The organism is Sulfurimonas sp. hsl 1-7 (genome assembly GCF_030577135.1).
GTDB classification, from domain to species: domain Bacteria; phylum Campylobacterota; class Campylobacteria; order Campylobacterales; family Sulfurimonadaceae; genus Sulfurimonas; species Sulfurimonas microaerophilus.
This window is the reverse complement of sequence record NZ_JAUIRR010000002.1, coordinates 341,521-399,191: the sequence shown is the minus strand read 5'-3', so window position 1 is coordinate 399,191 and position 57,671 is coordinate 341,521. Positions and strand designations below refer to the sequence as shown.

Annotated in this window: 54 protein-coding genes and 5 tRNA genes (2 of these 59 only partly in view); 17 read left to right on the top strand and 42 right to left on the bottom strand. The window is 36.5% G+C overall.

The window, feature by feature from the left end; genetic code table 11:
- Both asnB and QWY88_RS05730 read right to left on the bottom strand, forming a co-directional pair.
- Positions 1 to 846 carry the beginning of an asparagine synthase (glutamine-hydrolyzing) gene (gene asnB, locus QWY88_RS05735; protein WP_304544991.1) on the bottom strand. The gene continues 960 nt to the left of window position 1, outside the view, so 846 of the gene's 1,806 nt are visible here — the first part of the coding sequence; the start codon lies at positions 844 to 846; its stop codon lies off the left edge, out of view.
- Positions 846 to 1,415, bottom strand: a complete 570-nt coding sequence (locus QWY88_RS05730) for a class I SAM-dependent methyltransferase (protein WP_304544989.1) — start codon at positions 1,413 to 1,415, stop codon at positions 846 to 848. Before QWY88_RS05730 ends, asnB begins: the two co-directional genes overlap by 1 nt.
- A 107-nt stretch (positions 1,416 to 1,522) precedes the next feature.
- Between QWY88_RS05730 and msrA the strand changes: the two genes are divergently transcribed.
- On the top strand, positions 1,523 to 2,050 hold the full coding sequence (gene msrA / locus QWY88_RS05725) for a peptide-methionine (S)-S-oxide reductase MsrA (RefSeq protein WP_304544987.1): 528 nt from the start codon (positions 1,523 to 1,525) through the stop codon (positions 2,048 to 2,050).
- Here the strand turns inward: msrA and QWY88_RS05720 are convergent.
- Genes QWY88_RS05720 through topA form a run of 5 tightly spaced genes read right to left on the bottom strand, consistent with a single transcriptional unit; the run spans position 2,042 to position 7,187 of the window.
- Positions 2,042 to 2,389 carry an AMMECR1 domain-containing protein gene (locus tag QWY88_RS05720; protein ID WP_304544985.1) on the bottom strand — a complete coding sequence of 116 codons (348 nt, stop codon included), beginning with the start codon at positions 2,387 to 2,389 and terminating at the stop codon, positions 2,042 to 2,044. The genes msrA and QWY88_RS05720 overlap by 9 nt on opposite strands.
- On the bottom strand, positions 2,389 to 3,564 hold the full coding sequence (locus tag QWY88_RS05715) for a cation:proton antiporter (RefSeq protein ID WP_304544983.1): 1,176 nt from the start codon (positions 3,562 to 3,564) through the stop codon (positions 2,389 to 2,391). The genes QWY88_RS05720 and QWY88_RS05715 overlap by 1 nt, the downstream gene beginning before the upstream one ends.
- Position 3,565: 1 nt before the next feature.
- Entirely contained in the window at positions 3,566 to 4,414 is an 849-nt protein-coding gene (locus QWY88_RS05710) for a biotin synthase (RefSeq protein WP_304544980.1), read from the bottom strand.
- Positions 4,415 to 4,417: 3 nt separating this feature from the next.
- On the bottom strand, positions 4,418 to 4,981 hold the full coding sequence (locus QWY88_RS05705) for a YfcE family phosphodiesterase (protein WP_304544978.1): 564 nt from the start codon (positions 4,979 to 4,981) through the stop codon (positions 4,418 to 4,420).
- Positions 4,959 to 7,187 (bottom strand): type I DNA topoisomerase, encoded by a 2,229-nt coding sequence (gene topA, locus QWY88_RS05700; RefSeq protein WP_304544976.1) that lies wholly within the window; start codon positions 7,185 to 7,187, stop codon positions 4,959 to 4,961. The genes QWY88_RS05705 and topA overlap by 23 nt, the downstream gene beginning before the upstream one ends.
- Positions 7,188 to 7,392: 205 nt before the next feature.
- Here topA and QWY88_RS05695 point away from each other — a divergent pair, with 205 nt between their 5' ends.
- On the top strand, positions 7,393 to 8,202 hold the full coding sequence (locus QWY88_RS05695) for a flagellin N-terminal helical domain-containing protein (protein WP_193113753.1): 810 nt from the start codon (positions 7,393 to 7,395) through the stop codon (positions 8,200 to 8,202).
- 63 nt (positions 8,203 to 8,265) lie between these two features.
- Here QWY88_RS05695 and QWY88_RS05690 read toward each other — a convergent pair whose 3' ends face one another.
- The 8 genes from QWY88_RS05690 to QWY88_RS05655 are packed head-to-tail and all read right to left on the bottom strand — an operon-like array spanning position 8,266 to position 17,073.
- Positions 8,266 to 10,299: a motility associated factor glycosyltransferase family protein gene (locus QWY88_RS05690; protein WP_304544974.1), complete on the bottom strand. Its 2,034-nt coding sequence runs from the start codon at positions 10,297 to 10,299 to the stop codon at positions 8,266 to 8,268.
- Positions 10,292 to 10,984 carry an acylneuraminate cytidylyltransferase family protein gene (locus QWY88_RS05685; protein ID WP_304544972.1) on the bottom strand — a complete coding sequence of 231 codons (693 nt, stop codon included), beginning with the start codon at positions 10,982 to 10,984 and terminating at the stop codon, positions 10,292 to 10,294. Before QWY88_RS05685 ends, QWY88_RS05690 begins: the two co-directional genes overlap by 8 nt.
- A complete protein-coding gene (locus QWY88_RS05680) occupies positions 10,984 to 12,030 on the bottom strand; it encodes a nucleotidyltransferase family protein (RefSeq protein ID WP_304544970.1) in 1,047 nt (348 codons plus the stop codon). The genes QWY88_RS05685 and QWY88_RS05680 overlap by 1 nt, the downstream gene beginning before the upstream one ends.
- Entirely contained in the window at positions 12,017 to 13,186 is a 1,170-nt protein-coding gene (neuC, locus tag QWY88_RS05675; RefSeq protein ID WP_304544968.1) for a UDP-N-acetylglucosamine 2-epimerase, read from the bottom strand. Before neuC ends, QWY88_RS05680 begins: the two co-directional genes overlap by 14 nt.
- Complete coding sequence (gene neuB / locus QWY88_RS05670; RefSeq protein WP_304544966.1) at positions 13,183 to 14,178, bottom strand: N-acetylneuraminate synthase; 996 nt, start codon at positions 14,176 to 14,178, stop codon at positions 13,183 to 13,185. The genes neuC and neuB overlap by 4 nt, the downstream gene beginning before the upstream one ends.
- A complete protein-coding gene (locus tag QWY88_RS05665) occupies positions 14,175 to 14,753 on the bottom strand; it encodes an acetyltransferase (protein ID WP_304544964.1) in 579 nt (192 codons plus the stop codon). Before QWY88_RS05665 ends, neuB begins: the two co-directional genes overlap by 4 nt.
- On the bottom strand, positions 14,750 to 15,886 hold the full coding sequence (locus QWY88_RS05660) for a LegC family aminotransferase (protein ID WP_304544962.1): 1,137 nt from the start codon (positions 15,884 to 15,886) through the stop codon (positions 14,750 to 14,752). Before QWY88_RS05660 ends, QWY88_RS05665 begins: the two co-directional genes overlap by 4 nt.
- Positions 15,886 to 17,073: a UDP-N-acetylglucosamine 4,6-dehydratase gene (locus QWY88_RS05655; RefSeq protein ID WP_304544960.1), complete on the bottom strand. Its 1,188-nt coding sequence runs from the start codon at positions 17,071 to 17,073 to the stop codon at positions 15,886 to 15,888. The genes QWY88_RS05660 and QWY88_RS05655 overlap by 1 nt, the downstream gene beginning before the upstream one ends.
- A gap of 106 nt (positions 17,074 to 17,179) precedes the next feature.
- Between QWY88_RS05655 and fliD the strand changes: the two genes are divergently transcribed.
- The 3 genes from fliD to QWY88_RS05640 are packed head-to-tail and all read left to right on the top strand — an operon-like array spanning position 17,180 to position 19,226.
- Positions 17,180 to 18,559: a flagellar filament capping protein FliD gene (fliD, locus tag QWY88_RS05650; protein WP_304544958.1), complete on the top strand. Its 1,380-nt coding sequence runs from the start codon at positions 17,180 to 17,182 to the stop codon at positions 18,557 to 18,559.
- Positions 18,560 to 18,610: 51 nt separating this feature from the next.
- The gene (gene fliS, locus QWY88_RS05645; RefSeq protein ID WP_304544956.1) at positions 18,611 to 18,982 is read left to right on the top strand and encodes a flagellar export chaperone FliS; all 372 of its coding nucleotides are present in this window, start codon (positions 18,611 to 18,613) and stop codon (positions 18,980 to 18,982) included.
- Positions 18,972 to 19,226 (top strand): hypothetical protein, encoded by a 255-nt coding sequence (locus QWY88_RS05640; protein WP_193113758.1) that lies wholly within the window; start codon positions 18,972 to 18,974, stop codon positions 19,224 to 19,226. Before fliS ends, QWY88_RS05640 begins: the two co-directional genes overlap by 11 nt.
- On the opposite strand, the gene QWY88_RS05635 is transcribed toward QWY88_RS05640, so the two are convergent.
- Entirely contained in the window at positions 19,216 to 19,914 is a 699-nt protein-coding gene (locus QWY88_RS05635) for an SDR family oxidoreductase (RefSeq protein ID WP_304544953.1), read from the bottom strand. The two genes, QWY88_RS05640 and QWY88_RS05635, sit on opposite strands and share 11 nt — an antisense overlap.
- Positions 19,915 to 19,937: 23 nt before the next feature.
- On the opposite strand from QWY88_RS05635, the gene QWY88_RS05630 reads away from it, so the two are divergent.
- Positions 19,938 to 20,768, top strand: a complete 831-nt coding sequence (locus QWY88_RS05630) for an HAD-IIB family hydrolase (RefSeq protein ID WP_304544951.1) — start codon at positions 19,938 to 19,940, stop codon at positions 20,766 to 20,768.
- Positions 20,758 to 21,993 carry a sugar MFS transporter gene (locus QWY88_RS05625; RefSeq protein ID WP_304544949.1) on the top strand — a complete coding sequence of 412 codons (1,236 nt, stop codon included), beginning with the start codon at positions 20,758 to 20,760 and terminating at the stop codon, positions 21,991 to 21,993. Before QWY88_RS05630 ends, QWY88_RS05625 begins: the two co-directional genes overlap by 11 nt.
- Here QWY88_RS05625 and QWY88_RS05620 read toward each other — a convergent pair.
- Together QWY88_RS05620 and QWY88_RS05615 are read right to left on the bottom strand one after the other, a co-directional pair.
- Entirely contained in the window at positions 21,990 to 22,952 is a 963-nt protein-coding gene (locus QWY88_RS05620; RefSeq protein WP_304544947.1) for a HupE/UreJ family protein, read from the bottom strand. The genes QWY88_RS05625 and QWY88_RS05620 overlap by 4 nt on opposite strands.
- Entirely contained in the window at positions 22,953 to 23,711 is a 759-nt protein-coding gene (locus QWY88_RS05615; RefSeq protein WP_304544945.1) for a peptidylprolyl isomerase, read from the bottom strand.
- 56 nt (positions 23,712 to 23,767) lie between these two features.
- Here QWY88_RS05615 and galE point away from each other — a divergent pair, with 56 nt between their 5' ends.
- Complete coding sequence (gene galE, locus QWY88_RS05610) at positions 23,768 to 24,781, top strand: UDP-glucose 4-epimerase GalE (protein ID WP_304544943.1); 1,014 nt, start codon at positions 23,768 to 23,770, stop codon at positions 24,779 to 24,781.
- A gap of 2 nt (positions 24,782 to 24,783) precedes the next feature.
- On the opposite strand, the gene QWY88_RS05605 is transcribed toward galE, so the two are convergent.
- The 16 genes from QWY88_RS05605 to QWY88_RS05530 form a co-directional block, all read right to left on the bottom strand.
- Entirely contained in the window at positions 24,784 to 27,507 is a 2,724-nt protein-coding gene (locus QWY88_RS05605) for a bifunctional glycoside hydrolase/polysaccharide deacetylase family protein (protein ID WP_304544941.1), read from the bottom strand.
- Position 27,508: 1 nt separating this feature from the next.
- On the bottom strand, positions 27,509 to 30,352 hold the full coding sequence (locus QWY88_RS05600) for a tetratricopeptide repeat protein (RefSeq protein ID WP_304544939.1): 2,844 nt from the start codon (positions 30,350 to 30,352) through the stop codon (positions 27,509 to 27,511).
- A complete protein-coding gene (locus QWY88_RS05595) occupies positions 30,349 to 31,404 on the bottom strand; it encodes a hypothetical protein (RefSeq protein WP_304544937.1) in 1,056 nt (351 codons plus the stop codon). The genes QWY88_RS05600 and QWY88_RS05595 overlap by 4 nt, the downstream gene beginning before the upstream one ends.
- Entirely contained in the window at positions 31,388 to 33,949 is a 2,562-nt protein-coding gene (locus QWY88_RS05590) for a polysaccharide deacetylase family protein (RefSeq protein WP_304544935.1), read from the bottom strand. Before QWY88_RS05590 ends, QWY88_RS05595 begins: the two co-directional genes overlap by 17 nt.
- A complete protein-coding gene (pelG, locus tag QWY88_RS05585) occupies positions 33,927 to 35,300 on the bottom strand; it encodes an exopolysaccharide Pel transporter PelG (protein WP_304544933.1) in 1,374 nt (457 codons plus the stop codon). The genes QWY88_RS05590 and pelG overlap by 23 nt, the downstream gene beginning before the upstream one ends.
- Positions 35,300 to 37,018: a GT4 family glycosyltransferase PelF gene (pelF, locus tag QWY88_RS05580; RefSeq protein ID WP_304544931.1), complete on the bottom strand. Its 1,719-nt coding sequence runs from the start codon at positions 37,016 to 37,018 to the stop codon at positions 35,300 to 35,302. The genes pelG and pelF overlap by 1 nt, the downstream gene beginning before the upstream one ends.
- A gap of 1 nt (position 37,019) precedes the next feature.
- Positions 37,020 to 38,090, bottom strand: coding sequence for a tetratricopeptide repeat protein (locus QWY88_RS05575; RefSeq protein WP_304544929.1), 1,071 nt, complete (start codon positions 38,088 to 38,090; stop codon positions 37,020 to 37,022).
- Between the two features lie 31 nt (positions 38,091 to 38,121).
- Entirely contained in the window at positions 38,122 to 39,483 is a 1,362-nt protein-coding gene (locus QWY88_RS05570) for a PelD GGDEF domain-containing protein (RefSeq protein WP_304544927.1), read from the bottom strand.
- Positions 39,483 to 39,998, bottom strand: coding sequence for a hypothetical protein (locus tag QWY88_RS05565; RefSeq protein ID WP_304544925.1), 516 nt, complete (start codon positions 39,996 to 39,998; stop codon positions 39,483 to 39,485). The genes QWY88_RS05570 and QWY88_RS05565 overlap by 1 nt, the downstream gene beginning before the upstream one ends.
- A gap of 39 nt (positions 39,999 to 40,037) precedes the next feature.
- Positions 40,038 to 41,321: an OprO/OprP family phosphate-selective porin gene (locus QWY88_RS05560; RefSeq protein WP_304544923.1), complete on the bottom strand. Its 1,284-nt coding sequence runs from the start codon at positions 41,319 to 41,321 to the stop codon at positions 40,038 to 40,040.
- Positions 41,318 to 42,820: a DUF3616 domain-containing protein gene (locus QWY88_RS05555; RefSeq protein WP_304544922.1), complete on the bottom strand. Its 1,503-nt coding sequence runs from the start codon at positions 42,818 to 42,820 to the stop codon at positions 41,318 to 41,320. The genes QWY88_RS05560 and QWY88_RS05555 overlap by 4 nt, the downstream gene beginning before the upstream one ends.
- Complete coding sequence (locus QWY88_RS05550; protein WP_304545310.1) at positions 42,792 to 44,474, bottom strand: CotH kinase family protein; 1,683 nt, start codon at positions 44,472 to 44,474, stop codon at positions 42,792 to 42,794. The genes QWY88_RS05555 and QWY88_RS05550 overlap by 29 nt, the downstream gene beginning before the upstream one ends.
- A complete protein-coding gene (locus QWY88_RS05545; protein ID WP_304544920.1) occupies positions 44,455 to 44,709 on the bottom strand; it encodes a ComEA family DNA-binding protein in 255 nt (84 codons plus the stop codon). Before QWY88_RS05545 ends, QWY88_RS05550 begins: the two co-directional genes overlap by 20 nt.
- A gap of 199 nt (positions 44,710 to 44,908) precedes the next feature.
- Positions 44,909 to 46,111, bottom strand: coding sequence for a molybdopterin molybdotransferase MoeA (locus tag QWY88_RS05540; RefSeq protein ID WP_304544918.1), 1,203 nt, complete (start codon positions 46,109 to 46,111; stop codon positions 44,909 to 44,911).
- Positions 46,112 to 46,123: 12 nt separating this feature from the next.
- The gene (locus QWY88_RS05535) at positions 46,124 to 46,561 is read right to left on the bottom strand and encodes a molybdopterin synthase catalytic subunit (RefSeq protein WP_304544916.1); all 438 of its coding nucleotides are present in this window, start codon (positions 46,559 to 46,561) and stop codon (positions 46,124 to 46,126) included.
- Position 46,562: 1 nt separating this feature from the next.
- On the bottom strand, positions 46,563 to 46,784 hold the full coding sequence (locus QWY88_RS05530) for a MoaD/ThiS family protein (RefSeq protein WP_304544914.1): 222 nt from the start codon (positions 46,782 to 46,784) through the stop codon (positions 46,563 to 46,565).
- 165 nt (positions 46,785 to 46,949) lie between these two features.
- Between QWY88_RS05530 and QWY88_RS05525 the strand changes: the two genes are divergently transcribed.
- Complete coding sequence (locus tag QWY88_RS05525) at positions 46,950 to 47,603, top strand: MqnA/MqnD/SBP family protein (protein ID WP_304544912.1); 654 nt, start codon at positions 46,950 to 46,952, stop codon at positions 47,601 to 47,603.
- Here the strand turns inward: QWY88_RS05525 and QWY88_RS05520 are convergent.
- From QWY88_RS05520 to QWY88_RS05505, 4 genes are read right to left on the bottom strand one after another with little or no spacing between them, the layout of a single operon-like run.
- Positions 47,596 to 48,858: a malic enzyme-like NAD(P)-binding protein gene (locus QWY88_RS05520; protein ID WP_304544910.1), complete on the bottom strand. Its 1,263-nt coding sequence runs from the start codon at positions 48,856 to 48,858 to the stop codon at positions 47,596 to 47,598. The genes QWY88_RS05525 and QWY88_RS05520 overlap by 8 nt on opposite strands.
- A 30-nt stretch (positions 48,859 to 48,888) precedes the next feature.
- Positions 48,889 to 50,070, bottom strand: a complete 1,182-nt coding sequence (locus QWY88_RS05515) for a replication-associated recombination protein A (RefSeq protein WP_304544908.1) — start codon at positions 50,068 to 50,070, stop codon at positions 48,889 to 48,891.
- 2 nt (positions 50,071 to 50,072) lie between these two features.
- Entirely contained in the window at positions 50,073 to 50,858 is a 786-nt protein-coding gene (locus tag QWY88_RS05510; protein WP_304544906.1) for a pseudouridine synthase, read from the bottom strand.
- Complete coding sequence (locus QWY88_RS05505; RefSeq protein WP_304544905.1) at positions 50,858 to 51,820, bottom strand: KpsF/GutQ family sugar-phosphate isomerase; 963 nt, start codon at positions 51,818 to 51,820, stop codon at positions 50,858 to 50,860. Before QWY88_RS05505 ends, QWY88_RS05510 begins: the two co-directional genes overlap by 1 nt.
- A gap of 69 nt (positions 51,821 to 51,889) precedes the next feature.
- On the opposite strand from QWY88_RS05505, the gene QWY88_RS05500 reads away from it, so the two are divergent.
- The 3 genes from QWY88_RS05500 to QWY88_RS05490 all read left to right on the top strand — a co-directional run bounded on the left by QWY88_RS05500 (position 51,890) and on the right by QWY88_RS05490 (position 54,928).
- Positions 51,890 to 52,624 (top strand): P-loop NTPase family protein, encoded by a 735-nt coding sequence (locus QWY88_RS05500; RefSeq protein ID WP_304544904.1) that lies wholly within the window; start codon positions 51,890 to 51,892, stop codon positions 52,622 to 52,624.
- A gap of 2 nt (positions 52,625 to 52,626) precedes the next feature.
- Positions 52,627 to 53,991, top strand: a complete 1,365-nt coding sequence (locus QWY88_RS05495; RefSeq protein WP_304544902.1) for an NAD(P)H-hydrate dehydratase — start codon at positions 52,627 to 52,629, stop codon at positions 53,989 to 53,991.
- A gap of 157 nt (positions 53,992 to 54,148) precedes the next feature.
- Positions 54,149 to 54,928, top strand: coding sequence for a thiazole synthase (locus tag QWY88_RS05490; RefSeq protein WP_193113786.1), 780 nt, complete (start codon positions 54,149 to 54,151; stop codon positions 54,926 to 54,928).
- Here the strand turns inward: QWY88_RS05490 and QWY88_RS05485 are convergent.
- Genes QWY88_RS05485 through QWY88_RS05475 form a run of 3 tightly spaced genes read right to left on the bottom strand, consistent with a single transcriptional unit; the run spans position 54,925 to position 56,741 of the window.
- Positions 54,925 to 55,128, bottom strand: a complete 204-nt coding sequence (locus QWY88_RS05485) for a hypothetical protein (RefSeq protein ID WP_304544899.1) — start codon at positions 55,126 to 55,128, stop codon at positions 54,925 to 54,927. The genes QWY88_RS05490 and QWY88_RS05485 overlap by 4 nt on opposite strands.
- A 3-nt stretch (positions 55,129 to 55,131) precedes the next feature.
- On the bottom strand, positions 55,132 to 55,404 hold the full coding sequence (locus QWY88_RS05480) for a hypothetical protein (RefSeq protein ID WP_304544897.1): 273 nt from the start codon (positions 55,402 to 55,404) through the stop codon (positions 55,132 to 55,134).
- Complete coding sequence (locus tag QWY88_RS05475; RefSeq protein WP_304544895.1) at positions 55,404 to 56,741, bottom strand: sodium-dependent transporter; 1,338 nt, start codon at positions 56,739 to 56,741, stop codon at positions 55,404 to 55,406. Before QWY88_RS05475 ends, QWY88_RS05480 begins: the two co-directional genes overlap by 1 nt.
- A 145-nt stretch (positions 56,742 to 56,886) precedes the next feature.
- Here QWY88_RS05475 and QWY88_RS05470 point away from each other — a divergent pair.
- From QWY88_RS05470 to QWY88_RS05450, 5 genes are all read left to right on the top strand, one after another.
- A tRNA-Pro gene (locus QWY88_RS05470) sits at positions 56,887 to 56,964 on the top strand.
- 31 nt (positions 56,965 to 56,995) lie between these two features.
- A tRNA-His gene (locus QWY88_RS05465) sits at positions 56,996 to 57,072 on the top strand.
- A gap of 40 nt (positions 57,073 to 57,112) precedes the next feature.
- Positions 57,113 to 57,189 (top strand) — tRNA-Arg (locus QWY88_RS05460).
- 16 nt (positions 57,190 to 57,205) lie between these two features.
- A tRNA-Arg gene (locus QWY88_RS05455) sits at positions 57,206 to 57,282 on the top strand.
- Positions 57,283 to 57,324: 42 nt separating this feature from the next.
- A tRNA-Leu gene (locus tag QWY88_RS05450) sits at positions 57,325 to 57,409 on the top strand.
- 66 nt (positions 57,410 to 57,475) lie between these two features.
- On the opposite strand, the gene QWY88_RS05445 is transcribed toward QWY88_RS05450, so the two are convergent.
- A protein-coding gene (locus tag QWY88_RS05445; protein WP_304544893.1) for a sensor histidine kinase crosses the window boundary here: on the bottom strand, positions 57,476 to 57,671 show its 3' end. Its footprint extends 524 nt past the window's final position; 196 of the gene's 720 nt are visible here — the last part of the coding sequence; its start codon lies off the right edge, out of view — the gene reads right to left on this strand; it ends in the stop codon at positions 57,476 to 57,478.

Here is a 57,671-nt window from a genome sequence, read left to right as displayed (position 1 = left end):
ATACTCTTCAAATCCAAGTGAGTAGCTTAGCAGATCTTTGCCGCTGTTTTTAGCGTAGTAGTTGATTGTAGCAGAGTCTATCCCTCCGCTAAGCAGAGTCGCCATCGGCACTTCCGAACCGCTTAAACGCAGCTCGATAGATTCTTGAAGTAACTCCTCGATCTTTGCGATCGCTTCTGCTTCACTCGTTATAAGGTTTGGCGTAGTGTCAAGCAGGTCAAAATAGCGTTTTACTTCCACTGTATCATTTTTAAAAACAAGGTATTCGCTAGGGGCTAGTTTTTGTATCCCTTGAAAAAAAGTGTGTGGCGAAGTAGGGGCAAGATAGCTGAGATAACTGAGCATTGCATCTTGATTGAGCTCTTTGTTTTTTAGAAATGGTTTAAGTGCTTTGAGTTCCGATGAAAAATAGAAAGCCTCTTTATTGTGCATATAAAAAACCGGTTTTTTCCCGAGTCGATCGCGAAACAGATAGAGATTTTCTCCGTCTCTTATGGCTATTGCAAACATACCGCGCAGATGTTGTACAAACTCCACACCCCATTTTAAGTATGCCGCGAGAATAACCTCTGTATCACCTTCGGTTTGAAAATCAAAATCGAGTTCTTGTTTTAACTCTTGGAAGTTATAGATCTCACCGTTGAATGATAGCAGTATATTTTTATATTGTAAGGGTTGATTGCTTCTGTGGTGTGTATCGTTTATGCTTAAACGCTGGTGTGCAAAAAAGAGATTTTTCTCCTCTACGATACCGCAAAAATCAGGTCCGCGGTGAGAAAGAAGTGCGAGGGCTGAGCGTGCTTGTTTTTGATCATACTCGCCTAAAATTCCAAAAATTGCACACATTATCTAAAAAATCCTATTGTTAAGTCATTTGGTATATAATCTTCGATGTATTTTACCTCATTTACACCTAATGATGAGGCAACTCCTTCTATAAATGTTTGATCAAGATAGTTAAAAGTTTCACTTTCCCGTCCAACCAAGCAGTTAAAGAGAAACCCTTTTCGAGAAGAGTTGTAACAGTTTTGTAAAAACATTGTGGTCTCAAATTTTGTAAGTATGTTTAACGCCCCGCTGCAAACGATATAATCGGAGACTAAAGGAGCACTTTTGATTAAGTCTTGTTGGATGATTTCCTGAGCTGTATTTTCTCTAGCGATTAAGACCATCTCTTCTAAAATATCAATACCGGTATATTTTTTCGGTTTATAAGAGAGATAATTATAAAAATCACCAAAGCCGCAGCCCACATCTGTGAGGGTATAGTTCTCAAGTTCGTTTGGCAAAAGTTTTATGAGTTGATCGAAACGCAAAACCTGATAAAGCTCAGAGTTCCAGTTTAAACCTTTTGCACTCTGTCCATGTTTTTTAATGGCATTTGCATAAAATTTTTGATTGTCGATTGTAGGCATTTATTCCTGCTTTGATTGTAAAACACTTAATTTTTTAAGATAAAAAAACAGCTATTATATTCTAAAAGAAAACTGTGCAATAATAGCATAAAAAATAGGTGAGTATTATGGATAAAAGAAGAGTAGTTCTTGGTGGTGGATGTTTTTGGTGTGTTGAAGCGGTATATAGAAATGTAAAGGGTGTGCTCTCGGCAGTAAGCGGCTATACGGGCGGTGCACGTCCAAATCCTACCTATGAGAACGTTTGTTCAGGTGCAACGGGTCATGCCGAGATCGTGGACATCACTTTCGATAATGATGTGATTACGTTAGAAGAGATTTTAGATATCTTTTTTGCGGTACACAACCCTACAACACTCAACCAACAAGGTGCCGACAAAGGGACACAATATCGCTCCGTAATCTACTATGCTAACGATGATGAGAAGCAAACTATAGAGGATTCGATCAAAAAACATCAAGCAGATTTTAGCGATCCTATCGTGACTGAAGTAAGCCCGTTAGGCGATGTATATCCTGCAGAAGCTTATCATCAAAACTACTATAATTTAAATCCGATGCAGGGGTATTGCCAAGTGGTGATTGCACCGAAATTACAAAAATTTATGACCTATTTTCCGGAGAAATTAGCTTAATATCGGTTCATCTTTTTGGGAGATAATTCCCTCGGCTGTATCGAGTGTGATCTCAAGAGAGCAGCGAAGATACTCTGAAGTAGTCAGCGGTGTGAAGTTTTTATCTTCAAAAGCAGCTTTTTTTGCGGCAATAATTACATTTTGCAAAAGAGAGAGTGCTTCATTTATCTTGTAACTACCGCGAAGCTCCTCTTCAATAAATATTTTTACCTCTGTAGGGATATTCTGACTTAGTAGAGGATGTTCCTGTAGAAGTGATGCATGATCGATCGTATTGGTTGCTTCTATAACCTCTTGGATAGAATCACGTGCAAGTTGAAGCAAAACCGACCTAGCCATTATTCTACCTTTGTCTCTTTTTTCTCTTTATAAATATTTATAAGCTTGATAATTATCATAACAGATATAACCTGAAATAATGCCGCTAAGATAAATGCGAAATAGTGTAATTTATCTATAGAGTTTGCATTGTATGCTAATGTTGCCATTGCGATCAAAAGCGTTAAAGGCATAGAGTGTGAAAGCCCCATAAGAACTGAATCAACAAAGCCGAGATTTTTGATAAATACTAAGGAAGCTATAACGCGCATAAGTATCATAATACCTGTAATTATAAGTGCTTTTAAAACTAGACCATCCATAAGTAGCGCATCAAGATTAAATGCCGTACCGATATGGATAAAAAAGATTGGGATTAAAAATCCAAAACCGTAGGATGAAAGTTTTTCGGGTAGTTCATGTTTATGCTCAAAGAAACTAGGGATAAAGATACCCGCTAAAAATGCCCCGAAAGCAAGTTCCAGATCGAGGTAAAGCATAGCCCCTATTAGAAGAAAAAAGATCCCCATAGATAAACGGATGTCCTGTTCTTTGTTGTCTTCATGCGGCATAAGTGCCGTCGAGATTGCCGGAAACCACCAAAATACAAGCTGCATAGATCTAAAAACAAGAAACATGATAAAGATAAATACAAGGAGTGCAAAGATAGTTTGAAACAGTCCTAAGCCTATACCTGACTGCAGGGCTGCCGAAGTGATCGTAAGGATAAAGATAGAAGCAACCTCTCCAATCCCTCCTACCGTCATTGAAAGCTCAAGCCAATGGGTTTTGCCGTACTCTTTTGAGAGAGAGGCTACAAGTCCCACCGAGATAAGTGGCAGGAGCACCATAAAGACGTTTCCAAGCTCAAACTGAAGTGAAAAAGCGATAGAAAAGGCGTATAAAAATACGAGGTAAAGAACAGTTTTCTTGATAATATTCGTAGGGGTTTTAAGAACGTTTTTGAGGTTGATCTCAGTCCCTGCAATAAACATAAGGTATAAAAATCCAAACTCGGCTACAAGTTCAAAGAGGTGTTCATCATGTATAAGTCCGATATATCCGAAAATAGAACCAAGAATAATCTCACTAGGGGTTGTCGGGAGTTTTACAACTCGTGCTATAAATGGAGAAAAGATGATGATGAGCGATATTGTTATGATTAAAACAACATTATCACCTACACCGTGAGTCATCTTATTTTCCTACCTTTGTTGCCACTTCAAGATGCAGTGATTTGAGCATCTCCAAGTCTTTATTCATCTCACGACCTGCAGTTGTAAGATAGTTTCCAATCACTATAGAGTTTGCACCGTATTTAAAGATCTCCGTTTGTCTTTCGCCAAACATAAGTTCACGTCCCCCTGCAACCATAATACGCTCAGCATCAGGAAGTGTTTCGCGAGTGAGTTTTATTAACTCCAGTGCTTCTTCCACTTTTAGAGGATTTGGCTGTAACTCTAAAGCAGGATTGTGATGGTAAAAGTTTATCGGTACACTTGTAGGGTTTAGCTCTTTTAGTGATGCTAACATACTTTCACGATCAGCTTGCGTTTCACCAAGTCCGAAGATCCCGCCGCTAATAAGAACCAGTCCAACTTCGTTAACGTTTTGACATGTTTCAAAGCGCTCGCTCCACGGGTGTGTCGTACAGATTTGCGGATAAAAAGCTTCACTAGTTTCCAAGTTATGGTTATATGCTTTAATACCCGCTTTTTTTAGCTCTTGTAACTGCTCTACAGAAGCTGTACCGTTACATGCAATTAGGCGAAGTTCAGGTGCCACTTTTTGCACCTCTTTAGCAGTAGAACATACAAACTCTAACGTTTTGTCGTTAAGCCCTTTGTCTGCAGTTACTAAACAAAATCCGAGTGCACCGTTATCACGGGCTGCAATCGCTTCTTTTTTGATCTCTTCAATAGGCTTTTGTTTATAACGTTCAATGTCAGCTTTATATCTCACACTTTGAGAACAAAATTTACAATCCTCTTTACATGTACCGCTGTTGATATTACAGATCGAGCATAAAAATATTTTCTCACTCATCTTCTATTTCCTCTCAAAGGAGAGCTCTTTTTCAAGTGTAAACTCCTTTTTTTTCTTCCTTGTAAAATATTTTACATCAAATAGCTGGGGCGTTACTTCTAGCAGTACACACTCTGAGAGTGGTTTGTTTCTTGCACACACTTCTCCGGGATTGAGGTAGAGTGTTTCCCCTTTGTATTCTACACTAAACTTATGTGTATGACCAAATATTACCACTTCGGCATCGTTAGACATATAAAAGGGCAGGTGCATCAATTTAAATGTTGTACTCGCTAGTTTAAAGTAGTTCGGTTCCTGTACCAAATTGTACCTGTTGTGCAGATACACTAAATGGGCATCATTGTTCCCGTAAACAGCTACATATCTTTTCCCGGTGTTTTCTAAATATTGTAATGTCTCTTCTTCAACGATATCACCGGCATGGATAAAAAATTCAGCTCCCTTTTCTAAAAGCATATCGATAGCTTTTATAGCACGATTTGCTTTAGTATGGGAATCAGAAATAATACCTATCTTTACAGATGTTTTTGAAAGTTTTGAGGTTTTATTTCTGATCAATCTCTTCACGAGGTGTTTTTGTCTTACATTTAACACACTCATATACCTCTTTGTTTCTAAATGTACGTGGAGCTAACACGCCGTCACAGCCATCTTGTGTACACTTAATAGTTGTTGGTTCAAATTTTGAAATAAATTTACAATCCGGATAGTTTTCACATCCCCAGAACGGCCCACGTCTTGAGTTTTTCAGACTCAGTTTTCCGCCACAGTCCGGACAAGGAGTTTCACTCACTTTTTCCTCAACCTGGATACTTTTCGTATTTTTACAATCAGGGTAGTTCGCACATGCTAAAAATTGACCGTTACGACCATTTTTAATTACCATGTCTCCACCACATTTGTCACATTTATCCTCTGCAACTTCCTCTTTTTTCTCTATTTTGTTGCCCTCTTCATCCACTTGTTCAGTGTATTTACATTTAGGGAATCCGCTACATGCAACAAACTGACCGAAACGTCCGGAACGAAGAAGCAGTTCACTTCCACATTTAGGGCAGTTACGTCCGAGAGGTTTTGCCATTTTTAGTGAAACTATCTGCTCTTTACCATCTTCGATTTGCTGCATAAACTTATCGTAAAAATCGATAAGAAGTTTTTCCCAGTCTATATCACCCTCTGCAATCTCCTCGAGTTGTTCTTCCATATTTGCAGTGAAGTTGATATCTACAATGTTAGAGAAGTGCTTTTCTAAGATTTCTGTAACCGTAAAAGCGATCTCAGTCGGGATGATCTGCTTTTTCTCAATACTTACATATGTTCTGTTTGTAAGTGTCGCGATAGTCGGTGCATATGTCGATGGACGTCCAACACCCTCAGCTTCAAGTTTTTTAATCAGGCTTGCTTCAGAGTAACGTGAAGGTGGCTCGGTAAAGTGTTGCTCCGGTTTGATCTTCTCGATCTCAGCTGTATCACCCTCTTTTAAAGTTGGAAGCAGTTTATCTTTATCTTCAGTTCCCGTTACTTTGTAGAAACCTTCAAAAATCAGTTTTCTACCACTTGCACGGTACTCGTTTTCATTCCCTTTAAAAATGATAGATTGTTGCTCAAATACTGCATCTTCCATTTGACACGCCATGAAACGCTCATAAATAAGACGGTAAAGTTTTAACTCATCAGCTTTAAGGTATTTGCTTGCTACCTCAGGAGTAAACTGCAACATTGTAGGACGGATGGCTTCGTGAGCCTCTTGTGCACCTTTTGCTTTTTTAGTGTAAACTTTTGCACTTTTTGGAAGATATTTTTCTCCGTAACGGCTTTCAATAATTCCGCGAACAGCGTCTACAGCTTCTTTTGCAAGGTTAAGTGAATCGGTTCTCATGTATGTGATAACACCACTCGTCCCATCAGGAGTTTTTACACCTTCATAGAGTGCCTGTGCCAGCATCATAGTCTTTTTCGGAGAAAAACCGAGTTTTGAAGACGCCGTTTGTTGTAGAGTTGAAGTCATAAACGGTGGCGGAGTTGAACTCTTTCTCTGTTTTGTTTCAATCTTTTCGATTGTAAAACTATCGTTCTTTACACTTTCAACTATTGCAGCAGCAGTCTCTTTGTTTTTAATTGTAAGTTTTTCTATCTTCTCACTTTTATGTTTAATGAGATTTGCTTCAATATTTGTTTTAAAAGTTGTATCTATGCTCCAATATTCTTCAGGAACGAATGCCTTGATCTCTTTTTCACGATCAACTACAAGTTTTAAAGTTGAACTCTGAACTCTACCGCCGCTTAAACCTTTTTGGATCTTTGAACTTAATAAAGGAGAGAGTTTATAACCAACGATACGGTCAAGTAAACGACGTGCTTGTTGCGCATTTACCATATCCATATCTATTTTACGAGCAGACTCAAGTGCATGTTTAATAGCATTTTTCGTGATCTCGTGAAATACTATACGCGGTAGTTCCTGAGGATCTTTTTTGATAGCGTGTGCTATGTGCCATCCAATCGCTTCCCCTTCGCGGTCCTCATCGGTCGCGATATAGATAGTATCTGCTTTTTTGGCTTTTTCTTTTATCTCTTTTACTGTTGGAGCGTTCTCTTTTGCCACAGAATATTTTGGAACGATAGTATGAGTCTCTTCATCTATCTCTATACCAAAACGTGATTTAGGTAGATCTCTAATGTGACCCTTGGATGCAATCACATCATAATCTTTCCCCAAAAAGTTTTTAATAGTTCTAGCTTTTGCTGGTGATTCGACGATAATTAAGTTCAAATATAATCCTATATAATATAGTATAGTGTTTTAAGTCCGAAAGTTTAGCACAAAAACTTTAAATATAAAAAAAGTGAAAAAAAAGATAAAATTTTCTAAAGTTATTTTTTTAGGTGTCGATTTAGTTAACATCTAGGGCAAGGAAGCCTGAAGATAAACTTTAAATTACAAGAGCGAAAGGCTCTTCCATAGAAAAGGATTTATTATGGGTTTTAGAATTAATACTAACGTTGGTGCAATGACTGCACACAGAAATGCTACGTTAAACAATGTTCAATTAGATAACAGTTTAACAAAACTTTCTTCTGGTTTAAGAATTAACAAAGCTGCTGATGATTCAGCTGGTCTTGCTATTGCTGATAAACTAAAAGCACAAGCAAATGGTCTTGGTCAAGCAACAAACAATGCAAATGATGCAATCGGTCTTATCCAAACTGCTGACGGTGCATTACAAGAGTATACAAATATCGTTCAACGTATTCGTACACTAGCGGTTCAATCTGCCAATGATACTCAAGATTCTGCTTCAAGAAGTTATATTCAGACTGAGGTTAATCGTCTTATCAGTTCTGCAAGTTTCATTAATACACAAACTAAATTCAATGGTAAAACATTATTTACTAATAGTAGTTTTACATTCCATGTTGGTGCGTACTCTGGTGAAACAACTAAAACAACAATTGATTCTATGACTGCATCAAATGTAATTGGTACTGCAGGTGTTTCTACTCAGTCTGCTGCTGAAGCTACAATCTCAGCGATGGATTCTGCACTTGGAACAATCGATACATTAAGAGCAAGTCTTGGTGCTGCACAAAACCAACTTGAATCAGTTATCAGAAACGTTACAACTGCACAAGTAAACGTAACAGCTGCTGAATCTCAAATTCGTGATGTTGACTTTGCTGCTGAGTCTGCAAACTTCAACAAAAGAAACATTTTAGCGCAATCTGGTTCATATGCTATGAGTCAGTCTAATGCTGTTCAACAAAATGTTCTTAGATTACTTCAGTAGTAAACTAAGTATTTAAAGACTTTTTTTAAAGTCTTATCCCTCTTTTCACTAGGAGATTTTCTCCTAGTGATGCTCTACAGATTTTAAAAAGTTCTCCAAAAACTCTTCATAGTATGTTACAACACGTGTTAATTGTGTAACAAGCAGTTTATTTAATTTTTTGATATGTCTTTTTGGATTATCAATCTCTTTCGTATTTATAAAGTCAAACAGGTATCCGCTTATCATTTGAATATAGAGTGTAATGATATTATTCGTATCTTTTGCTTCTTCAACATCATGTTCTGTCAGTATATCTATAAACAATCCTAAAAGATCGTAGTGGTATTGGTCTATAGAACTAAACTTAAGTGTTTTAAATTCCTCTATACGTTTTAAGATGTTTTTTGCATGTATAACACGTTGTTGTATATCTTGATATTCCTCTTGAGTAAGTCCAATATCAGAGGCATCTTCAAAAGTTGATTTTAAATCTTTAAAGAGTTTTTGTTTATCAAGAACCGGAAGTGACTGAGGATCGAAATCTTCACTTTTAAGTGGCGTAGTATTTGAGATATATGCTCCGTCTGAAAGGTTAAAAGAGTGTTGATCATCTTTTTGGAGATTTCGTACTATCCCTTTAATCTCCATAAGTGAAGCGATAAAGTGTGGTGTAGTCGGAACCTCGTCTAAAAAGTTTCCTTTAGTTGAAAGAACTGTTTCATGATAGTTAATATCCTCTTCTAAATCGAGTTCATGTTTAATATCAAGTGCTTTACTATGGAGATGTCCTTCAAGGTGTGTTTGCCCTGTTTCAGCATCCAGCGCCATATCAAGACCAAGTGTATAGATCTGTTTTGCTCCGAAATATATAGATAACACATAACTCATAATACCAACATTTGAAGCCGTAATATGTCCATAATCTTTTTTGATTGAAGCTGCCGCTTGGAAGATGTACATATTCTCTTTTTTGAAAGCTTGTGCAAATTCAGGGTATGTAAAAGAGGCAAAAAGAGTAATACTGTCATCAAAGAACTCCATAGAAGAGACCTTTTCAAGGTGTTTCATACTCGCTTCAAATCCATCAACATGGATAATGATGTCAGGCTTTATATTATTTTTCTCCAATAAGCCTAAAGCAGCACTTACGGCAATAATAATGAAGTGTCCTTTGTTGTTTTTAACCCATTCTATATCTTTTTGTAAAGAGGGACCTGCCCCAAGAACTAAGATAGGATTTGTATGGAAAATTGAAGCTTTTTTTAATCCGTTAATACTGACAAACTTGTATTGTTCTTTGAGATATTCCAATGGTCTTAGATATACCTGCATTACTGCTGAATGAGGGAACTTCAGGTAATCTTGAGAGATGATAGCACTATGCATAATCTTTAGTTTTTCTGTTGAATGGCTTAGAAGAGGGAAGTATTTTAGATAGTGGTTATATACAGGCATTGTACGTAAGAATGAATATACTTTATATCTAAATGCTTCTTCATCGTCAAAGATAGAAAAGATGATTGTTACGCCATCATCTTTAAGAAGTTGATAGTCAGTAACATAGAGTGATAGATAAAATAGTTCAAGGTCATCTTCTACTATAAAATATGTAGTAGCATGGATTTTTTCATGCACTTTTATAAGATGTAGTCCAAGTCCAACACCCATAAAAATAAACTTGTAAATCTTTTTCATAGTTGTTGTTTCTTTTGAAGCATACTGATTCGTATAATGTACGATCGGAGCAATAGTTGAGAGTGAAGAATCTACGATATCCATCTCTTCATACTGCTTTAAACTTTCCTCTGAAAATGTTAAGTCTCTAAAAGTTTCAAAGAGGTTGTCTTGTTTTGAATAATCTATATTTTTAGCAATTATTTCGGCATGTTTGTCACTATTAACACCGTAAAGCCATTTTCCACTCTCTATCTCTTGGACATCAAAATATCCCTCTTTTGTATACTCTAAATTATACTTTTGTGTGTAGTAACCATTGGCGATTGCATTTTCAAAAGCCATTAATTTTTCATATAGAACGGGTACTTCTTTTTGAAAAAATAGTAAGTTTTTTTGAAATTTCTCTTGTGCTTCTTGCTCTATGCGTTGATTATCCATTCTGTTCCTTTAGTAGAAGTTCTGCAAATAAAAAGTCGATCTTTGTATCTATATCGATCGAGTGTTGTTGCGGCATCTCGTAAGCGAAAATATTATTTTTCAGAAAAAAGCTACCGTTTTCTAAAAATTTATCTATTTTGGCAATATATATTGCACCGTTGAGCCTGTAATATGTTTCTAAATCTTGACTTCGCTTGTTGAGCACTTCCTCTTTTAAAAAATGCTCCATTGACTTATCTTCAGATAGTGTATTGCTCCAAAGAGGACTATGCTCCATCTCACAAACAGAAATTATGCCCTCAGCGTCTTTGTTAATGAGAAACTTTATCGCCTCATCTATATCCTGAGCCGTTCTTAAAGGACTTGTAGGCTGGAGTAAAACAATGTAGTCATATTCTTTTGAGTTCTCTATTACATGTTTTAGTGTATCAAAGGTAGTTGCCGTATCACTTGCTAATTCCTGCGGACGCAGTAGTGTTTCAGCTCCGTAGTTTTTGGAAAGCTCTAAGATCTCACTATCATCGCTGGAGACTACAAGAGCATCTAGATACTTACTTTTTTGCGCTGCTTCAATGCTCCATCCTATCAGCGGTTTGCCTGCCAAATCTAAAACATTTTTTCGGGGCAAGCGTTTACTGCCGCCTCGTGCAGGAATAACAGCTAAAAAAGTTTTCCCGTTAAGCATTAAAATATCTCACCATATTCAGTTTGTGCCTGTTCAAAGTCACTCATACGACCGATATCCAGCCAATACTCATGGATCGGAAAAGAGATGGTTTTTAGATCATCTTTAATGATATCTTCGAAAAGTGTCGGCATGTCATAAAACTCTTCTTTTGGAATATACTCGAAAACTTGAGGTGAAAGTACATAGATACCGGCATTGACAAAAAACTTATGAACAGGTTTCTCCTCTATGGCAGTGATGCGGCTTCCATCAGTCTGGATCACTCCATAAGGAACCTGATAATCATACTCTCGTACACACATGGTCGCTACAGAATGCTCAAATGAGTGAAAATCAAGAAGATGTTCAAAATTAACATTTGTAAGCAGATCTGCATTCATGACAAAAAACGGCTCTTGCGGTCTATCTTTTATAAGGCTGAGTGCCCCTGCAGTACCGAGTCTTTGAGTCTCTTGGATATAGTCAATGTTCACCCCTAAAGCACTTCCGTCACCAAAATGCTCTTTTATCATATCCGCTTTGTAGTTCACACTGATAGTGATATTTACAAAACCGTATTTTGCAAAGTTTTCAATAATAGTTTCAAGTATCGGTTTATTTCCCACTTTTAGAAGGGGTTTTGGAACATCATGTGTTAAAGGTCTTAGACGTGTACCCAGACCGCCGGCCATAAGTATTACATGATTTTTTTTCGCATTGGTTTTTAAGAGGTTTGCGAGGTCTTCGATCTTTACGAGTTTGCCGTCATTGTCGATAATCGGGATTTGATAGATCTGTTTACGAATAGCTTTTTGAACTATAAGTTCTTTAGAATCGTTGATAGTTGCTAAGGTTGGTTCTTTAAAATAAAGATCTTCTATAGAAGAATCGAGTGTAAGACCGTGAAGCAGACCCCTGCGAATATCTCCATCGGTAAGTGTCCCTACAACTCTTTCATTGTCATCTAAAACAATAGCAATTCTCATTGCCCCTTTATCGATAACTTCCAGGGCTTTTTTGATAGTTGCTTGTTTATGTAACAGTATCTCTTTATATTTTTGCATCATCCCCTCCTAAATCATAAAAACTTTTTTGAAAAATTGTTTGTAATGAAACGTTTTTTAACTCTTCTTTGATAGTGTGAGCAGTTTTTATTCCCTCATACGGGTTTTTTGTTGTTGTGAAAGTTTTTTCTTTGCTTTTATATACATTTTCGATAGCTTTAACTATCTCGTTTTTATTGACAGAGCAGTTGATGACACTCTTGGCCATGACTCTCCCTTTTTGACGATCCCCTATGTTGATCGTAGGTTTATTAAAACTCGGTACCTCTAAAATCCCGCTTGAACTGTTGCCTATAACGGCATCAACATATCTAATGGCATTAAAGTAACGCAGTTGCCCTAAAGAGGTAAACGAGACTGCCCTGTGTAAATTATTACTAACATACTCATCGATCATCGTATTGATTATTTTTCCACCCTCATCGGCATTTGCTTTAGTAAAAATGATCTTTATATCTTCAAACTGGTCAAGAGCATCTAAAAGTGCCTGAAATTGCTCTTTGGGTGTTAATTCAGAGATCGTCTGCGGATGGTAGGTAAGAAGGAGATTCTTTTCTCCAAGTTCACAACCGATAGAGTCTTCAAAATCTTTCTTACTTAAACGTTGAACTTTTTTAGAGTTTTCAACTCCTAATGCTCCGACATTAAACACTCTTTTTGGATCTTCTCCGAGTTGAATAACCCTTTGTTTATAGATCTCTGTAGATGTAAAATGGAGGTGAGAAAGTTTTGTAACAGCATGTCTGATCGAATCATCAATAGCCCCCTCGGTTACCTCTCCACCATGAATATGGGTAATAGGGATATGGAGCATAAATGCAGCCGTAGCAACGCTGAGTATCTCATAACGATCCCCTAAAATTACTACTATATCTGGTTTAAGTTGTTGGAGTGTTTTTGTTATATCGCATTGAAGTTTTGCCATAGAACACGATAGATCTTTTGCTGTATCACTAGAGAGTTCCATGGGCACTTTGGCAGTGATATCGAAATCTTTTTCTATCTCTTTATATGTCTCACCAAATTCTGCTTCTAAATGTGTCCCTGTAATAAGCGTTTGTAATTCCAATAGAGAATCACTTTTGATCTCCTCCATAAGAGGTTTTAAAAGTCCATATTCTGCCCGGGTTGTCGTTACTACACAGATTTTTCTCATATCAGTTCATCTTTTGTGTAATCTTTTTGAGCTTGAGTACCGATTATTTTATCCCATTGCATAGGGTTTATACCGTTTCCAGGACGTTTGATGGTAAGGTTCTCCCCAGTGAAAAGCTCCCCTTTTTGTATATCTTGTGCCGCTACAATTGATTTTCTCGCAACTACGATATTAGGTGTTTCACTTGGAGAGGGTTTTTTAATTCCGTCACCGAGTGCTAGTTCAATATTGCGTATAGCCTTTACCATTGCAATTAATTCATGTGGTTCTAGTGACGCTTTGTGATCTGGGCCTTCCATCGTTTTATCGAGTGTAAAATGTTTCTCAATCACACTCGCTCCCATCGCGACTGCCGCGATATCTACCTCTATACCCAACGTGTGATCACTGTATCCATAGGCTATATCGAAACTGTCTCCTATGGTATTCATCGCTTTTAAATTTACATCTTCCATAGGGGTAGGGTACATTGTGTTTGCATGGAGGATGGTGATATTGTTTTTAGAAGTACCTGCATTTATTAAAATATTTAAAGCATCTTCAATCTCACCCATATCAGCCATTCCCGTAGAGAGAATCACTTGTTTGTTAAGCTCGCCTATCTTTCTTAGATATGGGAGGTTTGTTATCTCACCGCTCGGGATTTTAAAGATTTTTAATCCAAGATTGTCTAAAAGTTCAATACTTTCATGATCAAAGGGAGTTGAGAGGAACATAATGTTTTTTGTTTTACAGTAGGCTAAGAGTTCTTGATGTGTTTGCAGATCAAGCTCAAGTTTTTTGATCATGTCAAACTGCGATTCTTCTGAATCGGTTGTCTCTTTTTGGTAAGCGGCTTTGTCGGCATTTTTACTTACGAGTTTTTCAGCTTTGAAAGTTTGAAACTTTACCGCATCGGCTCCCGCCTTACTTGCTACATCGATCAGTTTTTTTGCCAGTTCAATAGAGCCGTTATGGTTCACTCCCGCTTCAGCGATGATAAAAACACTCATTTTGCAATGCTCCCGGCTTTGATAAAACCGTTGATCTCTCGGTACTCTTTTGTTGTACTCTGACTACCGACGAAGGTTCCCTCTTTCACTACAACACCCCCGTTTATAATGGCACCGGTGGATATATGGCAATGGTCTTCTACTTGTGCATCATGTTCAACTAAAGCTTTTGTGTTGATAATGCAGTTTTTTCCAACTTTTGCATCGGCATTTATTAAAGCATGATGCATAATGACACTTCCCTCTGCGACAGAAGCATGGCTAGAGACGTACGCAAGGGGTGACTGGATGGTTGGGAGTGTAAAGCCGATCGACTTTAGTTTATCAAATAGTTTTATACGAAGGGTATTTGAGCGGATTTGACCGACGGTTACAAGTGCATACTTGTAGTCTTTAAAGAGTTGTTCAAGTGCATCATCAGAAGCAATCACCTTATAACCAAGAACTTTTGTTCCGATTTTTTCAGCTACATCAATGATACCGGCGATCTCAAACTTATTCTCTTGCTCTATAACATCTATAACACTTTTGCAGTGTCCGCCGCCGCCGATGAGAAGTATACGATCTTTTTTCATAGGGCGCTACTTGGGATATTTACTACTCTCTGTGCAAGAGATTTCGCATTATCAAGGTTGGTTTTTTGGGCATCTTTAAACATCTCTAACTCATTCATAAGTTTCCAGATAGGACGAGTCATCACTCCGTGTTCATTTGTAAAAGCCAAAAATTGATCTCTTTCTTTCTCATCTTTTAAAAGCACTCCATTGAGCCAGTAGTTTGAATCGGCACCTTTTGGTGCTTTTATAAACTTTATATCATCATATTGTGAAAAAAACTCTTCATATTTTTTTGCGATCTCTTTTTTAGATTGTAAAAAATCATCGAGTTGTTCGAGTTGCGCTACAAGAAGGGCGGCATTGAGATTTGGCATACGGTAGTTATAGGCGATCATATCGTGGACATATTCCCATTTATGAGGCACTTTCGCCGTTGTAGTAAGATGTTTTGCTTTTTTTGCCAAGGCTTCATCATCTGTGACTATTACGCCACCTCCGCCGGAAGTGATAATTTTATTGCCGTTAAAACTAAAAGCACCTATTTTTCCGAATGTTCCGGTATGTTTTTGTTTGTAAAAAGAGCCTAAACTCTCAGCAGCATCCTCAACGAGGGTTATATGCCACTCTTTACAAATTTCGGCAATTGTATCTATTTGGCACGAATGTCCGAAAGTGTGCATCGGCACGCACGCCTTGATCACTTTGTTTGTTGTTTTGTTGCGGCACACTCCATCCTCTACAACACAGTTTTGCTCTAAAAACTCTTTGAGATGAGTAGGACTCATCCCTAGGCTCTCCTGCTCTACATCGATAAATATAGGCTTTGCACCGCAATAGCTGATGGCATTACAGGTTGCAATAAAAGTTAAAGGCTGTGTGAGTACTTCATCATTATCTTCTACACCTGCTAAAAGAAGCGAGATATGAAGAGCTGATGTACCGTTAACGGTAGCTACGGCATATTTACTCCCTACGTACGCAGCAAAATCTTTTTCAAATTTATCTACAAAAGCACCGACACTTGAGACAAAAGTGGAATCGATACATTCGTTGAGGTATTTTTTCTCATTACCACGAAAACGGGGTTCATGCAGTGGTATAAACTCTTTTGTTTTGTAGAGTTCTTGGATAAATTTTACAATCGTTTCCATTACATTTTTCCATCAAGATATTTATGTTTGTCTTCATACTCAAAGTTTGGCAGCAGCTCTAAAAAGAGTGCTACGATATGCTCTTTATTCCATTGCTGTGCTTGGAGCATCATATCTATATCGTGCTCGAATTTTCCAAGGAGCACGGGATCGAAGTTGAGTTCATTTTTGATAATTCCAAGATTTTCAAACCGCTGCATATCGAGTATTTCATTCTCTGTGAAAAACTCCTCGAAATCTTTTTCACCGGTTGTATCACTCGGGGTGAAAAGACAAGGCCATTTTCCTGCTTTTGGTAGAGTATGTGCAAGCTCTCTGGCTTCTTGTTCATCTTTACACAGATAGGGTTCATACCCTTTTTCTTTTAAATATTTTACTGCAATTTCTGAAAAGGTGATCAGGTGGAGTGCTTCAGAGAGTTTAGGGAAAAATATATCACGATTTTGTCCAAATATACAAGACATTAAACATAATTCTCCACTCTCTTTAGGGGTTACAAAATAGCGTTTTATATCATTTGGAGCAACTAAAGGCTGCTGCTTTTCAATTCTTTGATTAAAACCGTGTAGAAGTGAACCGTCAGAGAAGGCGACATTGGCAAAGCGTGCCATCGAGACATCGATATTAAGAGAGTTTCTGTGAACAAACATCTCCATAATACGTTTGCTCGCACCCATCATGTTTACCGGATTCGCTGCTTTATCCGTTGAAACGCAAAAATACTTTTTGACACCCTTGTCAATTGATTGTTTGAGTGTTTTGTCGGTGTTAAAGATATTTGTTTCTATCATCCGCATTAGGGTAAAAGGGTCTTTTTCACTTCTTACATGTTTGAGTGCCGAGAGGTTTAAAACATAATCATATTTTCCGTCTTGGGCTATAAAAGCATCATACTCCCGTGAACCTATATCTAAAGCGAATGTTGCAAACTCTCCGTCGATATAACCATATGAACTTCGAATATCACGAACGAGTTCAACTAAATTGTTCTCGGAAATATCAACTACATGAAGTTTTTTAGGATTGCGTTTAAAGATCTCTTTTGTAACAGCCTGACCGATAGAACCGGCTCCACCTAAAACTAAAAAAGAACTATCCGATACAATTTTAGAGAGTTGTGTCTCGTGTGTAACTATGTCGTGTTGAAAAAGCTCTTTATTTCTACCGATTAATCGTAATGCATTCATGCAAAGATTATAGCAAAAAAGATACCACAATATTTTGTTAAAGAATTTAATAAAAGTGTCGATATGATCCCTAAAGAATAATATATATATAAGAAAAGGATCTATCATGGCAATTAGTTCATTAGGTTTAGGATCGGGTGTTTTAACGATGGATGTACTAGACCAACTAAAAGCTGCAGATGAAGCTGCAAGGATTAATCCGCTAGAAAGACAATTATTAACTATACAAGATAAACAAGCTGAATTCAATGTTCTAGATGCGACGATGACAAACTTATTCGATAGTATTTGGGAACTAAAATCACCAACTCTGTATGACGGGCGTTCTACAAGTGTTAGTGGTACATCAGTAGAGGTAACGGCTTCTGCAAACAGTGATATTCAAAGTTTTACGTTAAATGTTCTCTCATTAGCTACAACTCAGATTGAGCAGTCTGGTTCATTTACGAGTGCAACAACTGCAGGTCTTGTAGCAACTGCTGCAGGGAGTATGAATTTAAATGTAAACGGGACTGATTATACAATCAACTATGATCAAACAATGACTTTAGATGATATAAAAGCAGAGATCAATAACGTTGCAGGAGCAGATGTAAACGCGACAGTTGTACAGGTTGCAAGCGGTGACTTCCGTTTATTTTTAAACTCTGTAAATACGGGAACTACTCAAGATATTACTATAACAGATACAACGGGAAATCTTGCAGGGACACAGTTAACTACAGGTATGACAGCTGTACAAACAGGGAGTGATGCGCAGTTTGAGTTTAACGGACAATTGGTAACAAGAACTTCAAATAATGTAACTGACCTTATAACAGGTTACGATATCACTTTAAAAGAGGTTGGCAGTTCAACGGTAGACGTTACGCAAAATCGTGATGAGATTATGATGAGAATTGATAGTTTTGTAGAAAAGTATAATTCTGCGATGACTTATTTAAACAAGGTAACAAAAAATAGTATAGAATCAGATGAACGTGGTCTTTTCTCTTCTGATAGTACTATTAGAAATATGCAAAATGCGATTAGAAATGCAATGGATACTATCGGGGGTGGTGTTAGTAACCTTTATGAATATGGTTTTGATATCGATAAAGACGGAAAATTAACAGTTGATAAAACGGTATTGAATGACAAACTTGATACAAATGCAGGTAATGTAGAGGTCTTTTTCTCGGGTGGTAACTATGATAACGGTGATGGTACAACAACGGCGATCGATGGAGCATTTACTGAGTTATATAATGTAGTGGAAACTTATACAGGTCTTGGGAAAAGCTTAGATAATCTAAAAACGAGTATCAGTGACTCTATCTCATCTTTAGAAGAGAGAAAAGCTACTGCAATTGAAAGATTGAATAATAAGTATGACACAATGGCTCAGCAATGGGGTGCTTACGATTCTCTTATAGCAAGATTTACGAGTTCTGCGAATGCATTTATTATGATGGTAAATGCGCAAAGTGCTTCAAGTAGTAACTAAAGTTTTTAGTGAAATTGACCGATATATATATAATTAACAAAAGGATTTGAAATGTACGCAAATACAGCACATAATATTTATTCAGAAAATAATGTATCAATAGAATCATCAGAAAAATTAGTAGAGCTTATGTATGAAGGTGTACTTAGATTTAATATGTTGGCAAAAAAAGCTATGGATGCAGGAATCATTGAAAAAAAGGTATATTGGATTAACCGTTCTATAGCTGTGATAGATGAATTAGTAGCTATCTTAAACTTTGAAGGTGGGGCTGTTGCACACTACTTAAAAGGTTTATACAATTACCAAATTACGCTACTTTTAGATGTGAATATGCACAATGATGCAAAAAAACTTGAAGAGTGTACAAACGTATTTAAAGAGTTGCTTGAAGCATGGAGAGATGCTACACATGTGGCTTAATGAGCTTAAAGTTGCTATCATCCAAAAGGATGTTGCGCAACTTGAAAAGCTTTTAGACGAGACCCCTCAACTCGAAAAAAAAGAGGATATAGAAAGTGCTATTTACCTTTTTAAGGCTGCTATAGAGCTTTTAGAGACACTCAAATCTGAAACAGCAACTTCTATGAAACAGATAAAAAAGAATATAGATTTTCTAAACTCTACTAAAAGAGATTCAATTAATAGCCTAGATATTACCTCTTAGGCTTTTTATTTATCCCAAAGTGTAAACTTCTAATAGTATATTCACTAACAACTGCCCCTTTTCTCATACTAAGGATATGTTCTAAGGCATCTGCGATATCCTCAGCTAAAAGCCTCGAGTTTTCATCATCACTTACATTAAAGTGTAAATCATCATAAAAATTACTCTCTGTCATATCCGGATTGATATTGGTGATGCTGAGTTCAGATTTTCTCGTCTCTTCAAAAAGGGCATCACTGAATGCTTTGAGCCCAGCTTTCGTAGCACTGTATACGCCGGCAAATTTACTTGAACGGAGTGCTTCGATAGAGTTGATGTTGATGAGGTAGCCCTTGTTTTGTTTTAGTGATCGAAGAGTCGCATTTGTAAGGAGCATCGGAGCGGTAAGATTTAAAAAAGTCATCTGTGTAATTGTTTTAGAATTTAACTCTTCATGTGGGGCAAACTTTCCAAACCCTGCACAATTGATCAGTATAAAGATCTCCTCTTTTTTCACTTTTTCTATAAGTTGCAATGTTTGTTTCTCATCACTTAAATCACATTGTATAGCTTTAAAATTATCATTGTCAAAAAGAGCCTCATCAATACTTCGGCTAACACCGATAACACTATAACCCAATGCTAACAACCGTTTTGTTAGTGCATAACCTATCCCGCTGCTTGCACCCGTGACTATTGCGTTTTTCATGAAAACTCCCTATACTATTAACTATGAAAAATATATATATAACTGACCTTGATCATACATTTTTACGAACAGATTTATCTGTAAGTGATTATACTAAAAAAATATGGAACTCTTATGAAAAAGATGCCATTATCTCGATAGCAACGGCGAGAACTTATAAAAAAACAATGCAGTTTTTAAAGGGTGTAAGCATAAATGCACCGATGATACTTCTTGATGGAGCACTTATAGCAACAACCGAAAAAAAGATAGTAGATACGAAATTTATCTCCAAAAATGTTGCGGATGAGATCATCGATGAAGGTGGTAAGCTTGGAATCTATCCTTTTGTTCTTTCATTGGTCGATCAAGAACTCAATGAAGCGTTTACCTACTCTACTACGCTTAATAACTATCAAACAGAGATATTAAAACGTTATGCTAACGACGACCACACACAAGGTTTTAAAAACTTGCGTGCAATGGATGATAATTTTAAAATTGTTTATATGGCTGATGAAGCGATACTTATTGAACTAGAACAAAGAATAAAGAAGATATTCGGAGATGAATTAAAATATATCTTAGCACCTGAAGCGTATATGGGATGCTATTTTTTAACTATCTTGCATAAAGATGCTGATAAAGCCCACGGTATTACAAGTGTGAGCGAAGCAGCGGGATTTGATCTTAACCGTTTAAGTGTATTTGGGGACAATCTCAACGATATCGGGATGTTTAATCTGGCAAACACTTCTGTGGCAGTTGCAAATGCTCATGACGATGTGAAAAAGATGGCAGATATTGTTTTAAAGCACAGTAACGATGAAGACGGCGTGGCAAAATATCTGGAGGAATTGAAAAATGATGGATAGAAGTGCAACAATTCTCTCTATGAGTATCATAGCGGTTTTATTTTTTATATTTGGGTTTGTGACGTGGCTAAACGGTTCATTAATCCCGTTTTTAAAAGTGTTATGTGATCTCAATGAGTTTGAAGCATTGTTTGTCACTTTTGCATTTTATATCTCTTATACGGTTATGGCATATCCGATGTCGTATCTTTTGGAACTCACCGGATATAAAAAGGGGATGAGTTTAGGTTTATTTGTGATGGCGGTTGGAAGTCTGCTTTTTATTCCTGCTGCTTTTATGAGAGAGTTTGGGATCTTTTTACTTGCTCTTTTTGTTTTGGGGACAGGGCTTACAATTTTACAGAGTGCTTCAAATCCTTATATCGTTTTACTCGGACCTATTGAGAGTGCGGCGCGTCGTATCAGTATTATGGGGCTTATAAATAAATCTGCAGGAGTTCTCGCACCTATTGTATTTACTGCATTAATTTTATCGGATATTCCGGTACTTGAAGAGTTGCAAGAGAGTAATTTGGATCTGTTATCGCAGACATTAGTTACACCTTATCTTGTTATGGCCTCTATTTTATTGGCACTGATTTTATTTGTACATTTCTCCCCTTTAAAAGATGTTGAATATGAGGAAGATGATACTTACGATCATGTAAGTATTTTTAGATTCCCCCATGTAATTTTAGGTGCAATCGCACTGTTCTTTTATGTAGGTATTGAAGTGATGGCAGGGGATACCATCGGGTTATACGCTCAAAGTCTAGGGGTAAAAGATGTCACTATTCTTACCTCTTACACAATGGCATGTATGGTGTTGGCATATTTTATCGGTATCCTTGCAATCCCAAAACTTTTATCACAAAAAAGCGCACTTGCACTCTCATCACTTCTAGGGATAGTGTTTGTCTTTTTGATTGTTTTTACTCCAAAAGAGAGCCATATATTTATGGAAACAATCCCTGATACTGTATTGTTTGTAGCACTGCTTGGTCTTTCAAACGCTTTGGTATGGCCGACCATCTGGCCTTTGGTACTAGAGGGATTAGGGCGACATACTCCTAAAGCGAGTGCACTTCTAATTATGTCGATTGCAGGGGGAGCTTTACTGCCGCTTCTTTTTGGGCGTATCTCACTCTATACAAACGATATGCAGATGAGTTACCTCTTAGGGATTGTAAGTTATCTTTTTATCCTATTTTACGCACTTAAAGGGCATAGAATAGGGAAAGATTAAAAAGGTATTCTCTCTAAGAGCCAAAAGGAAGATACAGAGCCTATGGTATAGGCCACGGCTATATCTATTCTCTTCTCACTAATAAACTTATGCACTATTTTTAAAAGTAATGCAGCAAGCAAAATAAAAATAATTTGCCCAAGCTCTATTCCAAGATTAAACGAAAAGAGTGAAAGGGGGATCTCATTATGGGGCAAGCCGATCTGAGAAAGGTTTGATGAGAACCCGAAACCGTGAATCAGGCCAAATAAAAATGCTACGATCCCTAAGTGCCTCTTTGTAAATGTTTGACGTTTTAACATTATCTCTTTTGCCAAGAAGAGGATGCTTAGTGCTATCATCGCTTCTACATACGCAATGTTAATTGTTGCTGTACCTAAAATACCAAATACCAAAGTGATAGAATGGGAAAGGGTAAATGCCGAAATTGTATAAAGCAGTTTACGTAAACTTACAGATAAAATGAGAAGTCCCATCACAAACGAGAGGTGATCAAAGCCGGTTAAGATATGTAAAATTCCTAATTGGAGATACTCCATAAAAAGTTTTAGTTTTGAGCTTTGTTTGTTGAACTCCATAAAAGGTGTAGTAGCTCTTAGCAGAGATTTATAGATAGTATCATCACTCTCATAACGTACAACTACACCCCGATCACTTGAAACAAGACCCTCTACCCAGATTCTACTCTGTTTTAAACCGTTTTCTCCACAGTTAAGTTGATATTTTCTGAGAATAAAGCCGTTTTCTATTTTTTTTAGAGTGGGCGTGTCCTGAATGCATCGTGAAGGGTAGTTGATCGTGATATCTTCATCCCTTGTATCTGAAAGGGGTTTTTTATACACTACATCTATTGTGGCATCACTGTTTTTTTTAAGATCGATAAACGATAGCCCCGTCTGGTGTGCTTGTGAAAAAACAGAGAAAAGAGTCAGAAGAAAAACTATACGAAATAAAGGCATCTATTTTTGTTCTTTGATAATATATTTGCTATAAATTTTGGCATATGCCTGTTGTTCGTTGAGTACTCTAAAACTCTTTTTATAGTGCTCATATACAATCCCTTCAACCTCTTCAAAAGAGTAGGGCTCAGATACCTGTTTGTTTGTTATATAAAACAGTTTGTTATCAATCACTTCACTCCAAAATCCTTCTTGTAATGTGGAGATTTTCAGAGCGGTATAACTACCGAATTTTTCTTTGATTGCATCTGGAGTAAGTTGCTCATACTTTTTGGCAAAAGGGCGAAGGTCGGTTATAGTTGAGAGTTTCTGTATCACATTTTTTTCTGTATTTTGATCAACTCTTAAGAGATAAAGGTTCAAAGAGTTCACTTTGCTGTAGTCACTAAGATGTGCTTGATAAAACTGATGAAGTTGTTCTTCAGAAGGTTCTTGAAATTCTATATCATTTTTAAAGAGGTACTCCATTTTTTTTAGTAGATGTTCATCTATTTTTGGATCATCCCTATAAAGTCCTAGGGAATAGGCTTCTTCCAAAAGTATTTTTTGATATGTAAGATACGCTAAAACTAGTTTTGGAGCTTGTAGCTGTGTTTCATTTTGTAAGTTTTTTAGCTCATAGTTTGCAATGACAAGAGTTGGTTTTGAGATGCTTGACTCTTTCTCTTTGGCATAATCAAAGTAGTAATAAGCCAATCCTCCTAAAACTAAAAAGTGCAATAATGGTTCATAAAGAATTTTTTTTGTTATATTTATCATATATAAGTATATAAAGTGTATAATAAATACTATATTAAAAAGAAGGTTTTACATAGATGATATTAGTCACCGGCGGAGCGGGATATATAGGTTCACATACATGTATAGAGTTAGATAATGAAGGACTTGATTTTGTAGTATTTGATAATCTTTGTAACTCTTCAAAAGAGAGTTTAAAAAGAGTATCACAAATTATAGGTAAAGATGTGAAGTTTATAGAGGGTGACATCAGAAATGAAACTGACCTGCAAAAAATATTTGATCTTTATGATATAGACTCCGTAATCCATTTTGCAGGACTTAAAGCTGTCGGAGAATCTATTGAGAAACCGTTAGCATACTATGATAATAATGTAATAGGGACTATAAAACTTTGTGAAGTGATGGCGCAAAACAACTGTAAAAAGATTGTTTTTAGCTCTTCGGCAACTGTCTACGGAGATCCTCATACGACACCAATTACAGAAGATTTTCCACTCTCAACTACAAACCCTTATGGAAGAACAAAACTTTTTATAGAGGATATACTTAAAGATCTGTTTACTTCAGATCATGAATGGAAAGTTATACTTCTTCGCTATTTTAATCCTATCGGTGCACATAAATCAGGTTTAATAGGTGAAGATCCAAACGGAATACCAAATAACCTTATGCCTTATATATCACAAACTGCTGTTGGTAAATTGGAGCAATTAAGTGTATTTGGAGATGATTACGACACGCATGACGGTACAGGTGTAAGAGATTATATACATGTTGTCGATTTAGCGGAGGGACACGTAAAAGCGATTGAAAAGATTGATAGTTTAGAGAATGTACTGACGGTTAATCTAGGAACGGGGAAAGGGTATTCTGTTTTAGATATTGTAAAGGCATTTGAAAAAGTATCAGAAAAAAAGATCCCATACAAGATCACAGCAAGACGCAACGGTGATATAGCAAAATGTTTTGCCGATCCTAGTTATGCTAAATCTGTTTTAGGCTGGGAAGCAAAGCGCTCAATTGATGAGATGTGTGAAGATAGTTGGCGATGGCAGTCAAAGAATCCTAACGGATATAAAAACAACTAGAGTTATTCACACTCTAGTGTTATTGTTACCGCTTTTGTATCTTTATATTTGAGTGTAACAATATTCTCTTCCTCTAAGAGCTTGCGTGCCTTTGGAGTGGAAGATATACTACACTCTTTATCAACATACATACTCAATTCAAGATCTACATAAGAGCTAAAACTATAACTCTTGGTTGTATTACTCTCTTTATAATCAGTAAGTTTTCCATTACTTGAAACCATATAGATTTTATTGTTGTTTTTAGGAGAGAGCTCTATAAGATGTTTTCCTCTTTGATCGAGACTCAAATAGGTATGGTTTTCAAATTGGCTAAGACCTACGACACCTTTTGAGTTATTAAGGTCTACATTTGTATCAAAATCCTCAAATCTGATGGTTTTTAGGTCATTCATTCCTGTAATGAGCCAACTATTTTCATCTTTTGCCATAGAGACCTCATACATATCCATAACTTTGGGGATATATTCAGAGGTAAAGATTGGCATGACATCTTGTTTGAGAGCCCAGTTAAATACATATTTCAACGCCTCTAACGATGCACGTTTAGAACCTGAGTATAGGTGATAATAGATATCTATAGGTTTTAGACGTCTGGGTGAGTTTGTCAGTTCAAAAGTTTGTGTTACGCGTTTAAATCCCCAAAACGGTCCAAGCCAGTTGTTTGTATATACATTTTCATTTTGTGCACCTGTATAGACTTGGTAGTACTCTGAACGTTTTAATCCAAAAGGGGAGACACGTGTAAGCCAGGGATGGGTTTTTACAATAGTGGTATCACCACCGTTGATTGCCAAAATATGATCTTTGTAGATATACTCTAAAGCATTTTTTCTTGGGGCACAGTCTCCACTCCAAAAGATAGTCTCTGCTTTTTTAGATTTGTTTTTCGGTGAGTATTTTTCATTGATATTATCAAGGGTGGTTTTGAGTTCTCTTTCAAGTGAAAACTGATACTCTGGTACTTTGAGTCTATACTCCTCACTTAGATTGTCATCAACTATTTTCTCCCAAAAAAACGGGTGTGTAAATGTATGGCTTGCCGCTTCTACATTCTCAAGTGCAAACATTTTTTTTGTTATATCTATTAGTTTTTCTGAGAGCTTTGGATAAAGGCCGTTTGGATCTATCTCGGCTCCAATAACAGAAACCGAATGGGGAATTTTATATTTTTTTAGAATTTTATTAAGAATAACATCACCTGAAAACTCTCCAAAATCCCCCTCTACTTTATTCATAATACCGTCACCGTCAATGTGCGTGAAAAGGAGACGTTTCCCATTTTCGGTAGTTGGATCTGGCACTGGCAGTTTTTGGAGTCTTAACGCCTGCGCAAAAAATTTAAAAGGGTTAGTGACCCATATATCTTCACCATTAATAGATGTAATAAAAGCTCCATTTTGAAGATATCCGCCCCATGAAGTGATCGCTGCAGGGGTGGATGTTTTTTTGTCTGCATATTGATAGGTAAGTAACTCTTTTGCATCTTTGACATGAATGAGCATAGGGTTTCTAGACATAGGAGGTTCAATCTCAAAACCAACCATTTCATCTTTATAAAGGATAGATTGTTTTGGTAGGTTCGTCTGTTGGATTGTAATGCCAAGGGATGCAAGTTCATCCTCTTTTACATCAATACCAAAGGTGTTGACAAAAACAATAGGAATATTGCGTTTCTTTACCTCTGTAACCCACTTTAAGAGTTTATTTGGATCGTTATAGTATTTTTCTAGCCAAATAACTATCCCTGCATAATGATCTAACTTATCGGGATTTGGTAATCCTTTGTTGATATCGTAAAGTTTTTGTATATATCCGAGATATTCAAAGATAAGTCCACCCTCAAAATGTGCACCTTGAAGCATTCGATCGAGTCTACTTTCATCTATAAGAGTCAGAATCTCTCTTTTAACACTGTTTTTAGAACTCTTTCCGTAGATATCCAGCGCTTTATTTGCTACATAAGGGATGAAACCTTTTGCTTGAAGTTTTTCTACAAGCTCATCAGCTTGTTTCATATCAAAGAGATAATCAACGGCAATAATGTCGAGATTATATTTTTTAACCTTTTCAAGATTATGATCAAGCCATATACGGTCTGCTTCATCTACTGTTTGATAGGCTAAATTTTTCCCTTTTAAGCCTCGATAATAGGATTCAAATAAAACCGCATTAACCGCGTTATGAACATTGTCTATAATTCCAAAACCACGATTGATTATCAGTTTTGAGTCGGGATATCTTTTATGAAACTCAAGAATAAAACTAGCTAAAGATTGTTGACTCTTTTGAATCTCTTCGGGTGTTTTTGAGTAAAAATAGTATGAGTCTAAAGTATCAAAGAAGAAGTTTTTAAATCCTTGCTTTAAAAGAGGTTCTATTTGATGTGTAAAGATAAACTCTTGATACTCTTTATTGTTGATATCGAGAACATCACTCCTCCAAGCTTCATTTTTTGCAACGATCCAAGAACTATTGATATCACTAAACTCACTACTGTTAGTGTCAGTTTCTCCGATACTTATATATGCATAAATATTTTTTTTATAAAGAGAAAATCCATGTGTAGCGGTGTTTGTATGGTTGGGTTGTACAATAATATAGTCATGGATACCGACCATCGGATAAGAGAGCTCATCACCATAATAAACTACCGCACTTTTATCTTGCAAAGAGCCAAATAAAAGTGCACTAAAAATCCACACAAGAAGCAGGTGTTTTTTCAACCTAGAACTCCTTTGAGAGTGTGTACATAAATTGATAATCTATATAGAACTGAAATACTTTTCCACCTATACCGTTGACAGAGTCGGTATATGAAGCACCGATACTCATATGATCTTGTTCAAATACTTTTCCGCCGATACCGCCATTGACACCAAATGTATAATCACCGATATCAGAGCTATAATAAGGGGAAAATTCAATGTAAGGTCTCCAAACTCTAGTGTAGAGGTTTTTATTCACATAACCATATGAGAAATTAATTCCTATGTTATAAAACTGGCTCGGTAAAACTTGATATTGATCTACTTGGAGTTGATCGATAACACCTTTGGAACCTGAACTTTCACTATAGATTCCATTATCGTAAAACATTCCAAAGCGAAGATCCGGATAACCGTTTCTCAATTGTTGTGAAACATTTGCACTAAAATATCTTCCGTTTCCAAGATGTACATTATCTTGGGAGTAAAAATCACTCAATTCATATCTCAGTTCAACAGAAGTAGAATCGAGGATCTGGTATGTTATTGACGGAGCAATAAGATCTTTTTTACCGCCGAGATAAAGCTGTGTACTCTCCTCAGCCCTTTTGTTTTTTGCTATCTCTAATGCACCTCTAAAGTCAGTACTGAATTGATAAGTTGTATTTAAAAGAACTGAGAGATAGTTCCTCATATTATGGTTATAGAGAAGATCAAGTTCAATAGAAGCTCTCTCAGTTACCTTTTTAATGCCGAGTGTAGCATCATAAGTACTTTTTGGAACATCTACTAAAATATCCGGATCAGATGATTTGTTGTCGTAATATCCAAAACCGGTTAAAACATACCAGCTGTCCCCTATATAAGAGCTGTTTTTCAGTGTAACGTAGTGCTGTTCAAGTGGATCTCTGATATATCTGGAAAGTCTGATATCAAGTGTGTCACTTCTAAGTTTGCTGAGCTCTATCTGTTGTATATAGTTGTTTTTATTATAGTGGTTATGATCAAAGAAGTTATAGTTTATTGCTTGTGCCAATGCAATCTGCCCATCCTCTTTTGCTTGGAAAGATGCATCTGAGGCAGAGAGCTCATAGAGGTATTGATCAAGCAGGTTCTCTATATTTGTATGGTGCTGAACAACAATAGCATTTGAGAACTGCATCCATAGTTCCGGAGTCGGTGTTTGTGTATAAATCTCATGACTTTTTTCAAGCGCATCTTTTTGCAATGCCCAAGAGTACGCTAACTCGTTATAATTTTTCGGTTTGAGATATGGTTTTGCTTTTTTGAAGTTTTTCTCAAACTTATCTGCACGCATAACATACATTGCCGCACTGAGATAGTTTGTAAGATGATCATTGTCTTTTTTAAGGCTAGGAGTTTTTTCTCTTTGTTCTTTTAAAAGGTTCAAGACCTCTCTCATTCTTAATTTAAAAGCTTCATCTCTATTTTGCATTTGATAGATATATGCTTGTAAAAATTTATAGTCAACACTTTGTGTAATGATATTCTTTTCAAAATCAAGGAGACTCGTATAGTAAGAGGCTCTGTCGATATTGTTGATATAGAAATATGCAGATGCTAAAGTGAAGTAAAGTGATGAAGAAATATTGTTTTTCTCTTCAATCTCCAGAAGGATCAGTTTTGTATTTTTAACATCATGCAGATCCATAAAGTGCCATAAAAGAGCTGTTTTGATCTCTATATCGTATGGGGATAACAAAAGTGCTTTTTGTAAAGCCATCTCTTCGAGATCGTACTTTTCATAGTGGTTATAAACTTTTGATTTTATGATCCAGTACATAGCCTCTTGTGTAAGGGGTGAGTTCTCTTCATCGATTGTCTTTAAGAGTTTGTTGAGCTCATCAAACTTGTTTTTGTTGATGGCATCATTAGCATAACCGAAAAACATATATGAAAGTTGATATTTCATATACCCCTCTTTTACTGCTTGTGCCGCAATTTCTGGATCAATATCCTGATAAACAACAGCAACCCTTTCATAATCGGACAATCTTCCCTTATCTGCATCAATCAACATTTTTGATGCTTGTGCGGCAGGAAGATTTTTTTGCAGATACCATCCCAGATCACTTTTTAGTTCAAAATACTGTAGTTCCGAAGTATCGTTATTATCTTCAATAATATCAGGATTGTCTGCATATGTAAGAGCGTTATAAGCAGTGTTAATATCTCTTAAAATATAGTAGTATTTTGCTATAAGGGCACTGTTTTGTTTTGAATAAGGTCTCTCTTTGCTGAGAATATCTACATATTTTTTTGCTAGATCAAGATCACCTAACTCTAAAGAGAGTTCAAGTGCTTTTGTAAGCAATAAAGGTTTTTTTGTTTTTTTATACTCTTTATCCAAGATTGTTATAACTTTTTCCGGAAAACCCGTTTGTTTATAGATGGTGATCAGTAGATCGATGTTCTCTTCACTAGGATTTTTTCTTACCCTGTTTCTTACTAGCGGTTCTATACTTTCATATTGAAAGGTTGCTTTTCCATACTCGATGAGTTGTTTCTCAATCTTAGGATCGTATTTGAGCTGATACATCTTTTTGAGGTGCTTCATAGAGCGTGCAGAACGACCTGTCCATTGTGAAATAGTAGCCATTTTCTCATTCCAATAGTAGGAATTTGGATGTTGGTTGTAGCCGATTTGTGCAACTTGAAATGCACTCTCCACATCACCTTTGTATAAAAATACTTGCACCATTAAACGAAGTTCTTCCTCCTCCGAAGCCGGTGTTTGTAATTGCTTTTTCTTTGCAAGCGGTGTTTGTTGCGTAACCGGAAGGTTCGCTTGTGCAACTACGGATATAAAAATAAAAAGTAATACTAGAACTATTCTTATCATAACTTATTCTCGTATTTTAGGATTTTTTTAGACAATTGCGATGCATATTCCAGCTCACCTGCCGCAAGGTAGATTCGCAAGAAAAATTTTCTCATCTTTATATTGCCTATATATTTTGATTCATATTGATGTACCAAGTTGGCCGCTTGTTTTAAAAGGTTGCCGGCTTGTAATGCTTTGACAGCTTTAACAAGATAACCCTCTCGTACATCTTCATCTTTAGAAACATAATAGAGTTTTAGATATGTATCTGATGCTGCTTCGTATTTTTTTATCATAAGATAGAAATTTGCCAGTTTTTCTTGAATTTCGATCGAATCATTAGCATATCTTTGTAAAATATTTTCGGCACTTTTATAGTCTTTATAACGGATAAATATATCATATTTATCCATAGCCCATTTTGTCGAGTTGCTCGTATCATACTTCTCTAAAGAGTTGATGAACTCCATTGAATCTGACTTTTTGTAAAGGTTTAGAGAAAGATAATACCCCTCTCTTAAGAGATTTACGTTTGTAGGATCCTCTTTTAACATTATTTGCAAGAAATAATAGGCAGCTTGAGGATTATGGGAAAATACTGCTTCGTTATGCCATTTTTTCGTATTGTCATCGTAAAGTTTCTCTGCATATATAGTTGCAAAAAGTTTTTTGAGATCATTGTGAAGAACTTTTTGTTGTTTTTCATCGTTGGTAGCAAAATACTTTATTTTTTTTGTTTGGTAAGTTAACACTATCGCTTTATTACGTATATATTTGTTCTTACTTTGAAGTAAACTTTTAGAGAGTTCAAGAGAGTGCTCAATCTCTCCTGCTTGTACATATTTTTCCAACAGTATCAACTTTAGTGAATCATCGTTAGGACTGTGTTCTAAAAGGTCTTTTAAGTAGATCATACTGAGATCATAATTAGACTGATCTGCAGATATTTGATCTTTTAAGATCCCTTTTGGATAGAGTGCAAAAAGGATAATTATAAAGATTACAACAGTGAACAAAAGTTCTTTATATGTTACAACATAAACAGTCTTTTCGTTATTGACATCGTACATCTATAGTTGCCTTTTTGTTAGATTTATATTTGAGAATTGTCTCTTTGTTCTCTAGCTTTTCAACCGAGCTTTCTGGAATAGCATTTACTACACAGTTATTAGGAATATGCAGTTTGATCTCAAGAGGTACATTCGCATTGAATTTGTAGCGTTTCGAGTTTTTATTATTTATGTACTCTGTAACTTCCCCGTTCGAACTAATAAGATACGCAGTGTTATCTACAGCTGCACCATTGAGTTTAAAACTATGTTTAATATGAGGATCTAAAGCGATATAGGTGTGATTCTCAAAATGTTTTACACCTAAGATAGTCTGTGAGTCATTAAGTGCTACCGTGGCATCTTTTTTCTCTACTCTAAGTGTTTTAAGGTCCCTCATCCCGTCATAAAGCCAAACCCCCTCTTCATACGCGATAGAAGCTGTCCAGAAGTCCATCGCTTTTGGAATATACTGTGAAGTGTAGATAGGCATGATATCTTTTTGTTGCATAACCCAGTCAAAAACATAACGTACAGCATTCAATGATGCTTTTTTTGAAGCTGAATAAAAGTGGTAATAGACGTCGATAGGTTTTAACCTTTTTGGAGAGTTTGTTAACTCAAACGTTTGTACAACTTTTTTAAATCCCCAGTACGGTCCCATCCAGTCTTTTGTAAAGACATTTTCATTTTCTGCACCTGTATAGATTTGATAGTACCCATCTCTCTCAAGACCAAGCGGGGCTACTCTGGTTAACCATGGATTTGCATTGTTAATAGTGGTGTCTCCGCCGTTAATGTTTAAAATATTGTGTTTAGCCAGATACTCTAGTGCATCGGTTCTTGGATTACAGTCTCCACTCCAAAATACTAGATTTGCTTTTTTATCTGAATTTTTACCAATCAGTTTATCTTGAATAAAATCAAGCATTCCTAATGTCTCATACGCTGTTGAAAAAGTATATCCAGGTGCCTGAAGTCTATATTTTTCATCGAGTTGATCATCTTTTATTTTTCCCCAGAAAAACGGGTGAGTAAAGGTGTGTGTCGCAGGTTCGACATTATCTAAGGCATAGATTTTTTTACTTAGTTGTAACAGCCTTTTTGATTCTTTTGGATAGAGACCATCTGGCATAATCTCTGCACCGATAAGAGATACGGAGTGTGGGAATTTATATTTTTTGAGTATCTCACTATAGATAATATCACCGGATATAAACTCAGGATTAAACTCAACACCGTTTAAAATACCGTCACCGTCCATATGTGTAAAAAAGAGTCTGCTACCGTTTTCTGTAGTCGTATCGGGTACGGGTAAATCTTTTAAACGCAGAGCCTCTTTAAAAAACATAAATGGATCGATGCTCCATAGGTTTTCTCCGTCGAGCTCTATAAAAAATGAATCACCGAGTGCATACCCGCCCCATGGCGTAATCGCTGCAGGTGTTGAGGTGAGTCCGTAATTGTCCTTATATGTTAAAAGTGCTTTAGAACCTGCCGGCGGTTTGATGTAAAATCTATCTTGGTTCAGCGGTACTTTTATCTCATAGTCCATCATTTTATCTTTGTGGACTATAGTTTTTGTAGCATCCGCCTTTGCATCCATTGCACTAATACCTAGCTGTTGTAAGAATGTATTTGATGAATTAAAACCAAAATCGTATGCAAATACAACAGGGATATTTTGTGACTGGATCTCTTTTATCCAAGTTACCAATTTTACAGAGTCTTTATATCCTATGCTTAACCAAATCACTACACCTGCATATTGACCCATATGCTCAGGATCCGGAAGTGAATTTTGGATATTATAGAGCTTCTGAATATACCCGTTATACTCTAAAGGTAAAGCTCCGTAACGGCTTGCAGATAACTCTTTACGATCTTCAATACTCTCATTTACAAGCGTCAAGATCTCTCTTTTAATCGCATTTTTCGATGATTTTCCGTAGTTATCCATACTTGGTGTTGTAATATAGGGGATAAACCCTAAATGTTTGAGTTGCTCTATATTATTCGATGAGAGAATCTCAACATCAATAATGTCATCACTCAGGTTTTTATAGAACTTGATGTTATTTTCAAGTTTTGGGTCTTTAGAAGCGTTATATACAAGTAAAGTATCAATATACTTAGAGATAGAGCTAAGAAGCTCTTGATCATCTAAATGGATAATTACCTGTGCATCTTGAACTGTTTTTGTCGATCTGAATTTGTTTAAAAACAGCGTTAGATTTTTTTGATAAATCGGCTTTTGAACGTCAAAAAAGAAGTTTTTATATCCACTCTTTGAGAGACGTGTAACATGATCTAGTAGCTCTTGAATGGTACTGGAATTACTAATGTTTACTTTTGCATAGATTTTATTGTTATATACCTCAAAACCATGTGTATAAACATTAGTTTTTACAGGATCTACGATGATATAGTCATGGATACCGACCATAGGATAGGAGATATCTTTTCCAAGATACACTATGGCACTTTTGTCATTTACCGAACCATAGGCAGTAGCTATAAAAAGGAAAAAAGTAAGGATAATTTTACTGTAACATAAATGTTTCATAATTCAACCTATTCATCTCTTCTCGAATAACTAATACACCGAGAGTAAAGACAATTAAAAGAGATATCGTATATCCGTATCCAAACATAGTCGTGCCCATGTTGATCGATAAGTATGTCAAAAGCCCGTTTAGAACAAAAAACGAGATAGAGAGCCACATAGCAGCTTTTTTACGATCAAGATAATACAATATAGCCAAAATAGACATAAATGCCAACTGTAACATAGCTCCAATTGTTAAGATATAAAATAATCCAAGATAAAGTGTAGAGATATTTAGTGCCGCAAAGAGTTTATCTGCAGTTAAAAACAAGATAATATCAACAATACCCTGCACCATAATAATCTCATGGATCGCATGTCTTACGATTGAGGTCATATCGTTTTTATATTTTTTGATAAGACCTAAAGTCCCGCCGCTTCTAACCGCATCATAGTAGAGATCATACTTTTCTGCAAAATCGGCTTCGAGTCTAAAGAAAAAGATAGCCATACCCGGTAAGATAGATAAATATGCCAAGAAGATCGGCATATCGTAAACTACAGAGGCGTGAAGTTTTCCGATAATAGCATGTCCCGTTGCAGGATGGTACCAAAAGATAAATTTATCGATCCATGCACCAAGGTTGTAACTTAGACCTGCAATTCCAAGTGTCCAGTAAAAGTTATGATCTAAAAAGAAGTTTAGTTTCATAAAGATTGTAGATGGATAGCTCTTAATAATTAAGCTCATAAGTATCGTAAAAAGGATCGCATTCCCGGTAAAAAAGATATATACAAGCATCTCGATAGAGCTTCCGTATGCATATGATACTGCAACGATAAAAGTATACGAAAGAAGGTATGCCCAAACAACTTGTGAATAGTATTTTAAACTCGCAGCCAATATACTTGAAATCCAGACCCCGCAAAGTACTAAGAAAGTAAGTACGGTACCGACAATAAATGAAGGGGGCATATCGCTAAATACCCAGATATAAAGCGGAACTATAAAGATAAGACCAAGCCCCCACGCTAAAAAGATAGCACCGAAGTAAGATGGTAAGATCTCATCATCTTTATTTCTAAAGATCAGATCGGCAATATACCTTGTAAAAGGGAGCTGTAAAATCCCCGTAATTATTAAACTTGATGCCAAAGCAATAGCATAGGTGATAACGACTTGAAATCTAAAGGCATCTTTTACTTCACCAAAGTGTGAAAGATTGATAAAACCTACCAGAATAATCGCTACAATCGATATAACCCAAGGCCCTGAGCTGAGTATTGCCGAATATCCATATACTTTACCGAGTGAAAGAAGTCTGTCTTCACGCAGTATTTTTCTAAGTTCAAATCCAATGCCCGCCATTATAGACCCCTCTGTGGTAGATTTGTTAAGAATTTTGTAATTGTAAATCTTTTTAACATCACTCTAGGATATGGTGGAGGTTTTGGCATATAGTAAGGGAAAACTATCTCTGCCAATTCATCCCAGGTAAGATCTTTTGCTTCGTTGTATAAATCTTCATATTGTTGTAAAAAAGATGCTTGAGAGTAGTATTTTCTTACACGTTTTAAACCAGCCTCGTGAGCTCTTTTCCATAAGCCGTTTTCAAAGTTTAAAAACTTGATATATTGAGATGCAAGTTCATCCGGATTTGCGATACCGGCAATTGCACCTGCAAAACCTATCGCTTTATCCTCTTCATCTATACCACCTTCTATTAGGTCGCGGCAACTTCCCACATCTGTTGCAACACAAGGTACGCCCGCAGCAAAACCCTCTAAGATAACTAAAGGCATCCCCTCACTGATAGAAGAGAGTGTCTGGATTGCCGACTTTGGTAAAATATCTTTAATGTTACTATGTCCAAAGAACTTTATTTTATCTCTGTGTGCAACAATATCTTCAAGAGACATTTCACTTTTATTGTTCTGAAATTTTTGTTTTCTGTGTTTTAAACCAAGAGATATCGCCATCTGTTGACACTCATCAAAATACTCCTGATCCTCTTCAACGGGACCGACGATCCACCCTTCGATATTTGGAATAGTCATAGATGCTATTTTAATAGCACGAATAAAGGTTTTAATATCTTTAATAGGTACGACTCTCCCAATAAGCGTGATGATAGGTCTTGGAGTCTCAAGACGCTCTTTCATTGTTTCTCCGAGACCTTCAACGTCAACACCGTTAGGGATAACCCGAGTTTTATTTTCATTTGCACCGTAGCTTATTTGAATTTTTTGCGCACCTGAAAAAAGTGAGAGGGTATAGTTTGAACGGTCATAACAAAAGATCCCAATCTTATCGAAAAAGTTTACCCACATACGTTTGATGTAGTTATACTCTTCGGGTTGTTGTAATAAACTAGGCTTTTTAAACTCAATCCAATCAGCCGAGAACATGTCGATTTTTCTTTCTCTTGTATAGATCCCGTGTTCCGTTAATAAAAACGGTCTGTTTGTTTGGTAAGAGGAGAGTGCTCCTAAAAATCCGGCATACCCTGTAGAAGGTGAATGAAATATTTTCGCTTTAGGCAATTTTTCGACAATATCAGCAAGTATCCATATAGGTTTATGGATATTTCTTAATGTCCAAAAATAGTCTACAAACGGGACATCCGGGCAGTTTTTACTATATGTTTCATCTATAAACTGCCAAGCTTTTTTTGAAAATAAAAAGTCTTCAAATGTTACATCTTTTGTATAAAAAGAGATGTCTTGCAGCATTTTGGGCATTTGAACCTTATCACTTTTAAAACTTGAATAAAGTTCACGAATAGCTTCAAAACCTGTTTCATTCCCTTCAATTTTTTTTGGAGGAGGTGTATCTTCGTTGTCAAAAAGGTAGTGTACCTCAAGATGTTTTAGATTCGGTGGGAATTCATAGCTGATTTTCATCTTTTTGCCGTCTATGGTATCTTGAGCACCTATAAAACAAACACCGAAAGTAAATTGCGGTAAACCTTTCATAAGTTGCAATAGCCAACTAGAAACGCCACCTTTTATGTATGGATAAGTTCCCTCGGAAAAAAGCATGATATCAACATTATCACTTTTTGGAAATTTAATATTATGTGGCATTTTACGCTCTCTTCCATTGTTCTAAAATTGGGTAAATTGTCGAGTTGATACTCAGACTTTGTAATTTTGATAAAATCGAAGCAACTATATTGTATTTACCCATTAAGAAATAGATCTCTGCCATATACGGTAATACAAAGTTTGCATCATTATCTAAAAGCTCTTGGGCAACTGTAAATTCTGTAAGAGCTTGTTCAAAGGCTTCATTTTTCATATATACACGACCAAGTAAGAGGTGTAATTTTGATAAAGTGTTGATAATTTGTAGATGCTCTTGAGAGTTCTCTTCCACTATCTCATCAAGCAATATAAGGTAATGGCGTCTTGAGATTAATGCATACGTCTCAACCTGATCTAAAAACTCTTCATTAAGACTTTCATGTGAAAGTTCTGTATAAAGGAGTTCCCAATATAAAAATGCCAACTCTTTTGATGCTTCGGCCGCATCATGAAGATTATGTGCATTATCTGCAGCTTTGAGCCTTTCAAGCTCTTTATTGATATTTTTTGCCAGACGTTTTTCAGCTTTATCGATAATGGCATATCCAAACATCCTGATCTCATCATCCGTACTTGAGAGTGTTTGTTTGATAATTCTTAGGTTTGCCGGAGAGATATTTGTCGAGAGAACGTTTAATGCTCTTAATTTTTTTGATTTTGGTGCGTATTGACTATGGATGAGATCATTGAGTGAACCTTCACCAAAAACTCTTTCAACTTCTAAAAACGATATACCAAACTCATCTAGATTTAAAATATTTGTATTAGAAACTTTTTCAGTATATTCCATATCTACCATTAGTTTTGCTAAAAGTATAGAAGTTACATAGCCAAGAACAGGCATAGAAAAGTTAAATATAAAAAAATAAAGAAAACTCGATCTGAAGTTGTTTTTATGCAATGAAAATCTAAACAACATTTTGTAAAACTGGTTCTCATCAATAATAGCCTGAAGTCTATGGAGATCTTGTTTATTTACCTGATAAGAGCTTTGAATAAATCTTTTTTTTACATATTTTGAAATAAAAAAAGCTATTACAATGCTTATTAGCGTGTGTATAGCTAATATCAAAAAAAAGTATAGATCAAATTGGGCAAATAGTTTATTTTCCATAATCTTCCCGATAATATTTTGAGAGAAGGGAAAGTTTACTCATATCAAAACTCATATATTCAAACTTTTTATCCCTCTCGTCTTCTAACATAAATTGAAGTCTTTTTAGGAAACCTTGTGCTGCTGCTTTATCGTGTAGAGGAAGCAGTAACGTGATGTAATAATAACCTTCATTCTGTACTAATGTAATCATATCAAGAGAACGGAGCATACGTTCAACTTTCTGGTACACTCTTGCGGTTTGCAGTTCATTGTCGATTCGTAGTACTAAGACGACAGAATTCACTTTGAAATTATTGTTCAGATCTCGGAGTCTTGCCATCTCAAATTTAAAATCTTTATCTTCTAAAAGTTCAAAACCGTCAAGTGATTTTGAAAGAGAAGCTTTTCTGTTTTCAATAGAGAAGTATTCATGTAAAATAGTGATCGATGTAAGATTCTCTCTATTAAAAAACATGAAAGGCATTTTCTCTATTACAAGGACTGACACAACTTTTCCGTTGATCACTGCCGGTATAGCACCAATATATTTATTTTCAATCTCTTCGCTAAATATAGTCGGTTCACCGGTTTCATCACTTACATATACGGGTGATTTTCTGGCGATTGCTTTATCTACAAGATAGTTTTTCAGTAACTTATCAACTTCCAAATGCTCTTCTATATTAATAGTTATCAGCTCTACCGTATCTTTGTTGAACTTTTTATCGATCGCATTATCTTTTAGATAGAGAATCAAACCACTTTGCATACTAAACGATTTCTCAATTAGTTTTAGGAAGTTGTTATTATATTCATATGCTTTATTTTCGACTGTTTCATCAAGTAATATCATCTCATTCGTGTTGACAATATGGTTAATTGAATTACGAATACTCATAGGCTTAATAACATAGTTTTTCTCTAACTGATCGTGCGAAATTTTCAGGGTATAAAAAGCACGGGAAAGCTCGGAGAGTTTCTCGGATTTATAGCTTGAATCGACTTCAGCCTCTTTGATACGAGAGGTCCAATAGTAGTGAAATTGACTAAATATTAAAGTCATAAGTAATGCAATCAAGAAATCCACATATTGGAATGACGGATAAAATATCCAGATAGTCAATGAGATAATACTGACTGCAAATACACCGTTTTCAAAACCGTGAAAAAGGGTGATGACCGCCAGTAAAATTACAAGATACGGTACTTTGTAACTTAGTAAACATGGATCTTCAGAGTTGATTAAATAACCAATAGCTACATAAAGAGTAACAAGTATTAATGTCTCAATATAAGCGTATTTGTGTATATACTCTCTTACAAGATCTTTTGTTGATTTTTCCTGTACTCTTTGTGTATGTTTTGCCATTATCTTTCAACCATCTCCATTAGTAAGTCTTGGGCAGTTGTCCCTATAGAACCGTTACCCCAGTCACTGTCTGAACCAGTTGCACTCCAAACAAGTTTTTTGTTTTTTGTTTTATATAAACTTACTTGGATACTAACAGCCGGTTCACCGTCGATACCTGTTTTGTATCTCCATTCACTTACACCACCGTAGATAAAGTATTTTGCATTATCATCTTTTGCTTTTTTAGCAGCTTTTTTCAAAGAGTAAGTTTTATCATTTACATATGAAACAACTTTATACCCTTTAGCCTTCAAAATCCCCTCTAAAATATTAGAAGCTCTCATACCCGCTCTTGGAGTATCCGTATAGTTTTCTAAACGAAATAAAGCGATAGTAACACTGTTTTTTTGTTGATGTGTCTCATTTACATCTTCATATACAGCCGGTAGCTTTTTTGGTGTCGTTACGATCACATTACTTGTACAACCTATAAACAACATTGCAAATGCTGCTAATAATACATTTCTTAACATCCTAAATTCCTTTCTTAGTTAGATAAAGCTCTTTAAACATTAAAAAGCAAATTGTATTCTCATTTGGTAGATATTTATCAACCCGTCATAATCATCGGTATCCTTTGGCAATGCCATAATATAGTTGGCCATTACCTTGGTTTCATCATTGATGTACCAGTTAATTTCAAAACCATAATTTGTTTGTTCACCACCATGTTCATCCTTGTCATTGAGATTGATATAAGAATATCTGAGTGCCAACTCAACAGCACCATCCTTTTTCGGTTTAATTTTTGAGAATTTTGATTCTTTAAAATCAAACCGTTTTCCTTTGCCTAGTAAAAAATAACTCCCCTCCATAAAGTAACTGTAAAAGTTGTAGTCATCCTTATCGGCAGAGATATCAGATGTTGTGTATCCTGCCTGTAAAGAGTACTTGTTGTTAACATATAATAGATCTAGATTTTTATTTAAGATATCATTGACATCTCTAATACGTACAGAGACATATTTCTCATCTAAGATGCTTGATTCCGAATCTTGTCTATAACGCAAGTCTTCATTTTTATAATCTTGCTGCAGGGCTCCAAAACCAACATGAAAGAGCTCCCTTTTAGAAGCTTTATATGTATATGTCGCTCTTAGTGCCGTTCCCGGTTTGTTTACTTCATCATCTTTTCTTTCATCTATCGAGTTTGTAAAACCACACAAGAATAAACCAAACAGATGTCGATCAAGTTTACTGTTAATAAACAGCTCTACACCTAACTTTCTAGGGATAGCAAAGGCATCGTCCCCTAGAGGTCTCTCCATAAATGAGAGGTTTTTTGAAGTTGTATATCTATAAAGAGAAAAAGGGACTTTCAAGTTCCCGGCTTTTATTCTATAGTCACCGTTTATTAGTCGAAGTTTGTTTTTATACCCAACATAAAAGTCTTTGTAATGATCCTCATCTTCAATAAGACTGTATTCCATCTCATAGAAGAGTTTTTTATCAAAAAAACTTCCCGAATGACTGATTCTTGCTCTTCTAAAATCGTGGTCAAAAAACGGTTTTGGCTTATCATAAGAGATGGCCTCCGCCTGATCGATATAGCCGATATCGTAGCTTATCTGTGCACCAAAACTATATCTGTAGTCATACGGTGCTATAGGTTTCTTATCGTTTGAAAGGTTTGAGATGTACTGTCGATATTTATATTGTTGCGGGCGTTTTTTTACATATTTGACTTTTTTCTTCTTTTTCTCTTTTTGAATTGTTGTATCTTGATCGAGAGTTGTGTTTGTGTCATTGGATGCAAACAGGGAGAAACTGATAAGTAAGAGTATAAAGTATCTCATAATGAATCCATCCCGATTTTAATATAATTGGCAGCTTTATTAGGCTGTTCTCCATTGTCTTCAACACAAAATATAAATCTCTCTGCACCGTTTTCTACAATTGTTATTCCTTCAGAATGCCCAAGATCCAAATCTTTTTTTACTAAAGATGCTTTTTGTGTAGTTTGATCAAGGAAGTAGAGTTGGAACTTAGCGGTTCTTTGACCCGCATCCCCCGCTATTATCCAGTAACCTTTTTTTTGCTCGTCATATTTGATACCGCGTATTCCAAGTCCGTTAAGATCAACATAAAGAGGCTCTTTAAAAAGAGGTTTTGGAGGATTCTTTGTAAAAAGCTCTTTAGGATTTTTGATAGCTAAAATAATTGCTTTGGCATTATGTAAAGGGGCTCTAAAACCAAGTACGAGGGAGTTGTCCGTTGTATCAACTGTTAACCCCTCGATGTTGATTGCATTGTATCCAAGTAGTTTATCTCCAAAAAGATTTGGTTCAAGAGCAATAAGCTCATCTTTTAGATGATTGTAAACTTCCATATCGATAATAGATTCATCCTCATAATGAAACATAAGAAGTTTTTCACGTGCTTTTTTTTGCTCATTTGAACGGTTAAGCGAATGGGATGTAGCTGCATAAACAATATTGCCGTCTGACGTGATCGCTTCAAGATCTTCTATCTCTTTTTTGAAACTTTTTTTGATTTTTTTAGGGATATGCAGGTCACCTATCTCCACTACATGATTATTCTCATCGAATGTGATCAGTTTAAGTGGTCTGCTGCTGCTTTCATCTTCTACAATAAGCACTTTGTTCTTCTCGACGGTTGTTGCACCGGAAGGCTCAAAAATATTATAAAATGTTCCTACAAAATACTCTTTCTCTTTTTGTGTATTTGCAACTCTTTTACTCTCATTCATTAGAGCGTAAACAATGAGTGACGCAGTGAGTATAAGCCCTGTAGAAAAAAATGTATAAGCGTATTTCAGCCAAAAATATTTCTTTTTGATCTCAGCACCTAAAATATGGAGATGGCTTATCATCTCGGTTTTTGATCTTTTGGCACTTTTTAAAGCTTTGTTCATTGAAGAGTGGTACTCTGTAGGGGACATATCCGCCATATCTTGATAATATAAAAGACTATGATAGTCCTCTAGAAACTCTTTATTTACAAGTTTGTTTTTTGTTCTTGGTTTGACAGACAATACAGCCAAGATGATCGAGCCAAGAGAGGTTAAGATGATTGAGATAAACGCATAAGTCATAAGTTTTGAATGAACGGTAAAACTTGAAGCCGTTACACTGACCGTTAAGATAAAGCCGTTAAGCGAGATCAAGATACCCGCTTTTGTATCCGCTAAAGATGTAAGGTCTAAATTTGAACGCAGTGCATTTCTAAAAAATGTAGATACTAAATTAGGTGTTTTTCTCTTTTTAGCTTTTACATTAGCGGTAACGTTCTGTTGAGTCGCTTCATTATTGTACATCGAAAGCCACCGTTCCATATATGGTTTTAGTATCAGCAGGATCGCGTAATCTGTTAAATGCTTCTTGATAGTGTGTAGAATCACCCACTTCTCTAGATATAACTTTCATATAGTATGTTCCCGGAGTAAGTCCAAGTGTATCATTGCTGTAACTTAGTCCGCTTAGACCCTGAACTGAAAGAACAGTTGTATTGAAATCATAATCACTTGAGACATTAAGATCATAAACTATTGCATCTCCTTCAAAGTCTTCTGATACGTCCCAGTCTGCACTAAAAACTCCATTACTGTATGAAGCTCTTTCATAAAAAGGCATTGGATGGCCTATAACACTCTTATAGAGTGCAATGTTTGTATCAACTTGCGGGATCAACTCTTCAGCTTTTATTCTCCATGAAGAGATAGTTGGCTCAGCCTGTAAAACAGAATTTTCGTAAGAATCGATTAGTTCTTGCATTCTAGTGTTTGTAATATAGTCTGTTCTTAGCTTCTCAGCCATAGCATAAACATCATCTCTGTTTTTTTGTATACGTAAAAATTTTCTGTGTAAAGGGACTTCCATTAAAACGGCTATACCGTATTCCGCTTTTCCCAAATATTGTGTTGATGACCAGGCACCGTCATAATCCCAAGGGACAAAATAGAATTTTTTACCGTATATAGGATTGTAAAGAAAATAGTTATGATAACTGACATCCTGATTTCCTAGAACAAGGTTAAGTGCTATCCAAGTTATATAGTTGTCACGATCAAAATAGGTAGCAACTACAGTGTCAATATTTTGATTACTGTTGACAGCTGCTAACATCTCTGAAACCATATGGTGGTCTTTACCCGCTTTGATCTCTAAAAAAGTATTGAAATTTGCTTCATTTAAAGGGTTGCCGTTTTCATCTGTCTGGAGATTTTCCAAAGCCCAGTCATCAAATAAAAAGTTGTTTGCATTATAAAGGTTGTCGTCTTTATTCCATCCACGGTTGATTAAATACTCTTCTCTTAAAGCTTCTACGTGTGTGTAAAGACCGTAGTCTATAGTACCGTTTACATCGTCAGTTACAGATAGGTGTACAAACTGTGTTTTTAAACTTGTTAAGTTAGGAATAGTGCGAATAAGATCGTATGCGAGTTTATTTCGAATTCTTGAAGAGTCTGAGAGGTGTTTGTTTAATTGAAATTTTCTTTGATAATCGAGTAGAGCCGTATCAGAATCTAATCTCATCGAATAAGATTTTTGAGCAAGTGTTCTTGAATAGTTTCCGCGAATCTTAAATTCGCCGATACCGCTAAAAGAACCTGTTGATAAAGTTGCATTTAGTACAGGTTCATACGCATCATCCCCTTCAATATCATGATCAACATCATCAAGGGTACACGGTCTTGCAGGGGCAGTTAGATCATCCCATGGTACACACAGACTGCTATTTGGGATAGGGATATATACATCCATATCAACAAGTGTAGAGTTTATACCTGAAACGGGAGCAGTACTTTGTGTGATAGACATACGTGAATCTAAAGGAAGTGCATACCAGCTTTGTGTGTCTACTATATTCCCTGTAAAAGATGGTGTTTTATCTACATTGTTGCTACTTTTACAAGCAGATAGAAAAATTGAAACAATAGTGATGAAAAGAAGTTTCGTAATAAGAAACTTACTGTTTTTTACATTCACTAACAACTATATTCCCTTTGTTTTTCTTTATTGTTTTTTTCTTGATCCCTTTTACCTTTTTAAACTCTTTGAGATCTTTAAAACAACCGTGTTCTTCTCTGTATTTGATAATTTTTTTGGCTTTTTTAGTACCTATATCTTTAAGTGAAGCCAGTTCTTCTACAGTTGCAGTATTGATATCTACTACTGCGAATAATAAGCTTGTTAACAACGATAAAAGAAGGAAAAATTTCATTTGGAACCTCCAAAAGGTAATTGAGCAATTAGTCATTATACCAAAAATATATTGTAATAAAATATAATATTATAAAAATATTTTTAAGAAACAAAATTATAAAAGAGGAAAGTGTTGAAAAAGTGTTTTTTACTCTTTTTTTTGTAAAAGAGAACTCCTGCCCGGTGAAAAAAGAGGGTGGGCAGGTTATAAGATGAATTTAAAGTAAGATTACATTAACCGAAGTTCCGGCTTCAAGTTTTTTGTCATCCTCTCCAGAGATCATAAGCCCGCTGTTATTAAGCATATTTGTAAGGATTGCAGAACTTCCAAGTTTTTTATCTTGGAAGTTCACAAAAAATTCCCCCTCTTCAATAACAACATTACAAGTAGTAAATTCAGTAAACGAACTACGTTTATTAAAATCCTCTTGCAGTTTTGCAGCAACAATCTCGTAAGGTTTTGCTTGTCCTAGCATTTTTGCTATTAATGGAAGTGCGTAAAGAATAGCCGTTACCGTTGATGAAAAAGGGAATCCCGGAAGAGCAAGTACAAACTTATCTTCACGCTGAGCTACCATTACGTGGCGGCCAGGTTTGATAGCTACCCCTTTAAAAACTACAGAAGCCCCAAGACGAGGAACTATATCTTTTACAAAGTCATAATCACCGACACTCACACCGCCAGTACTAACAACGATATCAGCTGAGTTAATCGCAGACTCAAAAGTTTGCATGAGCTGCTCTTTGTCATCAGGTGCAGTACCTATCTGAATAACTTCAGCTCCGGCTTGTTTAAAAAGTGCTTCTAGGGTATAGTTGTTTGAGCTTCTGATCTGTGCAGGGTTGTCACTATGCTCACCGAGGTCTACGATTTCACTTCCCGTTGCAACTACAGCTACTTTAGGACGAAGTGCAACTTTTACCATCACTTGATTTAATCCGGCTAGTACTCCGATCTCAGCATACCCTATCTTTGTCCCTTTTTTAATGAGTACATCACCTGCTTGATAACTCTCACCGATAGGGCGAACTGATGAACCAAGGTTTACAGGTTCATTAATAATGATTTTGCCATCTTCGTAAGTAACATTTTCGATCTGGATTAGGGTGTCTGCACCTGCAGGCATCTTTGAGCCTGTAAAAGTTTTAATAGATTCACCCTCTTTGATCTCACGCTGCTCATCATTTCCAGCAGGGTTGTCACCTAAAACAAGTAACTCACCTTTTTCTAAGTCAGCATGTTTTACTGCATATCCGTCCATTGAAGCGGTAGGAAATTGGGGGTCGTTGTATTTGGCAACTATGTCTTCAGCAAGTATACGATCCAGCGCATCACTTAAAGGGACTCTTTCAAACTTTGAAGTGTTTACCTGAAGCAGTTCAAGCATATTTTGACTTGTTTCATACGATAATAAGTTCAATTTCATCTCCTTTTAGGCTAAAAGACCACTGCCGCTAATAGCAGTCGATCTATCTTTTGCATAGACACGTTTGCCATCGATTAGATCATATTTCCAAATAGGTGCAGAAGCTTTAAAATCCTCTACAAACTCATCTATAAACTCTAAAGCTACACGACGTTTTGGAGAAAATACAGCTGCAATGTAAGAAGATTCGTGCAGCATTACATCACCGCGAGAGTGTGCCATTTTTATGATTGCACCTTTTTGTGCAGCTTTTGCTTCCCAAGCTTTGTACCAAGACTCAAGTATCGGTTCATATACATCAAAACTAAGTCCGTCTATTCCGCTTTCATCACGAACAGTTCCTACAAAAGGGATGTATGCTCCGTAATTACTTGTAGACTCATCCTCGTACCATCTTTTTAAAATCTCGGGAACATCTAAAGCGCCGTTATGCAGTTCTAACAAATCAGCCTCCACACACTGGAGGTAAAAGAGATACTTTATCTCCATCTTTTAAAGGGTGCTCAAGAGAAGCTACAAGTGTGTCATTTACGGCAACTGCCGAGTTGCTTAACCACTCTTTTAGCTCTTCATCTTTTTGTAAAATCGGTGCCAGTTCGCTTAGATTTGCGATCTCTAATTCCATGGCATCTTTTTGTATTGGTCCTAAAAATTCTACGCGTACCATATAAGTTTGACCTTTTTATAAATGGTTTGAAAGCTTTAGAAGAGGCTCGTGAACCAAGGGAGGATTTGTCCTCTTGTAAAGTTTTCACAACCATATTTTTTCCTGAAATTATATCTAAGATAAGTTAAGTGATGTATAATTTCAAAAATTAGTTTTGGAGTATTTGTGCTTTTTGGAAAGATAGAATATCTCAACCTTTTACCGTTTCATATCTTTATAAAACGCTTTGTATCCTCTTCACAAATCAAGATGGGTATGGAGCATAAAAAGAATGTCCCTGCCAAGATTAACTATGCATTTAAAAAGAGACGCGTTGATGCAGCTTTTATCTCCAGTATTGAAGCAAAAAAATACAAAAAAGTAAAACTTGGAATCATTGCAAGAAAAGATGTAAAAAGTGTATTGGTTATCCCAAGCAGAGGTGCAAAAAAAGATGTAGAATCTGCAACTTCAAACGTACTCGTAAATGTTTTGGGTCTCGAAGGTGAAGTACTTATCGGAGATAAAGCACTTAGATATGCACTCAAAAACGATGACTATATCGATCTTGCACAACTTTGGAATCAACGTTATTCCCTTCCATTCGTATTTGCCGTGCTTGCATTTCACAAAGATAAAAAAATTTATAAGAAGATCGAAAAAAAATTTGGGCAAAAGAGAGTGAGAATTCCACAGTATCTTTTAGAAAAAGCGGCAAAAAATGTCGGAGTGGAGAAAACAGAAGTATTAGAGTACTTAAAACTTATCTCCTATAACCTCGATCAAAAAGCCGAACGAGGACTGCAAAAGTTTTATAAAGAGGCATCAAAAGTTATTTAACTCTTGACGCTAACTCTCTTTTATACTCTTCAATATCAAAATCTTTTAGAGTTGATGAACCGCTTTCTATAGCTGCTTGGGCAACAGCCGCTGAAACCTCTAATACAAGTCTCTTATCAAAAGGGGAAGGGATAATATACTCTTTTCCGTATTGAAGCTCTCTGTCGTGAATTTTGTGAAGATATTCAGGAATCTCTTTTTTTGCCAACTCTGCTAACGCTTTAGAAGCTGCAAGTTTCATCTGTGTATTTATCTTTTTTGCACGCACATCCATAGCCCCTCTAAAAATGAAAGGAAATCCTAAAACATTGTTTACCTGGTTAGGGTAATCGCTTCTTCCTGTAGCTACGATAGCATCGGGACGAGCTGCACGTGTCTCTTCCGGAAAAATCTCGGGAGTAGGGTTTGCCAGTGTAAAGATGATTGGGTTATGACACATCTTTTTTACATCTTCTATATGAAATGTCCCCGGACGTGAAAGCCCGACAATCACATCAGAGTTTGTAAAGATCTCATCATGTGTCATGTAGTTATGTACGGCAAATTCACGTTTAAAATCATTTAGATCGCTTCTTCCCTGGTGTACTAGCCCTTTTGAATCAAGCATAAGGATGTTTTGCACGCCAACTTCACGGTAAAGTCTTGCACATGAAATCGCTGCTGCTCCGGCACCCACTACAACGATTTTCAGTTTTTCGATATCTTTGTTTGCGATCTCACAAGCATTTAAAATAGCCGCAGTCGAGATGACGGCTGTTCCGTGTTGATCGTCATGCATTACAGGGATATCAAGCTCATCTACTAAACGACGCTCTATCTCAAAACACTCAGGCGCTTTGATATCTTCAAGGTTAATTCCTCCGAATGTAGGTGCGATCGCAGAAACCACGGAACAAAATCTGTCAACACTTTTTGTATCTACCTCTATATCGTAAGCATCTAGTCCCGAGAACTTTTTAAAAAGAACTCCTTTACCTTCCATAACGGGCTTAGAAGCAAGCGCTCCGATATCTCCAAGACCCAGAACTGCAGTACCGTTTGAGATAACACCGACTAAATTACTTTTAGCGGTATATTTGTATGCATTTGCCGGATCTTTTTCGATCTCCAAGCAGGGGACGGCAACACCTGGAGTGTAGGCGAGGGAGAGATCTTTTTGTGTATCTACCGCTTTGGTTACCTCTACGGAGATTTTACCAGGTTGTGGATACTGGTGATAATCAAGAGCTTCTTTATCTATCTTTTTTTTACTCATGCGAGATCCTTGAAAAGTGTGTTTTTTTAATTATACACTTTTTGTAATCGCTTCGAGCCACTCTTTCATTTTTTTCTCATATCCTATCTCTTTGAACTCTACAAATTGTTGCGGATACTCTAAGTATTGTTGAGGGACATAGCCTCCAAAATCGTGTGGGTAGAGATAGTTAGCATTGTTTTGCTGGATATTTTTCGGAATATTCATAATATTGCCGTTTTGTACACTGTTAAGTGCCTCGTTGATCGCTTTGTATGCCGAATTTGATTTCGGTGAGGCACAGAGATAAATAACCGCCTGGGCTAAAATTATACGTGCTTCGGGATAACCTATCTTGCTAACAGAAGTTAAACAAGATGTTGTGAGTGTTAGTGCTTGAGGATTTGCATTGCCTACATCTTCGCTTGCAAGTATTACCAAGCGGCGTGCTATAAAATCTGCACTCTCACCTCCGTCAATAAGACGTGCAAGATAATAGATAGCAGCATCGGCATCACTTCCGCGGATCGATTTAATGAGGGCTGAGGCAAGATCATAGTGTACACCCGCCTCGGAGCTTCCTGCTTGAAGCGCATTGGGACGAAGTGATCTGAGTGTGTCCAGTGTTATAACGTTAGAGATGTTTGTGGCGAACTCTAAAAGCTTTAACATAGCTCTAGCATCACCGCCTGAACTTGCAATAAGATACTCTTTTGCATCATCTATAAGTTCTAGGTCATACTTTTCTATGGCTCTTTGAAGAAGCTTGGTAAGTGCTTCATTGTTAATTGCTTTAATCTCAAAGAGCATCGAGCGTGAACGGATAGCTGAAGTTAAAGAGTAAAAAGGGTTTTCAGTTGAAGCTCCGATGATCAGTGCTTCATTTCTCTCCATAATCGGTAAAAGTACCTCTTGTTGATTTTTGGAAAGACGATGCACTTCATCTATGAAAATAAGCGGTTTTTGTAAAGCATTTTTGTATTGAGCAAAAATTTTTCGCAATTCTTCGAGTTTGAGTGAAGTTGCATTAAGCTCATAAAAAGGGAGATCCATAACATTTGCGATCACTCTGGAGATGGAAGTTTTTCCACATCCTGCAGGTCCGTAAAAAAAACTGTGCCCCAATGCCCCTTTTTCACAAAGTGTTCTTAAAGGGGTACCAAGAGAACTTAAATGCTCTTGTCCTACGATCTCATCAAAGGTTTTAGGACGGAGAAGTGATGCAAAGTCCAACTCTAGGCTCTCTCTTTTTGTTTTTTAGTTTCCTCTTTTAAAAACTTGTAAAGTGCAGAATATTCACTTCTTGTTAAATATCTTGTTTTTCCCGTTGGAAGATTGTTGAGTTCGATCTCTGCAAAACTAAGACGTTTTAGATCAACTACTTCAGCACCGAAGTGTGCGAAAAATCTACGAAGTTCACGGTTTTTTCCTTCAGCGATTGCCACTTTTAAGATCGAGTAGTTTGGCTGGTTTTTTTGGATTTTGTACCCTAAAAACGGTTTAAACTCCATCTCTTTGATCTTAGAGTGAGAGTGCGCACCTGCACTGGCATCTTCAAGGAAAAGACCGTTCATCATTGCATCTTCCATCTCTGGCGTTACTTCACCTTTGATCTTAATCTTGTAGATACGCTCTAAGTCTGATTCCATTAAAGCAGTCGCTACGTGTGAAGCATCAGTAAGGAGCAGTAAACCCTCACTTGCAAAGTCCAGACGTCCAACTGGGATAAAGTGTCTAAACTCTTTGCTTAAGCTGTCATATATTGTACGACGCCCTTTTGGATCAGACTTTGTTACAAGTTCCCCTTTTGGTTTGTTATACACAATCACTGTGTATTTGTTTTTAGGGCTTACCTGTTTACCGCTTACATAAACGATATCACGCCCCTCTTCAACCTGCGTTGCAGGATTCATTTCGATTTCGCCGTTGATACGGACATAACCGTCTTGAATTGCACGGTCAGCTTCTCTGCGTGAGTAAGTTGAATAGTGTGCTATATATTTATTTAGTCTCATTGCCATTAAGAGATCCCTTTTTCTATGAGTGAGTGTATGTGTAATACACCTTTGATTTTTTTATCTTTATCTGTGATAACCAACAGTTGAATTTTTTTCTCTTCTATAAGCACTAATGCATCACTTGCTAAGAGCTCTTCGTCATCTATAGTCATAGGGTTTAGTGTCGCATATTGCATAATATTGTCTTCTAGTGAAAAGTTTTCACTAAGCAGGGCACGACGTACATCTCCGTCACTTACTAGGGCTACAAGACGATCCTCTTTATCTGCGATAAGTACCGTTCCTAAACGCCCTTGGCTAATACTCAGTATTGCATCTTTAACCTGTGCATCTTCACCTAAAACAGGAATGTTTTGTGTCTGCATAAGGTTTTTTACTTTTACAAACAGTTTTTTCCCAAGTGCACCGCCGGGATGAAACGAGGCAAAGTCAGTTGTTTGAAAATTTCTTGCTTTCATTAAACATACTGCAAGTGCATCTCCGAGTGCCAGTGTAAGTGTAGTTGAACTCGTAGGAGCAGTGTTAAGCGGACATGCTTCCTTTTCAACATCAATTTTGATTACAAGGTCACTGTATGATCCAAGTGTTGAGTTTTCATTTCTCGTCATACCGATTAAAGGGACATCAAACCTTTTGATATGTGGGAGAATCGAGCTTAACTCTTCACTCTCACCACTGTAACTGATGGCTAAAACTACATCATCAGCTCCAATCATTCCAAGATCACCGTGAAGTGCTTCTGTCGGATGGAGGAAAAAACTCGGTGTACCGGTAGAGGCAAAAGTTGCAGCCATCTTTGCGCCGATAAGCCCACTTTTCCCAACACCGCTTACGATTAACTTCCCTTTACATCCAAGGATCATCTCAACAGCTTTGTCAAATACATCATCTATGTTTTGCGCAGCTTTTAGTAATGTTTGTGCTTCGATATTTAATGTTTCTTGTGCAATAGTTTTATAATTCATACCCTTATTATATCTCTTTTTATCTTCATAAGATATAATACATATTATGAAGATGAAAAAGGGGCTTTTATGAGAGCTGTAATTGGTAAATACTTAGATAGTATAGATACTTTAAAATTAGAAGATAGAATCCTTTGTTATAACACTCTGATCTTAGGTGAACAAGGGTCGGGAAAAACAAATTTAGCTTGTAAAATAAGAAATTTCATTATTGATAAAGATGTACCGACAATATATCTGGACTTTGACGATTCACATGAAGATAACATTGAACTAAGATATAAAGATGAACATTTTAACTATATTAGATTTGATGAAACAGAAGAGTTTGATAAAGAATTTGAAGCACTTGTATCGCAAAGAAAACATATCTATATGGCAGTGAATCCTAACTTTTTTTCAAACAAAAGAGATGTAAAGTCAAAACTGACACAGACAATCTCAAATAAAGATCTGTTAGAAAATTACTATTACTTTTTCCACGATATTGAAAATTTAAACGGTTTCTATACAAAATTTGAAGACTTTTTACTTTATATGTTGAGTTTTACAAATTTACAAAAATATGGTTTTACTTTCTTGGCACAGCCACACTCAACATTTGAGAATCCACATTTAAAACTACTATTTACTTTCTTGTATGTAGGTAGATGTGCGAATGTAGATTATTTCAACACTTCAAACTTGAAAAACTTGAAGAAAAATAGATTTTTCTATCAATATAGAACAGCGTATCCAACATTACTGTTTAACGAGATTAAAAACTCTGTTGTTCAAATTGACGAGTATATTCCAGAAGAGTAGAGATGCAAAATATTTTTGATGAAGTAGGTTCACTCGATCGCAAATGTTATGAAGAGTTCGCTCTAAGCGAAGACCTTTTAATGGAACATGCAGCTGATGGTATGGCTGATTTTATCAAAAACAACTATTCCCGCGGAGCAACTGTTTTAGTTGTTTGTGGAGGTGGTAATAACGGTGCAGACGGTTTAGCACTCGCTCGCATACTCCATAAAGATTATGAGGTAAAAGTTTTTATGGCAAAAGAGGCAAAAAGCGAGATGGCAAAGCTACAGCTTTTGCGTTCGCAAAAAGTGGGTGTATCTTTTGTCGATCAACTTTTTAATACCGAGATAATTGTTGATGCTATTTTAGGAACAGGTTTTAGCGGTGAACTCTCCTCAGAGTTAACGCAAACATTAGAGACCCTAAATAACTACAAAGCTGTGAAAATAGCGTGTGATATTCCAAGCGGCTATAAATTTAATGCCGATTATACACTTACAATGGGTGGTTTAAAAAAATCTCTCTATGAAGATAAGGTCAAAGATATCGTCGGAGAAATAACTGTTTTAGATCTCGGCGTAGCGCGTGAAATTTATGAGAGTGATTCGAAGATTAAACTGCTTGAGGAGAGTGATTTACAGCTCCCAAACAGAAAGAAGCAAAATACTCATAAGGGTTCTTACGGGCATCTTGCAGTGATAAGCGGAGAAAAAACAGGAGCAAGTGTTATGAGTGCACAGGCTGCTTTTCGTTTTGGAACAGCATTGGTCACACTTTTAAGTAATGAAAACATTAATGCCCCTTACGAGATTATGCAATCACATCAATTACCAAGCAGTGCATCGGCAATAGCACTGGGAATGGGGCTAGGTGTCGAGTTTTCTCAAAGTGAATTGGAGCGTTTTGTCAGCAATGGACATCCGCTGCTTTTGGATGCAGATATTTTTTACCACCCTTTACTCTCTAGTTTATTAGGGAGAAAAAATGTTGTAATTACTCCCCATCCAAAAGAGTTTTGCGAGGTTTTAAAACAGTGTAATCTCGTAGAGATCTCTGTAGAGGAATTACAACAAAGCAGATTTGAGTATGCACAACTCTTTAGCAAACATTTCCCGCAAGTTACACTTGTACTCAAAGGTACAAATGTGATTATCTCTCAAGGTGAGCAGATATTTGTAAACCCTTACGGGACTAATGTTTTAGCAAAAGGTGGCAGTGGTGATGTGTTAGCAGGGCTTATTGCCGGGCTTTTAGCACAGGGATATGCTCCGCTTGATGCTGCAATCAGCGGTTCACTTGCTCATACGCAGTTGGCAAAAAGTTACAAGGGTGCTGATTTTTCACTTACGCCGATCGATTTGATCGATGGTATATGTAAACTGTAAGAATTGTTTTGTTATAAACTCAACAATAAAAAAGTATAAACGATTATTTGATTTATTTTTAGAGGAGGAATCCTCTCTTTGGTCTGAGCCTCTAAAAACAAACCAAACAATCTTGAACAAATAACGAAAACGAAAATAAATTAGATTAGGAAGAAGAATGGATAATAAACTAAAAATCGGAAAATATGAACTAGGATCTCGTCTGATCGTTGGAAGTGGGAAATATGACTCTTTTGATATGACAAAAGAGGCGACTTTAGCATCTGGAAGTGAGCTTATCACTGTTGCGGTTCGTCGTTTAAACATTACTGACCCGGATAAAGAGAATCTTCGTGATACTTTTGCGGGAACTAACGTAAAGTTTTTACCAAACTCTGCGGGATGTGTAACTGCTGAAGAGGCAATTACTACTTTTAGATTAACTCGTGAAGCGACAGGAATCGATCTAATTAAACTGGAAGTTATCGGTGATACACAAAAAACTTTATATCCGGATGTAATTGAGACAATTAAAGCGTGTGAAGTACTACATAAAGAGGGCTTTACTATTATGGCTTATACTTCAGATGACCCGATCATGGCTAAACGTCTTGAAGATGCGGGTGCTGATGCTGTTATGCCATTAGCTGCTCCTATTGGAAGTGGACTTGGTGTACAAAACCCTTACAATGTTGTTTTCGTTCGTGAAGCGGTAAGTGTACCTGTAATCGTTGATGCGGGAATAGGGTGTGCAAGTGATGCTGCGTATGCTATGGAACTTGGTGCTGAGGGTGTGCTTACAAACACTGCGATCGCACAAGCTAATGATCCTATCGCTATGGCTCAGGCTATGAAACATGCGGTTATCGGTGGACGTATGAGTTATTTAGCGGGACGTATTCCGAAAAAACCTTATGCGACTGCATCTAGCCCGGTTGACGGACTTATTCAGTTCTAGTTAGACCTTGCTAATGCTGCAAAATCTATAGAGTCCTCTTTTTTGGACTCTTCTCTCTCTTTGTCTTTTTCAAAATCTCCACTGGAAAAAAAGTATTCGTGTTGCCCTTTGTTTAATATACACCCTTTAATTCCTGGTGTACAAGTTACATTTAACAGTTTGCAAAAACCTTTATGATCGTGTTGACATGTCCAACCCATAATCTATCCTTCAAATTTATCCGATAAATGAGACATTAGAAGTAGCTGTCCCATCCCTTCAAAGAATTTTTCTAAGCCTATAGCATCAGCTTCTAACGATTTTTTCATCGCAGTTAAAAATACAAGTTGCGATTCCTCTGATGCTAACATATATGTATCTATAATATACTCTAACGTAAGTGACATATCTTCACCGTTTACTTCAAAGTCTATAGTAGATTGAGAGTTAATCCCCTCTTGTTTTAAAATATCTTTGCACTCTTGAGTGATATCCATTATACTAGCCCCATTAAATTTAACATAACTACAAACATAGCTATCGGAATAAGGTATTTAAGAGAAAAGTACCAAGGCTCAAACGCCCATTTTAAAAATGGTTTGAGAGCAGCCTCAACACGGTTTTTCTCTATAACATAACCTACAAATATCGACATAATAAGTCCGCCCATTGGAAGCATAATGGCAGCTGTAACGTAATCTACCCAGTCAAAAAAGCTTTTTTCACCCCATGTCAGATACTCTTTTGCTCCATCTATATTTGACAGAATTGCAAAAATTCCAAAAAACCAGAAAAACAGTCCCATTAAAATCGAAGCTTTTGCTCTTGAGAATGAGAATCTATCTATAAAGTACTGTACCATAGGCTCAACCAGTGAAACAGCCGATGTCAGACCTGCAAATGCAAGAGCTAAGAAAAATAAGACGGCGAAGAAATTTCCTAAAACTCCCATCTCATAAAATGCAGCAGGTAAAGAGATAAAAACTAAACCGGGACCTTTTGCCGGTCCCGAACCGTATTGATAGAGAAAAGTAAAAAGCATAAGGCCTGCTACAATTGCGATCGTAGTGTCTAAAAATACAACCCAAAAAGCAGACTTTATAATGTTTGAGCCTTTTTCCATTGAAGCGGCATAAGTCATAATCGCACCCATACCAAGACTAAGTGTAAAGAAACCGTGTCCAACTGCAGTAACAAATGCTTCAGAATTGAGTTTAGACCAATCAGCTGCAAACATAAACTCTACGGCTCTTGAAAAAGAGTCTAATGATACTGCATAAATAAACATGCCCGCTAAAATAAGCATTAGTGAAGGCATAAGTATAAGATTGATCCTCTCAATACCCCCTTTGATCCCTTTTGTTAAAACATAAGTGATCATAACGAATGCAAGTGTATGGTAGAGAAGCTGAGTCAGGAAGTCTGTATGTAACATAAGTGAAAAAGTTGTTTCAGCTTCTTTAACACTTGAAGGCAAATATTCTAAAGATGTAATTATATAGTTAAAGATCCATCCAATGACGACAGAATAGAAGATCATAATAGAGAGTCCTGCCATTGCTTGAAAACCACCAAGCTTCCAAAGGTCTTTATAATTTGGTGCAAGTTCTTCAAACGATGACACAGTATCGCGTCTTCCAAGATACCCAATGAGCATTTCTGCTATCATAATAGAAAATCCAACAAGGACAACAGTAAGTAGATAAACTAAAACAAAAGCACCTCCGCCGTATTCACCAGTGATGTATGGAAATTTCCATATATTCCCTAGTCCTACAGCGCTTCCTGCAGCTGCTAAAATAAATCCGATCCTACTAAACCTTGCTATTTTCATATTGAAATTCCTTTTGAATTTCATGTATTATACAGAAAAATTTCACTTTTTTAAAATTATTTTGGAAAAACACTTGACAAAAAGAAAATAAATCACTATAATTTCAGCCTCATTAATCAGCAACTAAGCTTTTTAATGTTCAGGTCGGGGTGTAGCTCAGTATGGTTAGAGTACTTGGTTTGGGACCAAGGGGCCGAAGGTTCGAGTCCTTTCACCCCGACCATTTTTTTTACAATAATTAATAATTAAACATGGTGGGATTAGCTCAGTTGGTTAGAGCACTAGTTTGTGGCACTGGGGGCCGTGGGTTCGAATCCCATATTCCACCCCATTAATTAATTATTAGAACTAAGACGATATAACAAATTGTAGCGTCCGTGGCTCAACTGGATAGAGTTTCGGATTTCGGCTCCGAGGGTTATAGGTTCGAATCCTATCGGGCGTACCATTTTGTCTGATATTATGCGTCCTTAGCTCAGCTGGATAGAGCAATGCCCTTCTAAGGCATCGGTCACACGTTCGAATCGTGTAGGGCGTACCACTTATATTCGTTGTCTGAAGAGACATTAAACACATATTCCACGCGGACGTGGTGAAATTGGTAGACACGCCAGACTTAGGATCTGGTGCCGCAAGGTGTGAAGGTTCAAGTCCTTTCGTCCGCACCACTTCTTTTAAAAAATCACTTTAAAAATTTTACTTCAACTTTTTTGTCACCTTAATTCAATTAAATATTAATGGATAAACTTGAGTGTACATATATCTTTGCGCGGTATTGTAATAATAAATTCCGTCCCTTGCGATGTTGTATTGAAATTTATGGAGCCTTCAAACTCTGTTTCTATAAGAAGTTTGGCTATATACAGACCTATACCAAATCCTTCTCCCGTGATTTTAGTAGAAAAATTTTGCTCAAACACCATATCTGCA

Bases quoted from the DNA above. Each gene is read 5' to 3' on its own strand.
- QWY88_RS05660 (WP_304544962.1), bottom strand. From the start codon at position 15,886: ATGGAAACGATTGTAAAATTTATCCAAGAACTCTACAAAACAAAAGAG.
- QWY88_RS05625 (WP_304544949.1), top strand. From the start codon at position 20,758: ATGATGGATAGAAGTGCAACAATTCTCTCTATGAGTATCATAGCGGTT.
- QWY88_RS05730 (WP_304544989.1), bottom strand. From the start codon at position 1,415: ATGCCTACAATCGACAATCAAAAATTTTATGCAAATGCCATTAAAAAA.
- QWY88_RS05510 (WP_304544906.1), bottom strand. From the start codon at position 50,858: ATGGCAATGAGACTAAATAAATATATAGCACACTATTCAACTTACTCA.
- galE (WP_304544943.1), top strand. From the start codon at position 23,768: ATGATATTAGTCACCGGCGGAGCGGGATATATAGGTTCACATACATGT.
- QWY88_RS05520 (WP_304544910.1), bottom strand. From the start codon at position 48,858: ATGAGTAAAAAAAAGATAGATAAAGAAGCTCTTGATTATCACCAGTAT.
- QWY88_RS05715 (WP_304544983.1), bottom strand. From the start codon at position 3,564: ATGACTCACGGTGTAGGTGATAATGTTGTTTTAATCATAACAATATCG.
- QWY88_RS05500 (WP_304544904.1), top strand. From the start codon at position 51,890: ATGAGAGCTGTAATTGGTAAATACTTAGATAGTATAGATACTTTAAAA.
- QWY88_RS05545 (WP_304544920.1), bottom strand. From the start codon at position 44,709: ATGAAATTTTTCCTTCTTTTATCGTTGTTAACAAGCTTATTATTCGCA.
- QWY88_RS05480 (WP_304544897.1), bottom strand. From the start codon at position 55,404: ATGGATATCACTCAAGAGTGCAAAGATATTTTAAAACAAGAGGGGATT.
- fliD (WP_304544958.1), top strand. From the start codon at position 17,180: ATGGCAATTAGTTCATTAGGTTTAGGATCGGGTGTTTTAACGATGGAT.
- QWY88_RS05655 (WP_304544960.1), bottom strand. From the start codon at position 17,073: ATGAATGCATTACGATTAATCGGTAGAAATAAAGAGCTTTTTCAACAC.
- QWY88_RS05485 (WP_304544899.1), bottom strand. From the start codon at position 55,128: ATGGGTTGGACATGTCAACACGATCATAAAGGTTTTTGCAAACTGTTA.
- QWY88_RS05505 (WP_304544905.1), bottom strand. From the start codon at position 51,820: ATGAATTATAAAACTATTGCACAAGAAACATTAAATATCGAAGCACAA.
- QWY88_RS05690 (WP_304544974.1), bottom strand. From the start codon at position 10,299: ATGGATAATCAACGCATAGAGCAAGAAGCACAAGAGAAATTTCAAAAA.
- pelG (WP_304544933.1), bottom strand. From the start codon at position 35,300: ATGGCGGGCATTGGATTTGAACTTAGAAAAATACTGCGTGAAGACAGA.
- QWY88_RS05565 (WP_304544925.1), bottom strand. From the start codon at position 39,998: ATGTTAAGAAATGTATTATTAGCAGCATTTGCAATGTTGTTTATAGGT.
- QWY88_RS05600 (WP_304544939.1), bottom strand. From the start codon at position 30,352: ATGATAAGAATAGTTCTAGTATTACTTTTTATTTTTATATCCGTAGTT.
- QWY88_RS05695 (WP_193113753.1), top strand. From the start codon at position 7,393: ATGGGTTTTAGAATTAATACTAACGTTGGTGCAATGACTGCACACAGA.
- QWY88_RS05595 (WP_304544937.1), bottom strand. From the start codon at position 31,404: ATGTACGATGTCAATAACGAAAAGACTGTTTATGTTGTAACATATAAA.
- pelF (WP_304544931.1), bottom strand. From the start codon at position 37,018: ATGCCACATAATATTAAATTTCCAAAAAGTGATAATGTTGATATCATG.
- QWY88_RS05620 (WP_304544947.1), bottom strand. From the start codon at position 22,952: ATGCCTTTATTTCGTATAGTTTTTCTTCTGACTCTTTTCTCTGTTTTT.
- QWY88_RS05635 (WP_304544953.1), bottom strand. From the start codon at position 19,914: ATGAAAAACGCAATAGTCACGGGTGCAAGCAGCGGGATAGGTTATGCA.
- QWY88_RS05720 (WP_304544985.1), bottom strand. From the start codon at position 2,389: ATGGCTAGGTCGGTTTTGCTTCAACTTGCACGTGATTCTATCCAAGAG.
- fliS (WP_304544956.1), top strand. From the start codon at position 18,611: ATGTACGCAAATACAGCACATAATATTTATTCAGAAAATAATGTATCA.
- QWY88_RS05475 (WP_304544895.1), bottom strand. From the start codon at position 56,741: ATGAAAATAGCAAGGTTTAGTAGGATCGGATTTATTTTAGCAGCTGCA.
- neuC (WP_304544968.1), bottom strand. From the start codon at position 13,186: ATGAGAAAAATCTGTGTAGTAACGACAACCCGGGCAGAATATGGACTT.
- QWY88_RS05570 (WP_304544927.1), bottom strand. From the start codon at position 39,483: ATGGCAAAACATACACAAAGAGTACAGGAAAAATCAACAAAAGATCTT.
- neuB (WP_304544966.1), bottom strand. From the start codon at position 14,178: ATGAGTGTTTTTATCATCGCTGAAGCGGGAGTGAACCATAACGGCTCT.
- QWY88_RS05640 (WP_193113758.1), top strand. From the start codon at position 18,972: ATGTGGCTTAATGAGCTTAAAGTTGCTATCATCCAAAAGGATGTTGCG.
- QWY88_RS05630 (WP_304544951.1), top strand. From the start codon at position 19,938: ATGAAAAATATATATATAACTGACCTTGATCATACATTTTTACGAACA.
- QWY88_RS05590 (WP_304544935.1), bottom strand. From the start codon at position 33,949: ATGAAACATTTATGTTACAGTAAAATTATCCTTACTTTTTTCCTTTTT.
- QWY88_RS05495 (WP_304544902.1), top strand. From the start codon at position 52,627: ATGCAAAATATTTTTGATGAAGTAGGTTCACTCGATCGCAAATGTTAT.
- QWY88_RS05530 (WP_304544914.1), bottom strand. From the start codon at position 46,784: ATGGTACGCGTAGAATTTTTAGGACCAATACAAAAAGATGCCATGGAA.
- QWY88_RS05665 (WP_304544964.1), bottom strand. From the start codon at position 14,753: ATGAAAAAAGATCGTATACTTCTCATCGGCGGCGGCGGACACTGCAAA.
- QWY88_RS05490 (WP_193113786.1), top strand. From the start codon at position 54,149: ATGGATAATAAACTAAAAATCGGAAAATATGAACTAGGATCTCGTCTG.
- QWY88_RS05685 (WP_304544972.1), bottom strand. From the start codon at position 10,984: ATGCTTAACGGGAAAACTTTTTTAGCTGTTATTCCTGCACGAGGCGGC.
- QWY88_RS05710 (WP_304544980.1), bottom strand. From the start codon at position 4,414: ATGAGTGAGAAAATATTTTTATGCTCGATCTGTAATATCAACAGCGGT.
- msrA (WP_304544987.1), top strand. From the start codon at position 1,523: ATGGATAAAAGAAGAGTAGTTCTTGGTGGTGGATGTTTTTGGTGTGTT.
- QWY88_RS05560 (WP_304544923.1), bottom strand. From the start codon at position 41,321: ATGAGATACTTTATACTCTTACTTATCAGTTTCTCCCTGTTTGCATCC.
- QWY88_RS05555 (WP_304544922.1), bottom strand. From the start codon at position 42,820: ATGGAACGGTGGCTTTCGATGTACAATAATGAAGCGACTCAACAGAAC.
- QWY88_RS05615 (WP_304544945.1), bottom strand. From the start codon at position 23,711: ATGATAAATATAACAAAAAAAATTCTTTATGAACCATTATTGCACTTT.
- QWY88_RS05680 (WP_304544970.1), bottom strand. From the start codon at position 12,030: ATGCAAAAATATAAAGAGATACTGTTACATAAACAAGCAACTATCAAA.